Below are 55262 nucleotides of genomic sequence, written 5' to 3' on the forward strand. Positions count from 1 at the left end.
CCGGCGGCCGCGCGGGCTGTGCCGGCGGGGCAGTCGTCGCGTCGTCGCCGGCCCCGGTCGGCGGTGCCGCGGCGGCCGCACCCCCGCCGCTCGAGGGCGGCGCCGTCGCCGCTGCGTCGCCGTAGAACACGGTCCTCGCCGGGCTGCCGCTGCTCATGTTGCCGGCCGGATCCTGCTGCACGGCGCGCACCTGGTAGGAGCCGGCGGCGACTCCGCCGGCGGTGCAGCGCCAGACGCCCCCGGAGACCCGGGCCGTGCACACCGAATACGGCCCGGCGAAGACCGTGACGGTCGCGCCGTCCTCACCCGCACCCTCATAGCTGGCCCCGCTCAGCGGCACCCGCGCCGAGTCGGCGGGGGAGGCCAGCCCCGGGGCGGCGGGGGCGTCGACGTCGAACCGGAGCGTGACGGGGGCGCTGGAGTTGGAGGAGGAGGGCAGGCTGAACGAGGTCTGCTGCACCGCGGTCACGTCGACCGGGCCGCCGGCCAGGCCGCCGCCGAAGGTGCACGACCAGGCGCCGGCCCCGTCGGCGGTGGAGGTGCACCGTTGGCCGCTGCTCAACTCGGTGATGACGGATGCGTTCGGATAACCGTTCCCGCGTACGACGCCGTTCGAGGCGCCGCCGCCGGTGGGCCCGCCGCTGACGCTCGGCGCCGCGAGTACCGCGATGGTCTGCTCGGCAGCGAGGGCGGGTTGCCCGGTGACGACGACCCGCAGGGGCACGGACGGTCCGCTCGGCAGCGGCACTCGGGTGCAGGTCCAGGCGGTGGACGGGCCGGCGGCCACGATGCAGAGCGGGTCGTCGCCGGTGGGGGACAGCAGCTGGATCTCCTGGCCGGCCTCCCGGGTGCCGGACACCGTGGTGCTTCCGCTGCCGACGAAACTGCCGGCCTGCGGGCTGTCGATGGTCGGGGCGACCGCCGCGGCGGTGTCTCGCGGGGTCGGGGCCGGCGACGGGGTCGGCGTGGGCGCAGGGTCGGCCGGGACGGACTGCACGGCCCGCGGCTGGCCGGCTTGGGCGGGGGCCGCGGCGCACACTCCGAACCCCAGCACAAGCACCAGGCCGAGAGCGGATGCGGCGGCCCGGCGCGGGTTCGATCGGCGGCCCTGTCGCGCGTCCGTGAGGCGCGATACGGCGAAGCGAGACCGAAGCATGAATTCCCCCTGTCACCATTTCAGGGGTCATGGCCGCAAAAGTCAACATCAGTGACCCCGCGTGTCTCCGACGCGGCAGATTCGTTATCTCCGGGCATGGTGCATACTGACGTCAGGGTCGAACGTCCCGCTCCTTTTCGGCGAAGAGTGAGGTCTCTCATGGTTCCGGCCCGCCCCTTCCTGCCGTCCCGCCTGGGGCGCCCGGACGCCGGATGACCGGCGCCGGCGGAACCACGGTCGTCGCCGTCCTCGCCGAACCCACCCGGCGGGTGCCGGGCCGGTGGATCGCCGCCTTCGCCACGGCCTGGCTCGGCATCTGGATGGCTCAGCTCACCCCGATCCAGTTGCTGCTGCCCGCGCAGATCGACCGCCGGCTGCACCCGGAGCACTGGATCGACAGCGTCGTGGCGTTCGGTGTCATCTCCGGCATCGCCGGAGCCTGCGCCATCGTGGCCTATCCGCTGGCGGGGGCGCTCTCCGATCGCACCACGAGCAGGTTCGGCCGCCGCCGGCCCTGGATCGCCGGCGGGGCGGTGCTGTTCGCGGCGGCCCTGCTGCTGCTCGGCCTGCAGGTGACCCTCGTCGGCATCGGCGTGTGCTGGGCGCTGGCGCTCACCGGTTTCTGCGTGCTGACGGCCGCGCTCACCGCGACCATCTCCGACCAGGTCCCGGTGTCCCAGCGCGGATTCGTGTCGGGCTGGCTGTCCGCGCCGCAGGCCATCGGCACGATCCTGGGCCTGCTGCTGGTCACCATGCTGTTCACCGGCCAATTCGCCGGGTACGCGGTCGTGGCGGCGCTGCTGCTCTGTCTCACCATCCCGTTCCTGCTGCTGCCCGACGCGGTGTTGCCCGCCCGGCACGAGCGACTGACCCTTCGCGGGGTCGTGGAGGGCCTGTGGATCAGCCCGCGCGAGCATCCGGACTTCGGCTGGACCCTGCTCAGCCGGGTGCTCGTCAGTCTCGGGAACGCCCTCGGCACCACCCTGCTGCTGTACTTCCTGATGTTCGGGCTGGGCGACGCTGACGCCGAGGACGACCTGATCCTGCTGACGCTGGTCTACATGGTCTTCGTGATCGTGGCGTCGATCGGCTTCGGACGCCTGAGCGACGTGCTGAACCGGCGCAAGCTGTTCGTCTTCGTTGCGGCGGGGCTGCAGGGCGTCGCCGCGGTCATGCTCGCGTTCATCCCCGCGCTGCCCGCGGCGATGGTGGCCGCGGGAATCCTCGGCCTCGGCTATGGGGCCTTCCTGTCGGTCGACCAGGCGCTGGCCACCCAGGTGCTGCCCGACCCGGCCACGCGCGGCAAGGACCTCGGCATCATGAACATCGCCACCGCGGTGCCGCAGGCCGTCGCGCCGCTGCTCGGCGCGGGCGTCGTGGCGGCATTCGGCTTCCCGGGACTCTTCGTGCTGGCCGGGCTGTGCGCCTTCGCCGGGGCGATCGCCGTGGAGAAGGTCACGGCGGTGCGCTGATGGGCATCGACCTGGCCGTCACGACGGATGCCGCGCCGTGGCTGACCCCGGACCGCTACTGGCCAGCCCTCACCGAGGCCACCTCCGGCCTCGGCACCCCCGTCGCCGCGCTGCACCTCGGCGCCCTCCGGCACAACACCGCCGACCTGCTCACCCGCGCGGCCGGCAGCCCGATCCGGGTCGCGACCAAGTCGATCCGGGTGCGCGGTGTGATCGAGGCGATCCTCGCCGTGCCGGGCTATCAGGGGCTGCTCGCCTACACGCTGGCGGAGGCGCTCTGGCTGGCCGACACGATGACCGACATCGTCGTCGGCTACCCGACCGCCGACAGCGGGGCGATCCTGGCTCTCGGCCGGTCGCCGGAGCTCGCCGGGCGGGTCACCCTGATGGTCGATTCGCTCGACCATCTCGACTTCATCGACGCCGTCCTCCCTCCGGGACGGCGGGAGACCATCCGGCTCTGCCTCGAACTGGACGCCGGCTGGGACGCGCCCGTGCTCGGCCGCCTGGGCGTCCACCGCTCGCCCGTTCACACGGTCGGCCAGGCCCGCGCCCTGGCCGCCGGCATCGCCGCCCGGCCAGGTTTCAGCCTCGTCGGGCTGATGGGCTACGAGGCGCAGATCGCCGGGGTCGGCGACCGGCCGGTCGGCCGGCCGCTCGGAGGTGTCGCCATCCGCTGGATGCGCCGCCGCTCGAGCGAGGAACTGGCCGCGCGCCGGGCCGCCGCGGTCGCGGCGGTGCGGGAGGTCGCGAACCTCGAGTTCGTCAACGGCGGCGGCACCGGGTCGCTGGAAAGCACCCGCGCCGACGCCTCGGTCACCGACATCGCCGCCGGCAGCGGGTTCTTCGGCGGGCACCTCTTCGACCACTATTCCGATTTCCGGCCGGCGCCGGCCGCCGCGTTCGCCCTCTCCGTCGTGCGCAAGCCGACCGCCGCGACCGCGACCCTGCTCGGCGGCGGTTGGATCGCCTCCGGGCCGCCCGGTCCCGACCGCAGCCCGCTGCCGGTCTGGCCGGAGGGCCTCGCGTTCCTGCCGCGGGAAATGGCCGGCGAGGTGCAGTCACCGGTCACCGGCGCCGCCGCCGCCGGACTGCGGGTCGGCGACCGGGTGTGGCTGCGGCACACCAAGTCCGGCGAGCCCAGCGAGCACGTGAACGAGTTCGCGGTGGTCGACGACGGCCAGGTGGTCGACCTGCTGCCCACCTACCGCGGCGAAGGGAAGGCGTTCCTGTGAGCGCGAGCGGTGCCCGGTGGAGCAACTGGTCCGGCAGCGAGTCGGTCCGGCCGGTGCGGGTGGAACGCCCGGCGAGCGTCGGCGCCGTGCAGCGTGCGGTTCAGGCCGCCGCCGCGGCCGGCCTCAGGATCAAGGCCGTCGGCTCCGGCCACAGCTTTTCGGGCATCGCCGTGGCCCCCGGGGTGCAGCTCGACCTGAACGACCTCTCCGGCCTGGTCGCCGTGGACGAATCCCTGGACCAGGTCACCCTGGCCGCCGGCACCCGGCTGCACCAGCTTCCCGCCCTGCTCGCGCCCCACAGGCTCGCCCTGGCCAACCTGGGCGACATCGACCGGCAGAGCATCGCCGGGGCCACCTCCACCGGCACCCACGGCACCGGCGGCGGCTTCGGCGGGCTGGCAACCCAGATCACGGCGGTGACCCTGGTCACCGCCGACGGCGGCCTGCTCCGCGTCAACGCCGCCGAGAACGCCGAGCTGTTGCCGGCGGCCCGGCTCGGGCTGGGGGCCCTCGGCATCCTCGTCGACGTCACCGTGCAATGCGTGCCCCGCTTCCTGCTGCACGCGGTCGAGGCCGCCGAGCCGCTCGAGGAGGTGCTCGAGGGGTACCTCGACCGCTCCCGCACGGTGGACCACTTCGAGTTCTACTGGTTCCCGCACACCGGCAGCGCCCTGACAAAGAGCAACACCCGGCTGCCCGGGGACGCGGCCAGGGCGCCGGTCGGCCGGCTCTCCCGCTGGGTCGACGACGAGCTGTTCGCCAACGGCGCCTACCGGGGGATCTGCGCCGCCGGCACGGCGCTGCCCGGTCTGGTGCCCGGCTTCAACCGGCTGGCCGAACGGCTCGCCGGCCGCCGCGAGTACACGGATGCCTCCCACCGCGTCTTCGTCTCCCGCCGCACCGTGCGCTTCCACGAGATGGAGTACGCGCTGCCCCGGCACCTGGTTCCAGCCGCCCTCCGCGAGGTGCGGGCGCTGATCGACGCCCGCGGCTGGCGCATCTCCTTCCCGCTCGAGGTGCGGTCGGCCGCCGCCGACGAACTGTGGCTCTCCACCGCGCAGGGCCGGGAGACCGGTTACATCGCCGTGCACCGGTACCACCGGGAAGACCCGGCCGAGTATTTCCACGCCGTCGAGGCGATCATGCGGGCACACGACGGGCGCCCGCACTGGGGCAAGATGCACTACCGCGACGCGGAGACGCTCCGCCCGGCCTACCCCCGGTTTACGGATTTCCTCCAGGTGCGTGACAGGCTCGACCCGGAGCGCCGCTTCAGCAACAGCTATCTGGAAAGAGTCCTGGGTCGATGAGCACCAAACCGGCAGGCAACACCCCCGCGGCGAGGGCCTGGCCCCACCGCGCCCGCGAACTCGGCGACCGGCTGCCCGCCGGCTTCGTCATCGGCACGGCAACGTCCGCGTTCCAGATCGAGGGCGGCGCCAGGGACGAAGGGCGGGGCGAGTCGAGCTGGGACCCGTTCACCCGCGCGGCGGGCCGGATCGTGGACGGCTCGAACGCATCCGTCGCCGCCGACCACTTCCACAAGCTCGACGAAGACCTGACCCTGCTCCGCGAGCTGGGCGCCGACGTCTACCGGTTCTCCTTCGCCTGGTCACGGGTGCAACCCGACGGCCGGGGCGCGCTCAGCCGCACCGGGCTGGCCTTCTACGACCGGCTGCTGGACGGCCTGCTCGCCGCCGGGATCAGCCCGATGGCGACGCTGTTCCACTGGGACACGCCGCTCCGGCTCCGCGGCGGCTGGCTCGGTCGCGACACCGCGCTGCGCTTCGGCGACTACGCGCACATGCTCGGCGAGGTCTTCGGCGACCGGATCGACTCCTGGCTCACCGTGAACGACCCGGCCACCGTCTTCCTGAACGGGTATGCGCTCGGCACGGATGCGCCGGGGGAGACCCGCCGCTTCGCCGCCCTGCCGGCCGCTCACCATCAGCTCCTCGGCCACGGCCTGGCCGTGCAGGCGCTGCGGGCGGCCGACGTGCGCGGCCGGATCGGCATCGCCAACCTGCACACTCCCGTGCAGGCCGACAGCGGCCGGGAGGCCGATGAGGTCGCGGCCGAACTGTTCGACGTGCTGCACAACCGGCTCTTCGCCGACGCGGTGCTGCTCGGCCGCTACCCCGAGCCGCCCGAGCCCTATGCGCTCGACCTGCGGATGCTCCTCGAAACCGACCCGGACGACCTCTCCACCATCCACCAGCCGCTCGACTTCTACGGGCTCAACTACCTGCAGCCGTCCCGGATCAAGGCCGGGCCGGCCGCGGCGACGACCCCGGCCGGCCCGCCGCGCGCCCCGGCGAAGCCGGAGACGACCGTGTCGTTCCCGTTCCACGTCACCCCGTTCCGGGAGTTCCCGGTCACCGGGGCCGGGGCGGCCGTCGCCCCCGAATACCTGGCTGTGGCCCTCGGCGAACTGCACACCCGCTACGGCGACCGGCTTCCGCCGGTCTACATCACCGCGAGCGGCGCCGGGTTCCCCGACGCGGCGGACCGGTACGGCGTCGTCGACGACCCGGCCCGGATCGACTACCTCGCCGAGCACCTCAGCGCGGCCCTCGACGCCGTCGCGCCCGGGGGCGTCGCCGAGGGCGTCGACCTGCGCGGCTACCTGGTGCGGTCCCTCCTCGACGGCTTCGAGTGGACGGCCGGCTACACCCAGCGCTATGGCCTTGTGCACGTCGACTTCGCCGACGGAAACCGCCGGCGCACCCCCAAGTCCTCCTACCGCTGGCTCCAGCAGGTGCTCGCCGCCCGCTGACCCACCCCGCTTTTCGGCCCGCTCTCCCCGCCGAACTGTGACTTCGGCACCGTTGCCGCCCGGCAATGTCAAGTGGTGGAAGCAACGCGGGGTTTTATGCTGCGAGGAGCAGCTGGTTCAGCCGGTTGGCTGGGGTCTCGAGGTCGAGGGTGGGGAGGGGACGGGGGAGGCTACGGGGTGCGGCGGCGCAGGGTGATCGAGCCGAGCACGACCGCGCCGACGATCCACGCCCCGATGATCAGCAGTTCACCGCCGACATACGCGGCATCCTGGGAATCATTCGCGACGGCCTGCAGCGCGTCGATCGCGTGCGAGAGCGGGAGCCAGTCGCTGATGGCGCGGAGGGCATCCGGCAGCTGGTCGCGCGGCAGGAAGATCCCACCGAGCAGGATCTGCGGGAAGACCAGCGCCGGCATGAACTGCACGACCTGGAATTCGGTGCGCGCGAACGCGCTGGCGAGCAGGCCGAGGGCCGTGCCGAGCACGGCGTCGGCGACCGCGACCGCGAGCAGCAGCCAGACCGATCCCGTGATCGACAGGCCGCAGACCCAGACCGAGTAGCCCACCGCGACCGCGGACTGCAGCACCGCGAGCAGTCCGAACGCCAACGTGTACCCGAGGATGAAGTCGCCCTTGCCGAGCGGCATCGACAGCAGCCGCTCGAGCGTGCCCGTCCGTCGTTCCCGCAGGGTGGTGATGCTCGTGACCAGGAACATCACGATGAACGGGAACAGTGCGATCATCGCCGGGCCGACCGTGTCGAACACCGGGGTGTCCGAGAAGATCCAAGCCAGCAGGCCGATCAGCAGGCTCGGCACCACGAGCAGCAACACGATCGTGCGCGGGTCGTGGCGGATCTGGCTGAGAACGCGCCCGGCGGTGGCCAGGGTGCGGCGCGGGTTCACAGGTCGCCGGCTTCCCGGGCGGCCGGGTCGGGCGACGGATGCGCGGCGATCAGGGCGAGGAACGCCGCCTCCACGTCGTGGGTGCCCGTCGAGGAGAGCAGGCCGGCCGGGGTGTCGTCGGCGAGGACCTCGCCGTGCCGCATCAGCAGCAGCCGGTCGCAGCGGCTCGCCTCGTCCATCACATGGCTGGACACGAGCAGGCTCGTCCCCGTGGCGGCCAGACGATGGAACAGGGCCCACAGTTCCGCCCTCAGCACGGGGTCGAGGCCCACGGTCGGCTCGTCGAGCACGAGGAGTTCGGGGGAGCCGAGGAGGGCGCCGGCCAGGGACACCCGGCTGCGCTGCCCGCCGGAGAGCGAGCCGGCCAGCTGGCCGGCATTCGCGGCCAGGTCGGTGGCCTCGATCACCCGGTCGATGTCGTCGCGGGTCGCGCCCAGCACGGCGGCGAAGTATGCCAGGTTCTGGCGCACGGTGAGGTCGTCGTACACGCTCGCGTCCTGGGTGACGTAGCCGACCCGGCCGCGCAGCGACGCGGTGCCCGCCGCCCGGCCCAGCACGGTGACCTCCCCGGACTGCACGATCTGCACCCCCACGATCGAGCGCATCAGGGTGGTTTTGCCGCATCCGCTCGGCCCGATCAGGCCGACGACCAGGCCGCGGGGCACGGAGAGGCTCAGTCCGTGCAGCACCGGATGCTTTCCCCGGCGGGCATGCAGGTCGCGCACCACGACAGCGGGAGCGGCTTTGTGCACCATGGTCACATTATTCGCCGATCAGGCACGGAAGTCATCCTCCGCGGACGGCGATTCTTGGAGTGTCATGGGAAGTGCATGGGAGCCTCAGGGCGCGCGGTTATGATGGGCGTGCATCGCAAGTCACGGTGCCCCGGGCCTCTGCCCGCCCCGCTTATCTCAAGGAGACGCTGCCATGGAATGGCTCATCCCGGTCCTCATCGTTGTTGCCCTCGTCGCCATCATCGGGATCTACCTCTGGGCCACCTATAACTCCCTCGTCACCCTCAAGGTGCGGGTGGACGAGGCGTGGAGCGACATCACCGTGCAGCTGAAGCGGCGGGCCGACCTCATCCCCAACCTGATCGAAACGGTCAAGGGCTACGCCGCGCACGAGAAGGCGGTCTTCGAGAACGTCACGAGGGCTCGCGCCGAGACGCTGAGCGCCCAGGGGCCGGCCGACGCGGCCGCCGCCGAGAACCACATGCAGACCGCGCTGAAGAGCATCTTCGCCGTCGCCGAGGCCTACCCGCAACTGCAGGCGAGCCAGAACTACCTGCAGCTCCAGGCCGAACTTGTCGACACCGAGGACAAGATCCAGGCGTCACGCCGGTTCTACAACGGCGGGGTTCGCGAACTCAACACGAAGATCCAGGTCTTCCCCAACAACCTCATCGCCAAGAACCTCGGCTTCACCCAGCGTGACTTCTTCGAGGTGTCCGACTCCGCCGCCATCGCGGAGCCGCCTCGCGTGCAGTTCTAACGGCGGGCGTCGATGTACAGCGCCATCGCGCGCAATAAGCGCAACACGGTCTTCATCATCATCCTGTTCCTGGCACTCATCGCCGGGCTCGGCTGGATCGCGAACGCGGTCTACAGCCCCCCGGGCAGCTACGGCATCCTGATCCTCACCCTCGTCGTGGCGAGCGGGTACGCCCTGGTGCAGTACTACCTGGCGGGGCGCCAGGCCGTGGCGATGAGCGGCGGCATCCGCGTCAACAGCAAGGCGGAGCATCCGCGGCTCTGGAACATCGTCGAGAACCTGTCGATCACCACGGGCACCCCGATGCCCGAGATCTACGTGATCAGCGACCCGGCGCCGAACGCGTTCGCGACCGGCCGCGACCCGCAGCATGCGATCGTCGCGGCGACGACCGGGCTGCTGGAGATCATGGACGACTCCGAGTTCGAGGGCGTGATGGCGCACGAACTCGGCCACGTGCGCAACTACGACATCCGGCTGTCGATGGTGGTCTTCGGACTCGTCGTCGCCGTCGGCTTCATCTCGGACATGTTCCTGCGGATGGCGTTCTTCGGCCGCAACAACAACAACAACGGCAACCCGATCGTCATGGTGTTCGGGCTGGTCGCGATCATCGTGGCGCCGCTCGTGGCGAGCATGGTGCAGCTGGCCGTGTCCCGGCAGCGCGAATACCTCGCGGATGCGACCAGCGCGCTGACCACCCGGCACCCCGACGCCCTCGCGAGCGCGCTGGCCAAGCTGGAGACGTACGGGCGCCCGATGCGAAAGCAGAACTCCTCGATGGCGCACCTGTGGATCGCCAACCCGCTGAAGCCCGGCATGATGGCGAAGCTGTTCAGCACCCACCCGCCGATCGACGACCGGATCGAACGACTGCACACCATGGGCCGCAAGTTCTGATCGCCCGGACCTGATCTCGGCAGGCTCGATCACCGGTGGTCGAGCCCGTCGAGACCGCGCCGAGTCGGGTCACGTCAGGTCAGATCAGTTCAACTCCGCGGCCAGGCCGGCGGCGAGGGTGCCGCGCTGGGCCACCGCGATCTCGTCCAACCCTTGCCAGGCGGCGGTCTCCCGCAGCACGGCGGCGAGGCGTCCGGCGGTGTCGGCCGGGGCATCCGGCTCGGCCCACGCGGCCTGCACCCGCAGCACCCCCGACTGGCGGTCGTTCTTCAGGTCCACCCGGCCGACGATCGTGTCGCCGAGCAGCACCGGCAGCACGTAGTAGCCGAACACGCGCCGGGGCTGCGGAGTGTAGATCTCGATCCGGTAGTGGAAGTCGAACAGGCGCAGCGCCCGCGCCCGTTCCCAGACGACGGGGTCGAACGGGGAGAGCACCGCGGCGGCGTCCACCCGGCGGGGGAGTCTGGCGTCCCGGTGGAGCCAGGCCGCTCCGGCAGTGCCGCCCCTGCCCCAGCCGGCGACCTCCACCGGGATCAGCTCCCCGGCATCCTCGAGCTCGCGGATGGCCGCCGCCGCCGGCGTCGACTTCAACCGGAAGTAGTCCGCGAAGTCCTTCGCCGTGCCGATGCCGTGGGCGCGCGCGGACCGGCTGATCAGCTCCCGGTGGGCATCGCCCTTATTGACCTGCCGACCGAGCAACTCCGTGGGGAACACCTGCTCCGGCAGCCCGTAGACCCGTTCGAAGCGCTGCCGTCCGGCGCTGACCACATCGCCCCAGCGGAAGAGCACTTCCAGCCCGGTCTTCACATCGGACCAGCCCCACCAGGGGCCGCTGCGCTTGTTCGCGTCGTGCTCGATCGCACTGGCCGGCAACGGACCCTTCTCGGCCAGCTCGGCGAGCAGCCAGTCCAGCATCGGCCGGTTGCCGGCGGCCCAGCTGTCGGGCGTGCCGGCGGCCAGGTCACGGTAGTGCTGCATCCGCCAGCCGAACAGCGGCCAGGTGTCCAGCGGCAGGAACGACGCCTCGTGCGCCCAGTACTCGGTGAACCGTGCCTCACGACCGCTGGTCAGCCGGTCGAGCTGCGCCTTGTCGTAGCCGCCGAGACGACTGAACGCCGGCAGGTAGTGGCTGCGCTCGAAGACGTTCACCGAGTCGATCTGCAGCAGCTCGATCCGGTTCACGAGGGCATCCAGCTGACGGATGCCGGGCAGCGCCGCGGACCGGCGGCCGAAACCCTGGGCGGCCAGCGCGACGCGGCGAGCGAGCGCGGGGGAGACTGACTGGACCATCAGATCGACCCTACTGCCCGGCTCCCTTTCTGTCGTCCACGACGTTCGGGATGGAGATTCTCGCGGCGCGCCGGCTGCGGCGCCGCGGATCGCGGCGCGTCGCGAAAAACTCCATCCCGGTGCGTCTGGCCGGCACCGAGCGGCCGGCGCGGCATCCGTCGCCCAGCATTCACGTGCCGTTCAGGCGGGTGCCGCACGTCGGTCGACCGCGCCTCCTAGTCTCGCGATGACCAGCAACCCGGCACACAACTGCGCGCGCCCATCCGCGTGCGGCCCGTCGCTGGTCCGACGGAGGACAACTTGATCACCACACGCACCCTGGTCGCGTCCCTGGCCGCCACGGCCATACTCGCGATCGGCCTCACCGGATGCTCCGGCGCCCAAGCGAGCGGCACCGGCACGACCGACGCCGCCACGGCCACCAGCCTGAGCGCCTTCGGCGACCTGCCTGCCCTCGAAACCGCCGCCAAGGCGGAGGGCAGCCTCAACGTCATCGCGTTGCCGCGTGACTGGGCCAACTACGGCGCCGTGCTCGACGCGTTCACCAAGAAGTACCCCGAGATCACGATCAACGAGGCCTCGCCGGACGGCTCGAGCGCCGAGGAGATCCAGGCCGCCGACACCCTCAAGGGCCAGGACACCGCCCCCGACGTCTTCGACCTGGGCCTGGCCGTCGCCCTTTCCAGCACCGACCGCTTCGCGCCGTACCAGGTGGCCACCTGGGCCGACATCCCCGACGCCCTCAAGGAGGCGAGCGGACTCTACACCGGCGACTACGGCGGATACCTGGCCGTGGGCTACGACCCCGACGCCGTTCCTGCGCCGAAGAAGCTCGGCGACCTGCTCGGCGCCGCGTACAAGGGCAAGGTCGCCATCAACGGCGATCCGACCCAGGCCGGGGCCGCATTCGCCGCCGTCGGCATGGCAAGCGTGCAGAACGGGGGCACGGTCGATGACTTCCAGCCCGGCGTCGACTTCTTCAGCAAGCTGAACGCGGCCGGCAACTTCGTCAAGATCGACCCGACCCCGGCCACCATCGCCTCGGGCGAGACCCCCGTCGTACTCGACTGGGATTACCTCAACGTGGGCTACGGAAAGAAGCTCGACGGCCAGCGCAACTGGAAGGTCGTCGTCTTCAGCGGCACCGGCTACGCCGGCTACTACAACCAGGCCGTGAGCAAGGATGCCCCGCACCCGGCCGCCGCCCGGCTGTGGCAGGAGTTCCTCTACAGCGACGAGGGCCAGAACCTGTGGCTCGGCGGCGGGGCACGTCCCGTCCGCGCCGAGGCGATGACCGCCGCGGGCACCATCGACGCGAAACTGCTCGGCGCCCTCCCCGAGGCCCCCGCCGAGACCGTGGTGCCGACCAAGGAGCAGAGCGCCGCCGGCGCCGCCCTGCTCGGAACGAAGTGGGCCGCTGCTGTCCAGTAGCCTCCGCAAAACGGCAGCGGCCTTCGGGCTGCTGCCGTTCGCGGTTTATGTGCTCCTCTTCCTCGTCGTGCCGACCCTGATCGCCGTCGGCACCGGGTTCTTCGACACGTCCGGCGCGTTCACCCTCGACACGGTGGCCGCCCTCGGCAACCCGGTGGTGCTGGGTGCCTTCGGCAACTCGTTCGCGCTCTCCGCCCTGACCTCGGTGATCGGCGCCCTCGTCGGCGCGATCGCCTGCTACGGCCTGCTCGGCGCCCGGCCCGACGGCGCGCTCCGCGCCGTGGTCGATTCGCTCAGCGGCGTGCTCGCCCAGTTCGGCGGGGTCATGCTCGCCTTCGCGTTCGTGGCGACCATCGGCATCCAGGGCATGGTCACGCTCTTCCTGCGCGACACCTTCGGTGTGGACATCTTCGCCGACGGCGTCTGGCTCTACGAGCTGCCCGGGCTGGTGCTGCCCTACCTCTACTTCCAGGTGCCGTTGATGATCATCACCTTCATGCCCGCCCTCCAGGCGCTGAAACCGACCTGGGCCGAAGCCAACGCGACCCTCGGCGGCAGCCGCGCCACCTACTGGCTGCGGATCGCCGGCCCCGTGCTCGCTCCCTCCTTCCTCGGCAGCCTGCTGCTGCTCTTCGCCAACGCGTTCTCCTCTTACGCGACGGCCGCGGCGCTGACCAGCCAGGGATCCCAGATCGTGCCGTTGCAGATCCGATCCGCGCTCACCAGCGAGACCCTGCTCGGCCGGGAGAACCTGGCCGGGGCGCTGGCGCTCGGGATGATCCTGGTGATGGTGGTGGTGATGGCCGGCTACTCCGCCCTGCAGGCCAGGGCCGCCCGGTGGCAGCGATGACCGTCGTCCGGGAGGCCGGTGCAACCGGTCACGGCACCCGGGGCGTCAGCCGGCGCGGCGCCCGGCCGGGACCGGTCGCTCGGGGCGGCGTCGCCCACGCTCCTTCGCGCGCCGTACGGGCGCTTCTCCTGGGCGGGATCGGCCTGTTCTTCCTCATCCCCGTCGTGGCCATGGTCGAGTTCACCCTGCGCAAGGGTCTCGGCGGCGGGCACGACGCCTCCCGCTGGATCGCCCTGGCCCAGGGCGGCCTGACCGGGCAGTACCGGCAGGTGCTCGTCGCCCTCGGCAACTCGGTCGGCCTGGCCGTGGGAACCGTGCTGATCGTGCTCCTGCTGCTCGTGCCCACCCTGCTGCTGGTGCACATCCGTTTTCCCCGGCTGCGACGGGTGATGGAGTTCGTCTGCATCCTGCCGATCAGCATCCCGGCGATCGTGCTCGTCGTCGGCCTCGCCCCGGTCTACTCGCTGCTCTCTCGGCTCGCCGGCAGCGGCGTCTGGACGCTCGCATTCGCCTACGGCATCACCGTGCTGCCCTACGCCTACCGGGCGATCCAGGCCAACCTGGACGGTGTCGACGTGCGCACCCTCAGCGAGGCGGCCCGCACCCTCGGCGCCGGCTGGGGGAGCGTGCTGTTCCGGGTCCTCGTGCCCAACCTCCGCCGCGGCATCCTGGCCGGGGCGTTCATCGCCGTCGCCGTGGTGCTCGGCGAGTTCACCATCGCCTCCCTGCTGAGCCGGGTGAACCTGCAGACCGCGCTCGTCGTGGTCAGCAAGGCCGACCCGTACACGGCCGTGATCTTCTCCCTGCTCGCCCTGACCTTCGCGTTCCTGCTCCTGCTCCTCATCGGCCGCCTCGGCGCCGAACGCACCCGCCCGCGACGACGACGCCCCATCGGAGGCCGGCCATGACCCGGAACACCATCAGCACCGCCAGCACCGGCAACACCCCGAAGCCCCCGAACGCCACGGCGGCCGGCCCGGCCGGGCGGCGCGGAGCGGTGGTCGAGTTCTCCGGGGTGTCCAAGCACTTCGGCGGCCATCGGGCGCTGAACGGATTCGACCTCACCCTGCACGCCGGTGAGTTCGTCGCCCTGCTCGGCCCGAGCGGCAGCGGCAAGACGACGGCCCTGCGGGCACTCGCCGGCCTCGAGTCGACGGATGCCGGCACCATCCTGATCGACGGGGTCGACGTGTCCACGCTGCCGACGAGCCGGCGCGACATGGGCATGGTCTTCCAGGCGTACTCGCTCTTCCCGCACCTGAGCGCGGGGGAGAACGTCGAATTCGGCCTCCGGATGCGCGGGGTCGCCGCCGCGGCCCGTCGCAGCCGGGCGAGGGAGGCCCTCGCCCTCGTCGGACTCGACGACCACTACGACCGGTTCTCGCACCAGCTCTCCGGCGGCCAGCAGCAACGCGTCGCGCTGGCCCGCGCCCTGGTCACCGAACCGAGGGTGCTCCTCCTCGACGAGCCGCTCTCCGCGCTCGACGCCAAGGTGCGGGTGACCCTGCGCGAGGAGATCCGGCGGATCCAGACCGAGCTGGGCATCACCACCCTGTTCGTCACGCACGACCAGGACGAGGCGCTCGCCGTCGCCGACCGGGTCGCGGTCATGCGCGACGGCGGGATCGAGCAGGTGGGCACGCCGGAGGACCTGTACTCCCGGCCGGCGTCGCCGTTCATCGCCGACTTCGTCGGCCTGAGCAACCAGCTGGCCGGGGTCGTGCGCCACGGTTTCGCGGAGCTGTACGGCACGAAACTGCCGCTCGTCGACCCGTCGCAGGCCGACGGCGACGTGCTGGCCCTGGTGCGGCCGGAAGACCTCGAATTCTCCGGCGACGGGCTGGCCGGCGTCGTTGTCGCGTCCAGTTTCCACGGTTCGCTCCGCCGCACCCGGGTGCGGCTCGCCGACGGCGCCGAGGTGTCGGTGCAGCACATCGTGCGGGTGCAGCCCGTTCCCGGCGACAGCGTGCGGCTGCGCTTCTGCGGCGCCCCGGTCTCGGTCGAGGCGGTCGCGGTTTCCCGGTAGCGGGCATGCACGGCGGCGAATGCGGGATTGCCTAGAATGATCCGGTGACTGAATCCACGGGAAAGCCAGGCTGGGGCGCACTGCTGAGCGGGCGCAAACGGCGCGCCCTGGCACCGATCCCGAACGGTGTCGACGAGAACATCCCCGCCGGCATCCGCCTGGCCGGCGCGTGGTCGTGGCGGCTGGTCGCCATCGGTGCGGCGATCGCCGTCTTCCTCTTCATCGTGGTGCAGCTGCGGCTCATCGTCATCCCGCTGCTCGTCGCCGTGCTGGTGTCCTCCCTTCTCGTTCCGCTGGTCGCGTTCCTCGTGCGGCACAAGTGGCCGAAGGGCATCGCCGTCGCGCTCTCCCTGCTCGGCACCCTTGCCGTGCTCGGCGGCCTGATCACCCTGGCCGCCACCCAGATCGCGGACGGCACGACCGGCCTGAGCACCCGGCTCGCCGCCTCCTACGCCGGGCTGAAGGACTTCCTGCTCGCCTCGCCGTTGCACCTGACCGAACCGCAGATCAACGACTACCTGCAGCAGGCGTGGACGGCGATCCAGGCCGACAGCCAGGTCTTCGTCAGCGGGGCGCTGTCGGTGGGATCCTCGCTCGGCCACCTGCTGACCGGGCTGCTCCTCACCCTGTTCAGCCTCCTGTTCATCCTCATCGACGGGGCCGGAATCTGGGCCTGGATCGTGCGGATCTTCCCGCGTCGCGCCCGTGCCGCCGTCGCCGGGGCCGGCGCGGCCGGCTGGGAGACGCTGGGCAACTTCGCCAAGGTGCAGATCCTCGTCGCCTCGATCGACGCCGTCGGCATCGGCGTCGGGGCCGCGCTGCTCGGGGTGCCGCTCGCGGTGCCGATCGGCGTGCTCGTCTTCCTCGGCTCGTTCATCCCGATCGTCGGCGCCGTCGCGACCGGCGCGGTGGCCGTGGTCATCGCCCTGCTCTTCAACTCCTGGCCGATCGCGCTGGCCATGCTCGGCGTCGTGCTGCTCGTGCAGCAGATCGAAGGCCACGTGCTCCAGCCGCTGATCATGGGCACGGCCGTCAAGGTGCACCCGCTCGGCGTGGTGCTCGTCGTCGCGGCAGGATCGCTGCTCGCCGGCATCCCGGGCGCCCTGTTCGCCGTGCCGATCGCGGCCGTGCTCAACGTCATGATCAACTTCATCCACCGCGGCACCTGGCGGGCCGTGCCCGCGGACACGGCACCCGCCATCAGTTCCCCGCTCTGGCAGACCGTGCCGCAAAGCCGCCCCGGCTTCCGTCCGAACGAGAGTGCCGCCCATGAGTAACGTTTCCCTCGTCGGCCCCACCCTGGCCGACTTCGAGGCCGCCCGCTTCGTCGTCGCCACCGTCGCCCGGGTCACCCCGATGGAAAGCTCCCGCTACCTCAGCGAACTGCTCGGCTCGCCCGTGCACTTGAAGTGCGAGAACCTGCAGCGCACCGGGTCATACAAGATCCGCGGGGCCTACAACCGGCTCTCCCGGCTGACCGACGAGGAGAAGAGCCACGGCGTCGTCGCGGCCTCGGCCGGCAACCACGCCCAGGGGGTCGCGTTCGCCGCCCGTGAACTGGGCATCAAGGCCACCATCTTCATGCCCGTCGGCGTTGCGCTGCCCAAGCTCCAGGCCACCCGCGACTACGGGGCGCACGTCATCCTGCGCGGGAACACGGTCGCCGAGCCGCTCCTGGCTGCCGCGGCCTACGCCATCGAGACCGGTGCGATCCTGATTCCGCCGTTCGACCACCCGGATGTCGTCACCGGCCAGGGCACGCTGGGCCTGGAGATCCTCGACCAGGTTCCGGGCCTCGACACCGTCATCGTGCCCATCGGCGGCGGGGGTCTGATCTCCGGCGTCGCGAGCGCGCTCAAGCAGCGCGCCGCCCGGGAGGGGCGCACGATCCGGGTGATCGGCGTGCAAGCGGAGAACGCCGCGGCGTACCCGCCGTCCCTGGCTGCGGGGGTGGCCACCGAGATCGTGATCTCGCCGACGATCGCCGACGGCATCGCGGTTGCCAAGCCGGGCCTGCTGAACTTCCAGATCGTGCGCGACATGGTCGACGAGGTCGTCACGGTCACCGAGGACGACACCGCTCGCGCGCTGCTCGTGCTGCTCGAGCGCGCCAAACTCGTGGTCGAACCCGCCGGTGCGGTCGCCGTGGCGGCGATCCTGGCCGGGAAGATCTCCGCGTCCGGGCCCACCGTCGCGATCCTCAGCGGCGGAAACATCGACCCGCTGCTGATGCAGCGCGTGATCAGCCACGGCCTCGCGGCATCCGGTCGTTATCTCACCCTGCGGATCATGCTGCCCGACCGCCCGGGCCAGCTCGCCCGCATCTCGGAGCTGCTCGCGGAGGCGCACGCCAATGTGATCGAGGTGCTGCACACCCGGCACGGGGTGGGCCTGCAGATCAGCGAGGTCGAGCTGAACGTCAGCGTCGAAACCCGCGGACCCGACCACCGCCAGCACGTCGTCGACGTGCTTCGCTCGGCCGGCTACGACCCGCAGGTCGACTAGTCCGGTCTGCGCCGGCTCGACCACCGCCCTCGGTGGTCGAGCCTGACGAGACCCCGCCGGCTCGGCCGGCTAGTTGCCGGCCCAGGTCTCGACGAGAAGGATCTCGACGGCGATGTCCTTGCCGCCGGGCGTGGTGTACGACGTCTTCGCCCCGACCCTCAGCCCGAGGATCGCGGAGCCGAGCGGGCTCTGCTCGCTGAACACGTCGAGGTCGCTGCCTCCGGCGATCTCGCGGCTGCCGATCAGGAATCGCGTCTCGTCGCCCGCGATCGTCGCGGTGATGACGGTGCCGGGCTCGACGACGCCCTGGCTTTCGGGCGCGTGGCCGACCTCGGCATTGCGCAGCAGCACGACGAGGGTGCGGATGCGCGCCTCCATTTTGCCCTGCTCGTCCTTGGCGGCGTGGTAGCCGGAGTTCTCCTTGAGGTCGCCCTCTTCACGCGCGGACTCGATCTTCTTGGCGATCTCGACCCGTCCGACGGTGCTCAGGGACTCAAGCTCGGCAGCCAGGCGGTCATAGGCCTCCTGGGTCAGCCAGGTGACCGTTGTTGGGGTAGTCATGGGTGCTCCTCCTCGTGCGCGTAGTGCGGTGAGTGTGACGCGCAGGGTTCGCCTGCGGCAATACAACGGACGCCCCGACGTATCACGTCGGGGCGAAGTCACCAGTCTAGGTCAGCCAGCATCGGTAAATCAATCCGGTGTTGCTCTGCTCGGTCGTCTGGACAACCTCGGTGAAGGCCCGGGAATACCGCTCGCTGGGCGGCAGGTCGATCACCTTCCAGCCGACGACGGTGAAGCCCTCGTTCAGCGCCTCGACCGCGCAACTCGCCGCCCGTCCGACCGGGATCGACGCCTCGAAGGTGACGCTGACGCTGTGCTCGTCGATGATGCTGTGCCGGATGTCCCGGGTCTCCAGCAAGGGCTGTGACCCGCCCAGCCCGATCCAGACCACCCAGCCCACGAGCACGGCGAGGAGGGTTCCCGCGCCGATCCAGAGCAGCCGCCGGTCACGGACACGCCGATTCGGGGCGCGACCGTACCGGGTGTCGAGGTTGCTGGTGACTCCCACTGCGGCTCCACACTCACTGTTCAACGATTAGTCTTATCTCAAGGTTATCTGGCATTTCTGAGGAGTTTGATGACACTGCGACTCTTGGCGGTGCACGCCCATCCCGACGACGAGTCGAGCAAGGGCGCGGCAACCTACGCCTACTATCGGAGCCTCGGCGCCGACGTGCTGGTGCTCAGCTGCACCGGGGGCGAGCGCGGCAGCATCCTCAACGACGCCATGGCCGGCCACGCCATGGCCGAGCGCGACCTCGCCGGCCTCCGCCGGCTCGAGATGCAGGCCGCGCAGGGCCACCTGGGTGTGCAGCACCGCTGGCTGGGCTACGAAGACTCCGGAATGAACGATGACGGCTCCGTTCCGTCCAACTCGTTCGCCGCCATCCCGCTCGACATCTCGGCCGAAGCCGTCGTGCGGGTCATCCGGGAGTTCCGGCCGCACGTGCTCATCACTTACGACGAGAACGGCGGCTACCCGCACCCCGACCACATCCGCTGCCACGACGTGTCGATGGAGGCCTACCGGGCTGCGGCCGACCCGGCCAGGTACCCGGATGCCGGTGCCCCCTGGCAGATCGACAAGCTCTACTTCGACCGGATCTTCAACCTCGAACGGGTCGACGCGATGTTCCTCGAACTGAGCGTCACCGAGCCGGAGTCTCCGCTGCTGGAGCCGCTCGGCGAGGCACGCGAATGGATGAAGAACTACCCGAAGCTGGCGACGACCCACGTGCCCGTCGGCGACTTCCTCGAGGCAAGGGACGCGGCCCTCCGTTCGCACGCGAGCCAGGTGGCGCCCGGGAGCAGCTTCTTCTTCTGGCCCAACGACCTCATCCGCAAGGCCTGGCCGTACGAGGACTTCCAGCTCGTCGAATCGAAAGTTGACACCGAAATGCCCGAATCCGATCTCTTCGCCGGCGTGCGGGACGACTCGTGAACGCGTTCCTGCTCGGGCCGGTCGCGGGTTTCGTGCTGGCGAACAGCCCGCCGCCCGAATTCAACCCGGACACGGTGACCCCGGGGCCGGCCGGCTTCGTGGCGATCTTCTTCGTCGCCGCGATGGTGGTGTTGCTGGGGTTCGACCTGAACCGGCGCGTCCGCCGCAACACCTACCGTGCCCAGATCAAGGAGCGCCTCGCCGCCGAGATGGCCGCGAACGCCGCGCAGGACACGGGCGGCACGGATGCTGCCGGCGCAGCCGGCAGCCAGGACACCGGACAGCAGACGCCCGGCCAGTAGACCGTCCAGTCGGCCGGCCCCAGCAGGCCGGCCAGTTGACCGGCCACTGGCCGCCCCCGTCAGGGGTAGAGCGGGTGGGTCGCGATGATCAGGATCGCCACCCAGTGGCAGAGGAACGCCACCACGGTCAGGCTGTGGAAGATCTCGTGGAACCCGAACACGCCCGGCACCGGGTTGGGCTTCTTCATCCCGTAGACCACGGCGCCGACCGAGTAGCACAGGCCGCCCACCATGATCAGGGTCATCATCGCCGCGTTCGCCTGGAAGAAGTCGACGATGAACATCAACGCGCCCCAGCCCAGGGCGAGGTAGAGCGGAACGTAGAGCCAGCGCGGCGCGTGGATCCAGAACACGCGGAAGGCGATCCCCAGGATCGCGCCGCCCCAGACCAGTGAGAGCAGCAGGATCGACTTCGCCGGAGGCAGGGCCAGAACCGCGATCGGCGTGTACGAACCCGCGATCAGCAGGAAGATGTTGGCGTGGTCGATGCGCTTGAGCACGAGCCTGGTCATCGGCTTCCAGTTGAACCGGTGGTACAGCGCCGAGTTGCCGAAGAGGAGCATCGAGCTGAGCACGAAGACGAACGAACTCCACTTCGCAGCGTCCCCGTCGGCGAGCAGGAGCAGGACGATACCGGCCACGATCGTGACCGGGAACGTGCCGGCGTGGATCCAGCCTCGCCAGGTGGGTTTGACGTCATCCGGGTTCGGAGTGTCATTCTCCAGCAGGGGCAGGTTGGGGATGTCGTCCTCGGTGGCCATGCAGCCAGAATACGACAGGGCGCATGCCCGGTGCGGCACGCGAGCGCCAATGTGGGCTACCGTGAACGTGTGCAGAAGCGGCAGGTTCCCTGGGCGCGCGGCATCCTCTACGGGGTGTACCAGCGTCGCCTTCGTCGCGGGCTGACGCCGGACGTGCTTCCGGACCACGTGGCCATGATCATCGACGGCAACCGGCGGTGGGCCAGGCAGCTCGGCTTCGATTCGGCCGCCCACGGGCACCGGGCCGGGGCCGCCAAGATGCGCGAGTTCCTCAAATGGTGCGACGACCTCGGCATCTCGGTGGTCACGCTGTACCTCCTCTCCTCGGACAACCTGACCAACCGCGGGAGCGAAGAACTCTCCGAACTGACCAAGATCATCGCCAAACTCGCCGAGGAGCTCTCCCGCTACCGGGACTGGCGGGTGCAGCACGTCGGGTCCAAGGCCGGACTGCCCGACGCCCTCGTCGCGGCGCTCGACGCCGCGGAGGCGCGGACCGCCCGCAGGAAGGGCCTGCACATCAACCTCGCCGTCGGCTACGGCGGGCGCACGGAGATCACCGACGCGATGCGCAGCATCGTCGGCGCGCACCTCGAGAACGGCGGCACGCTCTCCGACCTCGCCGAGACGCTCACTCCGGACCTGATCGGCGCCCACCTCTACACCGGCGGGCAGCCCGACCCCGACCTGGTCATCCGCACCTCGGGGGAGCAGCGGATCAGCGACTTCATGCTCTGGCAGAGCGCGCACAGCGAGTTCTACTTCGTCGAGGCCCTCGGGCCCGACCTCCGCCAGGTGGACTTCCTGCGGGCCCTCCGCGACTTCGCCAAACGCCAGCGCCGATTCGGCGGGTAGGAGACCGATGGACGCCGTCGACCGGTTCGCGGGGGGCTTCCTCGAGGAGCCCGGCTACCTCGACTACGCCCGGGTCGGGCCGATGTCCGCCGCGGTCGTCGCCGAGACCCTCGGCCAGAGCGAGGTGCTCTCCCGCGCCCGTTACGGCAGCCTCGCGCACCTGCACGAGCAGGACGAACGGCTGCGGACCGCGGTCGCGCAGGCCACGGGATTCCGCGCCGATCAGGTCGTCTGCGAGCCGAACACCACCACGGGGATCATGCAGGCCATGTTCGGCCTGACCGGTGCGGTCCTCCTCTCGCCGAACGACTTCCCGACCGTTCCCTTCGCCGCCGTCCGGGCGGCCGAGGCCCTGCGTGTCGTCGAGCCGGTCTGGCTGGCGACCGAGCACGGCAGGGTCACGCCCGGCGAGATCAGGGAGCAGCTCACCCCGGCCACCGTCGCTGTCGCGGTCTGCCTGGTCGACTCCCGCACCGGTCACCGGGCCGACCTCGACGGCATCCGCCAGGTCATCGGTGACCGCCTGCTGATCGTCGACGCCATCCAGGGCTTCGGGGTCGTCGACGCCCCCTACGAGGTGGCGGATGTCGTCGCCTCCGGCGGCCAGAAATGGACCAGGGCAGGCTGGGGCACCGGGTTCCTCGCCCTGAGCGACCGGGCGGTGGAGCGTCTGGTGCCGGTCTTCTCCGGTTTCGCCGGCACCGACACCGCCGAGCCGTGGGATGAGGTGCTGCCGCCGAGCCGGAGCGCCAACGCATTCCGGGTGAGCAATGGAGACCCGATCGCCCAGGCGAGGTTCGCCGCCGCCCTCGACGACATCGCCCAGGTCGGCATCGGCCGGATCGAGGCCGCCGTCGCCGTGAACGTGTCGGAGCTGATCGACCTGGCCGACGAGTTCGCGATCCCGGTCGTCTCCTCACGCGACGAGCGGGAACGGGCGGGCATCGTGGTGCTCGAACCGCCCAAGGCCCAGCTGACCGTGCTGACTGCGGCCCTGCACAACCACGGGGTGACGGCCACCACCCGGGGCGGCACGGTGCGGCTCTGCGCCCACGCCGTGCTCTCGGTTGACACGGTCGACATGCTCCGCGGGGCGTTCACGTCGTATGCCATCGCGGCGATCTACTGAGCCGGCGTCTTCGTGGGGAACGCCGGCAGCCCGGTGACGGATTGATTAACGTCTGATATCAATGGGCGTGTCGGACTTCCCCTGGAACCCTTCGGAAAGTAGCGTCACATCCATCAGGTATAGCGCCTGGTCGAGACGGCCACATAAGTACGGCTCGAGACCTTAGTGGCCAACTCGCAAACACAATCCGCGCCTTTCGAGGCCGGGGTGGGAGTGGTTGTGACCGCTAATCAGATCGACCAAAAAGGTTCGCACCGAAGCATCGCCGGGGCAGACCAAGCCGAGTGCACGTACGTGCTTGACACCTCCGTCCTCCTGTCCGATCCCAAGGCGATCTTCCGTTTCGCGGAGCACGCGGTCGTGCTCCCCGTCGTCGTGATCGCGGAACTCGAGTCCAAGCGCAACGACCCGGAGATCGGGTACTTCGCCCGCCAGGCCCTGCGGCTTCTCGACGAGCTGCGGGTCAAGCACGAACGACTCGACTTCCCGATCCCGGTCGGTGAGGGCGGCAGCCTGCGGGTGGAACTGAACCACTCCAACATGTCGGTGCTCCCGTCCGGGCTGCAGCTCGGTGACAACGACTCGCGCATCCTGGCCGTGGCGATGAACCTCGCCAACGACGGGCTCAACGTGACCGTCGTCTCCAAGGACCTCCCGCTGCGGGTCAAAGCCGCGTCGATCGGACTCCTCGCTGACGAGTACCGGCACGAGCTCGCGGTCGACTCCGGCTGGACCGGCATGGACGAGATCACCCTCGGTTCCAACCAGATCAACGAACTGTACGAGAACGAGGTCATGCACACCCGGCTCGTGCAGGACATGCCCGTCAACACGGGCCTGGTCATCCACTCCGACCGTGGCTCCGCCCTGGGGCGGGTCACCGGCAAGGGTGAGATGAAGCTCGTGCGCGGCGACCGGGACGTCTTCGGGCTGAAGGGCCGGTCGGCCGAGCAGCGCCTGGCCATCGACCTGCTGCTCGACCCGGAGATCGGCATCCTGTCGCTTGGGGGGCGAGCCGGTACGGGGAAGTCGGCGCTCGCCCTGTGCGCCGGCCTCGAGGCCGTGCTGGAGCGCCAGCAGCATCGCAAGATCATGGTCTTCCGGCCGCTCTACGCGGTCGGCGGGCAGGAGCTGGGGTACCTTCCCGGCGACGCGAACGAGAAGATGAGCCCGTGGGCGCAGGCGGTCTTCGACACGCTCGGGGCAATCGTCTCGGAGAACGTGCTGGAGGAGGTCCTCGACCGCGGCATCCTCGAGGTGCTGCCGCTCACGCACATCCGCGGCCGTTCGCTGCACGACGCGTTCGTGATCGTGGACGAGGCGCAGTCCCTGGAGCGGAACGTGCTGCTCACGGTGCTCAGCCGGATCGGGCAGAACTCCCGCGTCGTGCTCACCCACGACGTCGCCCAACGGGACAACCTCCGGGTCGGCCGCTTCGACGGGGTGGCCTCGGTGATCGAGACATTGAAGGGACATCCGCTGTTCGCGCACATGACGCTCACCCGTTCGGAGCGCAGTGCCATCGCCGCGCTCGTCACCGAGATGCTCGAGGGCAACGAACCCGCCTGAGGTCCGCGCCCGTCAAATTCGACGGAGATTTTAGCGACACAGGCGGTTCTGAAGCAGAAACGGCAGTGTTCGGACAAAATCTCCGTCGAATTTGACAGCAGGCGGCTACCGGGCTTGGGGCGGGCGGGTCATGCTGAGCACGTCCAGCGCGGTGTCGAGCTGCTCGAGGGTGACCTCGCCCCGGTCGACGAAGCCGAGGTCGATGACCGACTCGCGCACCGTCATCCCCTGGGCCACGGAGTGCTTGGCGACCTTCGCCGCGGCCTCGTAGCCGATCACCCGGTTCAGCGGGGTGACGATCGCGGGCGACGACTCGGCCAGGGCTCGGGCGCGCTCGAGGTTCGCGGTGAGACCGTCGATGGTCTTGTCGGCCAGCACGCGGGTCGCGTTGGAGAGCAGGCGGATCGACTCGAGCAGGGCCGTGCCCATCACGGGGATGGCCACGTTCAGTTCGAACGAGCCCGACGCGCCGGACCACGCGATGGTGGCGTCGTTGCCGATGACCCGCGAACAGACCATGAGCACGGCCTCAGGAATGACCGGGTTCACCTTGCCCGGCATGATCGAGGAGCCGGGCTGCAGGTCGGGGATGTGCAGTTCGCCGAAGCCGGTGTTGGGTCCGGAGCCCATCCAGCGCAGGTCGTTGCAGACCTTGGTGAGGCTGACCGCGATCGTGCGAAGGGCGCCGGATGCGTCGACGAGGCCGTCGCGGTTCGCCTGCGCCTCGAAGTGGTCCCGGGCCTCGGTCACGGGCAGCTCGGTCTCATCGACCAGCAGCTCGATCACGAGCTGCGGGAAACCGGCCGGCGTGTTGATGCCGGTGCCCACGGCGGTGCCGCCGAGCGGCACCTCGGCGACGCGGGGGAGTGCGGTGCGCACGCGTTCGATTCCCAGCCGCATCTGGCGGGCGTAGCCGCCGAACTCCTGGCCGAGGGTGACCGGGGTGGCGTCCATCAGGTGGGTGCGGCCGGCCTTGACGGCGCCGGCCCAGAGCACGGCCTTCTCCTCGAGGGCGACGGCGAGGTGGTCCAGCGACGGGATCAGGTCGTCGATCAGCGCGCTCGTCACGGCGATGTGCACCGAGGTGGGGAAGACGTCGTTGGAGGACTGGGATGCGTTCACGTGGTCGTTCGGGTGCACCGGGCGGCCCAGGCTGCGGGTGGCGAGGGTGGCGAGCACCTCGTTCATGTTCATGTTCGAGGAGGTGCCGCTGCCGGTCTGGTACACGTCGATCGGGAACTCGCCGTCGTACCGGCCGGTGACGACCTCGTCGGCGGCGGCGGCGATCGCGTCGGCGATGTCCTGGTCGAGCACGCCCAGGCGCGCGTTGGCCAGGGCGGCGGACTTCTTGATCCGGGCGAGGGCCGCGATCTGCGCGGGCTCCAGCACGGAGCCGGAGATCGGGAAGTTCTCGACGGCGCGCTGGGTCTGGGCGCCGTAGAGGGCGGTCGCAGGGACCCGCACCTCGCCCATCGTGTCGTGTTCGATCCGGAAGCCGGCTTCAGCGGTCTTGTCCACCACGGTGTGTATTACCTTTCGATTGTGAGTCGGGGAGCTGGGAAAACGAGTCGCGGCAGGTCACGCGGCTGGGGTGGGCGGATCAGACCACGCCGACGACGATGTCGGGCACGGCCCGGCCCTCGAGCAGCCGGTAGTTCGCCCCGACGATAGCCAATGTACCTTCTGCGACGGCGGCGCTGATCATCTCCGAACGTTCGAGGAGCTCGGCGACCGTGTCGCGCAGGTGCTCCCGGCCGACGGCCAGGGCGTCGACGGTGTGCGGGTCGAACGGAGTCGCATCCGTCGCCCCGCTCACCCGTCGCACCGCCGGCACGATCTTCTCGATGATCTTCGCGATGTGCACGGGCAGCGGCTGGGCGTCCGGTGCCTGGGAGTCGATGGCGGCGCGCACGGCACCGCACCCGTCGTGGCCGAGCACGAGGATGAGCGGCACCTGCAGCACCGCGACGGCGTACTCGAGCGAACCGAGGACCGAGTCCGAAACGACCTGGCCGGCGTTGCGCACCACGAACAGGTCGCCGAGCCCCTTGTCGAAGATGATCTCCGCGGCCAGACGCGAGTCGCTGCACCCGAAGAGGGCCGCGTCGGGGGTCTGCACGAAGGCGGTCTCGGCCCGTCGGTCCACGTCCTGTCGCGGATGCTGCGGCACGCCGCTGACGAAGCGTTCGTTCCCGCGTTGCAGCTCGTTCCAGACCCGCGCCGGGGTGGATGCGTCGTCGTCGTTTCCGGTCATCATTTTCCTCCGGTGGTGGGGGCGTTGGCCGTGATCTGGTCGGAGAGCGCTGCGGCGAGCTCGGCGAATTCGGCTTCCGTCGCCGTCCCGACGAGCAGGTAGGCGCTCGTTCCGGCCTCCGTGACCAGGGCGTAGTCGAAGTTGCCGCGCTCCTTCTCCGGGGCCGTGTTGCGGTAGACGTCCCAGGTGACGCCGTCGATGGTGACGGTGTCACCGGCCGGGGCGTTCTTCAACTGCGCGGCGACCCAGGACGGGTTCGCGCCGAGACCCTGGGTGAGCCCGATGAACTCGTTTCCGCGCGTGAGCAGGCCGATGTACCAGGACGGGATCTTGTCCGAGCCGCCGAGGCGCCACTGCGCGGCGTTGGCCCGCCACCCGGCGGGGAGATCGGGCACCAGCAGCGGTTCGTCGATCCCGGTCTGCACCTGCGCGGCCACCGTGGCGAAGTCGACCGGGCGGTCCACGGGGGCCTCGCTGCGCGGCACGAGCAGCACCAGCACGAGGACGGCGCCGACGGTCACCAGCAGCGACAGCACCAGGTTGTTCACGGTTTTCCGCGCCCGGTAGTTTCGGGAGTTCTCGGCCAGCCGGATCCTGGTTTCCTCGGGGGTCTCCGGGCGGCCGAGTTCGGCGACGACCCGGGGTGCCCGTTTGGCGGGACTCATCCGGCCGAGGAGGCCGTGTCGGTCTGGCCGGATCGCGCGGCGTCCAGCCTCGCCTTCGCGCCGATCAGCCACTCCTCGCAGCGTCGGGCCAGCGCTTCGCCGCGCTCCCAGAGCGCGAGCGACTCCTCCAGGGTTGAGGATCCCTGCTCGAGGGCGTTCACCACGCGCACGAGTTCATCCCTGGCCTGTTCGTAGCTCAGCGCGGAAAGGTCGTCTGCGGGCGAGGTCATGGCATCCATTCTATTTCGACGCGATCAGGTCGGCGGTGTCGCCGGCGGTGTCGGCCGCGCTGTCGTCTGCGGTGGCCGACACTGTGCCGTCGGCGAGGTTGATCAGGAGTTTCGTGGCGGCCGGGGCCTGGTCGGGGCGGCGAAGCACGTGGCCGTCGAGGAGCTGCACGATGGCGTACCCGCGGTCGAGAGTGCCCTGGGGGGAGAGGGCGCGCAGCTGGGAGCGCAGGTCGACGATGGCGGCGCCCGCCCGCTCCACCACCCGGTCGACGAGTTCGGTGCCGCGGGCCACATAGCGGGTGAGATCCTCGGCGCGGGAATCGATGATCCAGTCCCGAGAGCTGAGCACGGGGCGGGAACGGAGCTGGCCGATCCGGTCGATCTCGGTGGCGACGATTCCGGTCAGGCGGGTGCTGATCCGGGCGCGGGCCTGCTGCACCCGGTCGAGCTCGTCGGAGACGTCGGGCACGACGCGCTTGGCGGCATCCGTCGGTGTCGACGCGCGCAGGTCGGCGACCTCGTCGAGCAGCGGCCGGTCGGCCTCGTGGCCGATCGCGCTGACCAGGGGGGTCGCGCAGGCCGCCGCCGCCCGGAGCACCATTTCGTCGCTGAAGCCGAGCAGATTCTGGAAGTCGCCGCCGCCGCGGGCCACGATGATCACATCGACCTCAGGGTCGGCGTCGAGGGCCTGGATGGCCGCGGTCACCTCGTTCACCATCCGGTCGCCCTGCATGGCCGCGTAGCGGATGCGGAAGTTCACGGCCGGCCAGCGCAACTGGGCGTTGCGGATGACGTCCTTCTCCGCGTCGGAGTCCTTGCCGGTGACCAGGCCGATGCAGTGCGGGAGGAACGGGAGCGGCACCTTGCGGGAGGCGTCGAACAGGCCCTCCCCGGCGAGCTTCTTGCGCAGCCGCTCGAGCCGTTCGAGCATGTCGCCGAGACCCACGTGGCGCAGCTCGAACACCTGCATGGTGAGCGTGCCGCCCTTGACCCAGTAGTTGGGTTTGACCAGGGCGATCACCCGGTCGCCCTGCTTGAACTCGTCGGTGAGCCGGGCCTTCACGGAGGACCACACGGTGAAGCCGACGGTGGCGTCCTCGGTGAGGTCCTTGAGCTTGCCGTAGACGTTCCCGCCGCTGATGCCCCACTGGGTGATCTCGCCCTCCACCCAGGCGGTGCCGAGCCGTTCGATGTAGCCGCGGATCTTGTTCGCCAGCACTGCGACCGGCCACGGGGTCTCCACGGTGGGAGGTGCATCCTGCATCGATCGTTCCTCCCACAGCGCTTCAGCGCTGCACGCTTAGACTGGCAGCGTGACTATTAGTACGGATTCGCCCGTAATCGGCCTGGGCATGCCACGTATCCCGAGCGCACGCAACAGGCTCAAGGATACCCCCGTGGACGGAACGAAGCGGGTGCTGCTGGCCGCCCCGCGCGGCTACTGCGCCGGCGTGGACCGCGCCGTGATCGCCGTGGAGAAGGCCCTCGACCTGTATGGCGCGCCCGTTTACGTGCGCAAACAGATCGTGCACAACGTGCACGTCGTCTCCGAACTGGAGAAGAAGGGTGCCATCTTCGTCGAGGAGGTCGACGAGGTGCCGACCGGCTCTCACATCGTTTTCAGCGCCCACGGCGTCTCGCCGGCGGTCGTCAACGCCGCCGCCGACCGCGGCCTGCTCGCGATCGACGCGACCTGCCCGCTGGTGACCAAGGTGCACCGCGAGGCCGTGCGCTTCGCCAGGGACGACTTCGAGATCCTCCTGATCGGCCACGAGGGCCATGAAGAGGTCGAGGGCACCGCGGGGGAGGCCCCCGAGCACACCACCCTCGTCGGCAGCCCCGACGAGGCCGACACCATCCAGGTGCGCAATCCCGAGAAGGTCGTCTGGCTCTCGCAGACCACCCTCAGCGTGGACGAGACCATGGAGACCGTGCGCCGCCTGCGGGCACGCTTCCCCCTGCTGCAGGACCCGCCGAGCGACGACATCTGCTACGCCACCCAGAACCGGCAGGTGGCGATCAAGAAGATCGCCGAGGACTCCGACCTCGTGATCGTCGTCGGGTCGGCGAACTCGTCCAACTCGGTGCGCCTGGTCGAGGTGGCCCTGGAATACGGCGCCCGGGCCGCCTACCGGGTCGACTTCGCCAGCGAGGTCAAGCAGGAGTGGCTCGACGGTGTGGTCACGGTCGGGGTGACGAGTGGGGCATCCGTGCCGGAGGAACTCGTGCACGAGCTTCTCGCGGCGCTCGAAGACGCCGGCTACGGCAACGTCGAGGAGGTCAAGACGGCCGAGGAAGACCTGTTGTTCTCGCTTCCGAAGGAACTGCGCAAGGACCTTGCCGGCAACAAGGACGCGCGAGGGCTCGGCGGCCGGGTCACCCGCGCCGAGTAGACGAAGGCCGGCGGCCGGCCCTCACAGCGGGCCGCCCTTCCGGACCGTTACGGCCGGCTGCAGGAATCACGGCTGGCTGTAGAAGGTGAGCAGCGTCGGGTCGGTGGCCAGGATGACCGACATGAACACGAAGATCACGACGAAGGCGACGACCGCGCCGATCAGCGGCAGGTAGAAGGCGCGCTTGCCGCGGACGAGCAGCAGGATCGCGCCGGCCGCGGAGGCAAGCCAGACCGCTGCCTCCGTGAAACTCCCGGCGGTGATCAGCCCGGCCACCGAGGCGGCGGGGGTGTAGTCCCCGAGGTCCTGCTGCGTGTAGAGCATCTGCACGGCCTGGGGGAGGGCGCCGAGCACCCCGACCGCGAAGAAGGTGGCCAGGAGCCCGAAGACGAGCAGGGCAAGCGTCACCGGCCGGTCCCAGGCGGGCACGGTGCCGCGCGCCCGGGCGGCCTGGTTCGGGCCGGATGTCGTCGGGGTCGCCGACGGAACCGGCGGGACGGCGTCGGGGGCCGGAGTCCAGCTCCAGCCCTCCGGCGCCAGTTCGCCGTATTGCGGGCGTGGCCGGGAATCCTCGGGCGGGGTCCCCGCTGGTGTGGACAAAGGATTCTCGGCCATCGTCATCCCGGGTGCTAGCTGTTCGAGTGGCCGGCGGAGCCGAGCTGGCGGGTGGCTTCGGCGACGCGGGCGGCCATGGCCGTCTCGGCGACCTTGCCCCAGGCGCGCGGGTCGTAGACCTTCTTGTTGCCGACTTCGCCGTCAACCTTGAGCACGCTGTCGTAGTTGCTGAGCATGTAGCCGGCGACCGCGCGGGTGAACGCGTACTGGGTGTCGGTGTCGATGTTCATCTTCACGACGCCGTTCGCGACGGCCTCGGCGATCTCGGCGTCGGTCGAGCCCGATCCGCCGTGGAAGACCAGGTCGAGCGGCTTCGGGCCGGTGCCGAACTTGGCGGCGACGCCATCCTGGATCTCCTTGAGCAGCTCCGGGCGCAGCTTGACGTTGCCGGGCTTGTAGACGCCGTGCACGTTGCCGAAGGTGAGCGCGGCCATGTAGCGGCCGTTCTCGCCCATGCCGAGGGCATCGATCATGGCGAGGGCATCGTCGAGGGTCGTGTACAGGTTCTCGTTGATGTCACCCTCGACGCCGTCCTCTTCGCCGCCGACGGCGCCGATTTCAACCTCGAGGATTGCGTTGATCGCCTGGGTGCGCTTGAGGATGTCCTTGGCGATGTCCAGGTTCTCGCCGAGTGCGATGGCGGAGCCGTCCCACATGTGCGACTGGAAGATCGGGTTGCGGCCGGCCTTGACCTCCTCTTCGGAGGCGGTGATCAGCGGCAGGACGAAGTCCTCGAGGGCGCCCTTGGGGCAGTGGTCCGTGTGCAGGGCAACGGTAACGGGGTAATTGTCGGCGACGGACCGCACGAAGTGCGCCATCGCGAGCGCACCGGATGCGCGGTTCTTGACCGTGTGGCCGGCGAAGTAATCTGCGCCACCGGTGGTGACCTGGATGATGCCGTCTGAGCCGGCCTCGGTCAGGCCCTGTAGTACGGCGTTAATGCTCTGTGAGGACGAAACGTTGAACGCGGGATACGCGAACCCATTCGTCTTGGCCTTGTTGAGCATCTCTGCATACTGGTCGGGGGTTGCGATGGGCATTGTTTAGTCTCCTCGGTTGAACCGTTTCGGTCCTTCAATACTACCGAGGGAGGGTCGCCGGGCGTGCGAGACCGTGAGGCGGGATCGGGATCGTCGGGCGCTAGGCTGAAGGCGGCAGCGCTGATCCATCAGCGCCGGCCCAAAGACGGGTCACGCCACTGCCGCACTCTTCGTCCGGGAAGGACCATCTGTGAACAGCCCCGAAATCGCCCCCAATTTCACCCATCCCGACCGAAACCTGGCCATGGAACTGGTGCGCGCGACCGAGGCGGCCGCGATTCGCGCGGTTCCGTTCATCGGCCGCGGCGACAAGAACGCCGCAGACAAGGCGGCCGTCGACGCCATGCGCGTCTTCCTCGGCACCGTCAACTTCGATGGCCTCATCGTCATCGGCGAGGGCGAAAAAGACGAAGCCCCCATGCTCTTCAACGGCGAGCGGGTCGGCAACGGCCGCGGTCCGGCCTGCGACATCGCCGTCGACCCGATCGACGGCACCAGCCTCACCGCCGCCGGCCGCCAGAACGCGCTCTCCGTCATCGCGGTCTCATCGCGCGGCACCATGCTCGACGCGTCATCCGTGTTCTACATGGACAAGATCGTCACCGGCGGCGCCGGCCGCGGGGTCGTCAGCCTCGATGCGTCGATCGGCGACAACATCCGCGAGCTCTCGAAGAAGACCGGCAAGCCGGTCGGTGAGATGGTCCTCGCCGTGCTCGACCGGCCGCGCCACGCCGGCCTGATCGACGAAATCCGCAGCGCCGGCGCCGGAACCCGGCTGATGAGCGACGGCGACGTCGCCGGCGGAATCAACGCGGCCCGCTGGGAGACGCGCATCGACATGTGCGTCGGCATCGGCGGCAGCCCCGAGGGCATCACCACCGCGTGCGCGCTCAAGGCCATCGGCGGGTACATGCAGGGGCGCCTCGCCCCGAAGGATGACGCGGAGCGTGCCGGCGGCATTGCGGCCGGCCTCGACATCGACAAACTGCTCGAGCTCGACGACATGGTCAGCGGTGACAACACGTTCTTCGTGGCGACCGGCGTGACCGATGGCGGACTCGTCGACGGTGTGCGTCGCATGGGCCCGATCATCCGCACCGAGAGCATCGTCATGCGGTCGAAGTCGGGCACCACCCGTCGCGTGATCGCGGAGCACCTCGCCTCGAAGTGGCTCTAAGGCCCAACCCCCGGCAACCCGGTTGCCCGGCGTCGCCGTGAACGAGGAGAGTCGCCGCGCAAGCGGCGACTCTCCTCGTTCACGGTCGTGTCCATCGCCGCAGGCAGACCGGAGGCCGGTGGCGCTCAGCGGTGGTCAGACGCCCAGCCGGTTCCTCAACCAGGCGCGGGCGCGGGCTTTGTAGTCGGTTGCGAGGCGCGTCGTGGCGGCGATGGTCTCGAAGGCGTGGGGGGCGCCGGGAACGATGTCGAGCGTGCAGTCGACGCCCGCGTCGCGGAGGGCGGCGGCGTAGGTGCGGCCTTCGCCATAGAACAGCTCGATGTCGCCCATTCCGATCCACGCTGCGGGGAGACCGGTGAGATCGGTGCGCCGGGCCGCGGCAGCGTACGGCGGAAGATCGGCAGCTCCGGGTTCCTGACCGAGGTAGGCCTTCCAGCCGGCGCGGTTCGATTTGTTGTTCCAGAGTCGGTGCCTGACGGCGTCGAGTTCGCGGCGGCCGGCTGTGCGGTCGTCGAGCATGGGGCAGAAGAGCCATTGTGCGACCGGTTGGACGCCGCCCTGATCATGGATTCGCTGAACCAGTGCCGCGGCCAGGCCGCCTCCGGCGCTCTGCCCGCCGATCGCGATCCTGGCCGGGTCCACGCCGACGTCGACGGCGGATTCGAGCAGGGCGTTCCAGGCGAAGAAGCAGTCGTCGAGAGCTGCGGGGAACGGGCTCTGAGGTGCGAGCCGGTATTCGATCGACACCACCACGATGCCGAGGTCGCGAGCGACGTCGGCCATGTGGACGTCGTCCTGGGACGCCTTCCCGATCACCATGCCACCGCCATGGATGTTCAGCAGGGCCGCCCTCTTTCCGCGATCGGGGGGTGAGGATCCGGGGGGTGAGAATATGCGAGCGGGCTGGCCGTTGGCCAGCATCACGACGTTGAAAGACACCCCGTCGAACTGCGAGGGTGTCTTCACTCGTTTGAGCAGCCCGTTGATCACGGAGCGACCTGCGCTCGTCGTCACCGGCGGGTTCGGGACAAAGCGGAAGATGCGTCGGAGCTCAGGATTGAGGCGGGAGGCCTTCATCTCCTCTCCTCTGGCGCCGACGGGTGGGAGGACGACGCGTTCCACGAACGGTCAGCGGAGAGCGGCGCTTCCCGCCGATGGTTCAATCCCGGCCCCCGTCGAGTCCGGCGGTCGCCAGCGCCACAGCGTCCAGGTCGCTGGTGTCGAGGTCGCTCGCGTCCCGTTCCGCGGCCTCCAGTTCGGCCACGAATTCCCAGGCCGCCAACTCCCGGGTGCTCTCTTCGATGGCCGCCAGCGGAGCGAGCACCTTTGACTCGTCGAGGGCGTTGAGCTTGCGAGCGGTCGGCAGTACCTGGCGTTCCATCGAGCCGACGAACCCGTTGTAGTCCTTCACCGTGCGTTCGATCGAACGGCCCAGTTTCTCGATGTGGGTCGCCGTGGTCGACAGCCGGGCATAGAGCTCGCGGCTGAGGTCGAAGAGCACCTTCGCGTCGTGGGTGAGCACGTCCTGCTGCCAGGTGAACGCGACGGTCTTCAGCACCGACCAGAGCGTGACGGGCGAGGCGAGGGCGACCCGCTTGGAGAAGGCGAACTCCATGATCGACGGGTCGGCCTCGAGCGCGCTCGAGACGAGCGACTCGCTGGGGATGAACGCGATCACGATTTCGGGGGAGGCCTCGAGCCCCTGCCAGTAGGCCTTGCCGCCGAGGGTGCTGATGTGGTCGCGCACCGCCTTGACGTGCGCTCCGAGGAGCGCGGTGCGCCGGGCGCCCTCCGCCCCGGTCGCCGTGGCCGGAATCTGGCTCGCCTCGAGGAACGCGGTGAACGGAACCTTGGCGTCGACTGCGATGTTCTTGCCGCCGGGCAGGTGCACGACCATGTCGGGGCGGCCGGCCCCGGCATCGGAGCTGATGCTCGACTGCACGTCGAAGTCGACGCGCTCGATGAGGCCGGCGGCCTCGACCACGCTGCGCAGCTGGGTCTCGCCCCACACTCCTCTGGTGCTGTTGGAGCGCAGGGCGGACGCCAGGGTTTCGGCGGTGCTGCGCAGGCGTTCCTCGGATTCGGTGGCGTTGCGCAGCTGCTGGCTGAGTTCGCCGTGCTGCACGCTGCGCTGGGCCTCCAGCTCGGTAACCTTCTTCTGCATCTCGGAGAGGCTTTCCCGCACGGGGGCGAGGGCCTGCAGGACCGTGCTTTCCCGCTGCTCGCGTTGCGTGCGGGCGGCGGTCTCTGCGCGCTGACGCTCGTCGAACTCGCGCGCGCGGCGCTGCGCGTCTGCGAGTTGCTCGCGGAGGGCATCCGTCGTGGCCTGCACCGACGCGAGTTCCTCCCGCAGAATGGCCGACACGGCCGCCTCGGAGGAGCGCAACTCGGCCAGCGCCACCTGGTGCCGCGCCACCAGAAATGCGGGGTCCTCGGCCGGGGTGGTGCTCGCGGCCGTTCCGCGCTGCTGCACTCCACGCCGTTGGACGAGGACGAGCGCGCCCAGGGCGCCGAGCAGCGCGCCGAGGGCGATGCCGAGAAGGAGTGTGAGCCAGGGATCCATGCCACTACTCTGCCAGCGCCCACCGACATCGCCGGGAATAGGGCGGCGGGCCGCGCAGGTTCGTCGACGCGCCGGCGCTCGTCAGTTCGGAATCCGCGCTACGACTCGAGCGCCCGGCCGTACAGGTCGGGATCGTTCCGGGTCGTCGGCGACACGACGAGGTGCTCCCGGTTGATCCGGAGTGCGAAGGAACCGAGGTAGGGCAGCTGGATGACGGTGCTGAGCCCGGCCCGCCAGGCCTCGGCGAGGGCGGGGATGACGCGGTTCTCGGGGAGGTCGCCGAGCGGGGCGGCCATCGACGACCGCCACCTCTCGCAGGCGTCCGGGTCGATGCCGGAACCCCAGAAATCCGAGGGCCAGGTCGAGGTCGCCTTCCACAGCTCGTCATCGGTGAGGGTGTCCAGGAGGTGCTGGGTCATCTCGTCGGGGGTGCTGACCCGGAGGATCGGCGGGTCGAAGTGCGTCCAGGCCCGCTTCCACTCGGACAGCCAACGCCCGCGTGCGGCATCGACGTCGAGGTTCTCCGGGCGATGGGAAGAGCCCGGGTCGGGCTCCGAATCGAGCCGGGGCACGGCATCGATGTCCAGCCGCCAGGCGCTCCGCACGAAGAGCAGGTAGATCAGCGGGGGCCAGCATTCCTCGACACTGACCTGCATGTCGTGCGGCCAGGGATTGCCCGGCAGATCGTCGGAGGAGCGCATCCGCCGATTCTCCTCTTCCCGGCGGGGCTCGCGCTACGGGTGGTTGAGGGCCATCGGGCCGTGCGTGGCGGCCATCTCCTGGGTTGCGACCGGGCCGATCGCCCCGATCTTGACTCCGGAGATGCGGGCCAGATCTTCGAGGGTGTCGGCGTCGTGCCGCCCAGCCGCGTGGATCATGATCGCCGCGCACGCTTCGGCGTCGGCGAGGGCGTCGTGGTGGGCGAACCCCTCGAACCCGGCCGCCATAGCGGCCACGGGCAGCCGGTAGGAATCGAGCTGGTAGGTGCGCCGGGCAACCTGAAGGCTGCAGACATAGCTGAAATCGGGAACCGTGAGGCCGGCGACCGTTGACGACGTCTTGATCACGCCGAGGTCGAAGCCGGCGTTGTGGGCGACGAGATGGTCGCCGTCGGCGAACGCGACCAGGTCGGGGAGCTGCTCCGCCCAGGTGGCCGCACCGACGACATCCGCGGGACGGATGCCGTGGATCTTGATGTTCCATTCGAGGAACGCGTCGTGCCCGGGTGCGGGCTGGATGAACCAGCCGACCCGGTCGACGACACGTCCGTCGCGAACCTTCACCAGCCCGACCGAGCAGGCCGAAGCGCCCGAAGAGTTTGCGGTCTCGAAGTCGATGGCGGTGAAATTGACTGGCACCCCTTCATGCTCTCACGGGCCGCCGACACGGCTTCCCCCGGCGCCAGAGCGCGGCACCGGGCCCAGCCGGTACGATGGACTCTCGTGGCTCTTACTATTGCAATCGTCGGACTGCCCAATGTCGGCAAGTCCACCCTCTTCAACGCGTTGACCAAGAACAACGTGCTGGCGGCGAACTACCCGTTCGCCACGATCGAGCCGAACGTGGGCATCGTCAACCTGCCGGACTCCCGGCTGGCGGCGCTCGCCTCGATCTTCGGCAGCGAACGGCTGCTGCCGGCGCCGGTGTCGTTCGTCGACATCGCCGGGATCGTGCGCGGCGCGAGCGAGGGTGAGGGCCTCGGCAACAAGTTCCTCGCCAACATCCGTGAGGCCGACGCCATCGCGCAGGTCATCCGCGGTTTCGCCGACCCCGACGTGGTGCACGTCGACGGCGCGGTCAACCCGGCCGGCGACATGGAGACCATCAACACCGAGCTCATCCTCGCCGACCTGCAGACCCTCGAGAAGGCCATCACGCGCTTCGAGAAAGAGGTCAAGGGCCGCAAGATGCCCCCGATCGTGCTTGAGACCGCGCTCAAGGCGCAGGCCGTGCTCGACGCCGGGCAGCCGCTGTCCTCCGCGACCCTCGACATCGAACCGATCAGGGAACTCGGCCTGCTCACCGCCAAGCCGTTCATCTACGTGTTCAACGTCGATGAAGACGTGCTGCAGGATGCCGACAAGCTCGCCGTGCTGGCCGCGCTCGTGGCCCCGGCCAACGCCGTGTTCCTCGACGCCAAGCTCGAGTCGGAGCTCAGCGAGCTCGACGCCGAGGACGCCGCCGAGATGCTCGCCTCCACCGGCCAGGCCGAGAGCGGCCTCGACCAGCTCGCCCGGATCGGCTTCGACACCCTCGGCCTTCAGACCTACCTGACCGCCGGCCCGAAGGAAACCCGCGCCTGGACGATCCACAAGGGCTGGACCGCCCCGCAGGCCGCCGGCGTCATCCACACCGACTTCCAGAAGGGCTTCATCAAGGCCGAAGTCTTCTCCTTCGACGACCTGGTCGCCGCCGGTTCGATCGCCGAGGCCCGCTCGAAGGGCAAGGCCCGGATCGAGGGCAAGGAATACGTCATGCAGGACGGCGACGTTGTGGAGTTCCGCTTCAACGTCTAGCCCGAGCCCCGGGTCCGGGTCATTCCGCATCCTGCCGGCGGTGATGCCTCTCGCCGAGGTAAACGGTTCCGATCGATTTCACCTGGTGTGCGGGACGATCTCGACCGCAAGGGTCGAACTCGGCCGCCAGTGTTCTCAGCGGAACATCCTATGCGCGAACGGGTGTCTTCATCCAGGGCTTGGGGCGGTGATCGAAGCCCGTGCCGGTCGCCGTTTTTCCTCTGGTGGCTCGTCGTTCCACACGACGTCGGTTGGGACATTCATCGCGCCCGTGTGGATAGAGCGAATAGGGTCGCGCATCGTGCGATGATCGAGTCGTGCGCCCGACAAGGCTGGTGTGGACTGAGTCCGCCGAGGATCGACTGACCGGCGGCTACCCGGGAAACCGCGTTGTCGCCCGAGCCTTTGTCGTGGTCCTTTTCCTTTTCATCTGGCTCTGTTTCGCAGCACTTGCACTACTCGTCCCGGACGCGGCGCTCGCGTCGGTGCCGGTGGCTGTCGTTACACTCGGGTTCGGGTTGGGCGGAGTGACTGCCGCCGTATTCGGTGGGCGGGTCAGGCAAAGACGTCGGATCGCACGTCTCCGAGCCGACCTTCCTGACGCGGTCTTGATCGCCTGCACGCCGGTGGACGGAATGCCGTGGGCCGTTCGTCAGATCGCGCGTGCGACGGGTAAAGGCACCGGGCCGCCTTTCTTGATCACCGCCCGATATATCGTGGCGGTTGAATTAGATCGGATCTCGTTCGTTTCTGGACGGCGCAGGATGGTCATTCCTACCGCCAATCTGGATCGAATCAGGCGAGGAACCGCGACGATCCAACGTGGCTGGCTCGTGCCCGCAGCCATCCGATCGACGATTGACCTTGGATTCATTGTGGCCGACCGTGAACCCATAGTCGTCCGGCTCTGCCCGATTCCCATCAATCAGGAGCCTCGGCACTACTTTCGTCCATTCGAGCTAGGCGTGATCGCTCAGACAGTTGATCTGGCGATCCGCGGCGAACGTCTGGACGCTCACGTGGAAATGTGATCAGCATCCTGCTCGAGTCACGGCGCGCGTCAGGTTGCCACAGCAACTGTTGATATGGCGGACAAGTGTTGCCGCCGAACTAGGCACAGGTGTCCGTGCCGGTCACAGTCGCGAGTCGAGGGTCGTGCGGCGACAACGCGAGGGGTCGTGAGCCAGTTCCGTGATCTTGCGGACTCTGAACCAAGCTGGCCGACGTCATGTGTTTCGGTGACGGAATCCGGTGGAGTTCCGCTTCAACGTCTAGCCAGTCGCACTCCTGAGGCGACCCTTCTGCTTCGGCAGACGGGGCCGTTTCGGCCTTGGGCGACGCCCGGAGCCCTAGGCTGTGCACATGGGGAAGTCAAAGCGACCGACATGTGTCATCGCTGCGCTGGGGATTGCAGTGCTCGTACTGGCCGGGTGCTCACCGTTCGCCGAGCCCAGTGGTCAATCCAGTCAGACTAACTCGCCGACCGCTCAGCCACCGACAGGGACGGAGAGCCCGGCGCCCGCCACTGCGGCGTCGATCGTGTTCTCGGTGGCGTCGATCCAGATCGTTGACAACTCCGGCGCCGTGCTGAGCGAGCACGACTATTTTGAGCCGACCGCGGACGTCGTTGCCGTGCTCACTGACGCTTTCGGTACCGAACCGACAGCCAGCCACTATGACGGGCATGCGGACAATCCGCCAGGCACTTCATATGACTGGGGCGGGTTTGCCGTTCAGGACGGCGAGTGGACGACTGAGGCCCCGTACTATTCGGAGTTCTATGTCTTGCTGACCGCCGAGACGGTGGGCGGACTCACTCTCTCGACCAGCGATGGCGTGTCAGTCGGTGATTCATTTTCAGATGTAGCTGCGGCGCACCCGGACGACGTCCAGAGCTACGCAGACGGGCCCTTGCAGCTCGAATGGACAGAGCTTCCGAAGTTTCCCGAGGGGTACGGGATCGAGATCGTGCCCGCCCTTTCTGTGCTCGTCATCGATTCTGAGCACAACGACGTTGTCTCTCGCATCATCGCCCCGGCCATGAACTGGGGCGCATAGCGCGCATCAGACGACCTCGTCGATGAAGCCGCTCACCGCCTCGACGACCAGGCGCGCGACCGCCGCCGCATCGAGCGGTGACGATTCAGCACAGCCGAGTGCGCATTATCGGCGACTCCGTCTTTCGGCGGGAGTGACACGATCACGCTGCGGAACCGAGCGTTGCAGCGCGTCATCGAACCGATCTTCCGTGGACGGCCGGACGCTGTGACGCTAGGAGATTGATCGGCTGCTGAACGTCGTGGAGTTCCGCTTCAACGTCTGAATCGGCGCGTTTCCGCAGGTCAGAGGGGGACGAGTGGTGACCCGATCTTCTGGGGTTAGTGAGCGGCTCGTTGACTATCGATATGATGGATGATAACCTCAATTATATGAGAACTGAGGCGCCCCTCCTCGCTCCGATCTTCCGGTCGGACGGTCAGGCACGTCTCCTGTCCACCTTGTTGCTCACCGGTGACGAGCTGAGTCTCACTGACCTGGCCGAGCGGGCCGGCCTGGCTTACCCGACCGCGCACCGTGAAGTCGCTCGCCTGATTGATGCCGGCATCCTGAGCGAGCGACACGTGGGGCGCACCAGGCTGATCCGCGCCAATGGCGAGAGCCCGCTTGTGGAGCCCTTGCGCGAGATCCTCACGGTCGTGACCGGCCCGGTGGTGATCCTGGCCGAGGAGCTTGCCCGCATCGACGGGATCGAGGCCGCGTTCCTCTACGGCTCCTTCGCCGCTCGGCTGCTCGGTGATTCTGGTCCGGCCCCGCACGACATCGACCTCATGGTGCTCGGTGCGCCCGATGTGGACGCGGTCTACGAGGCGTGCACGCGAGTCGAGTCGGCGGTGCACCGTCCCGTCAACCCGACGATCCTCACCCCGGAGGAATTCGCAGCGTCCTCCGGCTTTCTGGACAACGTGCGCGGCGGCTCGGCAGTCGCCGTCATCGGAGAGTTGCCGTGGCACTGACCCCGCTCACCCGCGTCCAGCAGGCAATGGTCCTCGCCCTGGTCGAGGTGCGACGTCTCGACGCCGTGCCCGCAGACGTCGCGCGGGCGACCTCGTTCCTGCGGCAGGCCCAAGAGCGCTTGGATCAACTCCCGCTGCTCACGAGCGTCACCGTCAGGTACGGCGTCGCCTACGACGCCTGTCATGACACCGGCGAGGCACTGCTTGCGGCGTACGGCTTCCGTACGACCAACGGGCCAGGCCAGCACGAGGCGCTCGGCCGCTACCTGCGCGCTGTGTTCGACAAGCCTCCGGCAGAGAAGGCAGCGCGACAGTTGGATCGATCTGCGGGCTGAGACGAGGTGGCGCACGCGTGGCTAGGCGGCGGCGAACCGTTTCTCCGAGCGAGCCTTCGCCTTCTCAGACTCGACCTCCCGGTTCTTCGGGGGAGCCGCGCTCACGAGGTCGTCGAGCAGATGCCTCGAGATGTGGGCGATCTCCTCGACAGCGCGGGTGAACGCTTCGGCGTTGGCATGCGACGGCTTCGTGGAGCCGCTGATCTTGCGCACGAACTGCAGGGCGGCCGCGTGGACCTCGTCGTCGGTGGCGGCGGGCTCGAAATTATGCAGAGTGTGGATGTTCCGGCACATGCACCCAGAATAGCCAGGTGTCCGGGCGTCGTCACCCTGCATTTCCGCTTGGCCCGGCGTCAGAATCTAGCCCTCGACAGAGCCTGGGGACGGCCAGTAAACCCGCGTGGTGTGCGTGGCTAATTCAGGAGATCCGCAGCCGTCGGATGCGATCCGACCGTACTTCCGCGGGTCTCCCGACCAGGTCCGGGCAGTTTTCCTGAATTCGGCACTCTCCTGAATTCGGCACCACTCGGCACTTCGGCACCATTTCCTGAGTCAGGCACCTCGGGAGGGTCAGTCCGCGACCCGCAGGACGACGTTGCCCTTCTTGTGGCCCGCGTCGACGTAGCGGTGGGCGTCGACGATGTCGGCAAGGTCGAAGGTGCGGTCGATGACCGCCTGGAACCGACCCGATTCCGCCAGCCGGACCAGCTGCGCGAGCGCCTCGGCCGTCCTCGGGACATTGCCTGAGGTGACCCGCTTCCCGCTCCTCCTGGTGTGCCAGGGGGCCAGAAGCATTCCCTTCAGGTCGGAGATGACGAGCAGCAGTGCGCCGCCTCGGTTGATGCGCTCTCCAACCCGCTCGAACGGAGCGTTGCCGACGCAGTCCATGATGACGTCGTACGACCGCCCCTCGGCGAGGAAGTCCTCGGCGGTGTAGTCGATCACCCGGTCTGCGCCGAGCGCGGTGACCAGCTCCCGGTTGACGCCGGTGCACACGGCCGTGACGTGCGCACCCATCTCCTTGGCGAGCTGCACCGCCGCGGTCCCCACGGCACCGGAGGCGCCGTTCACGAGGACGCCGGCACCCGGTGCGATCGTCGCCCGGCTCAGGAAGGCGTGGGCGGTGATTCCCCCGAACACGAGGGTCACGGCCTCCTCGAAGGTCATGTTCCGTGGCTTCGCCGTGATCGCTCCGTCTTGCGGAACGCACACGTACTCGGCATGCCCGCCGAACCTGCTGCCGAGCATGGCGATCACCTCGTCGCCGGGGGCGAACTTCGTGACGCTGGCGCCGACGGCCTCGACAACGCCGGCGACGTCCATTCCCAGGACGCGCTTGCGAGGGCGGAACACGCCGAGCGCCAGAGCGGACAGCAGGCCCAGCCCGGCGGGGACGGTGCGCCCCCGAGCCCGGTGATCGGCCGCGCTCACCGTGCTCGCCCGAACTCTGACGAGCACCTCGCCGTGGCCCGGCGATGGCTTGGGCGCGTCCTCGATGCGCACCACCTCGGGGGACCCGAACCGGCGATAGACGGCGGCGCTCATCCGGACATCCTGTGCGTGAATGCGAGTTTCTCGTTGCGGATTCATGGCGACTCCTTGAGTTGAGGTGTGGGTGTTTGTGGCGTGAATGCAGTCGTTTTTCCGGGCCGGGTCGATGGACGAGGTCGGCCTCGGGCAGGTGTGGCCCGACGACGGATGACGTACTCGGCTACCGCGAGATTGACCACCCAGGCTGCCCCCATCGCCACGGCTCGGGGGAGTTCGGCGGCCGGGCCGAAAAAGATCGACTCGGGGATCAGCAGGAGCGCCTGGGTGCCCGCGCCCACGCCGATCGCGTAGGCCCGGGTCATCCACGCGCCGTGCCGGAGGAAATCCCGGCGCACGATTCCGCGGATGCCGAGGCCGACACTCGCCGCCATCGCGGCGCCGAAGACCAGCCGGAGGACCGAGAGGAGCACGCCGTCGCCGGGCGGGTGCGGGTAGAAGACGGCCATCCACATGCCGGACAGGGCGGTGATCAGCCCGGCGGGGATGAGTATCCCGCCGACGATGCGATGCCAGCCGCGGCGACGGAGTGCGGGAACGAATTGGAACGCGCCCAGCAGGCTGAACACGGTCACGCTCACAATGTGCGTGACGACGGGCACGGGCGAGTCGAGGAACCGGGCGTTCTGCGGTGTGGCGACGGCCCCGCCGGTCAACTCGCCGAGTCGCGCCGCCCCGGCCAGGATCGGGATGAGGCTGAGGAGGATCAACCCGGTGGGCGCGAGCCACCCTGTTCGAGGGCCCTTCCTGCGATTGCCGCGGGGGATCGCGGCAGTTGCGACGACTTTCGTCATGATTGTCCGCTCCTCAGCACATTGACCGAGACCAATGTGACGCCCAGGTTGCTGACCCGCCGCAACAGCCCGTGCAGGGCAGCCTGATCGAGGACCGATCCCGTGAGGGTGGTCGTTCCATCGCTCTCGGTTGTCAGTGTGAAGCCCGCGAACCAGTCGCTCCAGCAATCATCCAGCTGCCCCAGGAGGCGGATCTCATACCGGTCGAGCTGATCGTGCCCGACCGGCATCGTGTGCTCCTCATTCATCGCGCACTTCCTTTCGCTTCGCAAGGGCCCCGGGGCGGGGTTCAGGCCGTGGTCGCGCGGTCGAGGCGGGAGCCGCTTTCGCCGGACAGGCTCCGGCCCGCGGATTTGCGCTGGTTCGACCACAGGGAGTAGCCGAGCCAGATCAGGGCCAGGCCCATGGGGATGGCGGCCATCCGTTCGAGGGTGTGCGGGAGAAGCGCGCCGGCAACGGGAGTCACGGCGGCGGCGGCGATCAGCAGGATGCCGGCCCCGCGGGAGAGCACCCGGGCGCGGATGATGCTGATGCCGAACACCAGGGCGCCGATGACGTAGAGCGCGCCTCCGACACCGGGAAGTGCGGCGAGCGGGCCGAGGTCGGTGACGGCCGGGTGCCGGCCGAAGAGACCGACGAAGTCCTCGGCGAACTGCGGCGCGTCGGCCACGACCAACGGCGCGATGAACGCCTCGGCGAAGACGAAGGCCGACTGCAGGACGAAGAAGAGTCCGAACATCGCGTATCCGATCAGGCCGAGCAACCCGAATTGCCGAACCTGGCGAAGGTAGACGCCGGTGAGGCCCACCATCCCGAGCACGGCCATGCCGAAGCTGAGACTGTGCACGGTCACCCAGGCCTGGGTGGTGAGGGAGGAGACCTCGTCGGCCGGGTGGATGAACTGGATGACGATGTAGATCAGTCCTGACAGTGCGGCGGCGATGCCGGCCCCACGGGTGAGGGTGGACGAGGTGATGCTCATGATGATTCTCCGAAGCTCTGGAATGGATGTTCTGAAATGGATGTTCTGAAATGCCCGGGCGGATGCCTGACGACAACCTGAATCTACGGAGGCACCTGGTGACCGGGCATCACCCGGTGTGGTGATCGATGTGGTGATTGTGCGGGCGCCTCGAATCAGGCCCGTGCCGGTTCCGGAGCATTCGAGTCGAGGATCCGGGGTGCTGCGATCGGTCGGGACGGCTGGGCGAGCAACACCGCGAGGACGATGAGTCCTGCCCCCGGGAGCGCGAGCCAGAAGATGTTCCCCCAGCGGTGACCGGCATCGCGAAGCCGTCGGATCTGGACGGCCAGTGTGGGCAGGAGGACGACGAGGTTCCAGGCCCCGCTCAAGCTGGTCGCTGAGTTCATCGTGAGATCCGAGAGCGAGCCGAGCACGGCGGTGACGAGTGTGGTGAAGAGAATCCACCACCAGAACTCGGCTCGGCCGGCTGTGCCGGTGAAATCCGCGTACTTGCGGACGACGATCTGGATTGCTGCGGGGAATGACATGGGATCCTTTCAGGGAGTCGGGCGTGGAAGTGGTGGGGTTCAGCGCACAGCGAGGTCCGCAGCGGGGAACTCCACGAGACCTGAATCTACGGAGGCACCTGGTGACGCGGCATGACGAGGCGTGGTGATCCATGTGGTGATTGTCCAGTTCGGCCGTTCCCTGTGGCGCGGTCGGAAACCGCCTCGCGGGGCGGGGCAGCTCCGCCGGGACCACCCCTGCCGGTGGCACAATGGCGGCATGACACTGCACCTCACCGGCGACCCCGCGGCGGACACCCTGCTCACCGAGGATCCGTTCGCCCTGCTCCTCGGAATGCTCCTCGACCAGCAGATCGCGATGGAGATCGCGTTCGCCGGGCCGGCCAAGATCCGCGACCGGATCGGCACCCTCGACCCGGCGACCATCGCCGGTTTCGACCCCGACGCGTTCGCCGAGGTCTTCCGCACCAGCCCGGCCGTGCACCGCTTCCCCGGCTCGATGGCGACGCGGGTGCAGGAGGTGGCCGGCATCATCGCCCGCGACTGGAACGGAGACGCCGCCTCCCTGTGGACCTCCGGTTCCCCGGACGGCGCCGAGATCCTGCGCCGGCTGAAGACGCTGCCGGGGTTCGGCGACCAGAAGGCGCGGATCTTCCTCGCCCTGCTCGGCAAGAGACTGCGGGTGCCGAACGAGGGGTGGCGGGAGGCATCCGCCCCCTATGGCGAGGACGGCTCGCACCGCTCCGTCGCCGACATCGTCGACGCCGAGTCGCTGGCCCTGGTCCGCGAGACCAAACGTGCGGCGAAGGCCGCCGCGAAGAAGGCCTAGGGCAGCGGTGGGTCCCCATTTCAGCGAGCAGGCCTTCGACTTCCTCGAGGAGCTGGAACACCGCAACAACCGTGACTGGTTCGAAGAGCACAAGCCGAGCTACGAGCGTGAGCTGAAGGCACGGATGCTGGAGGTCATCGACGCGGTCAACGCCAGGCTGGCCGATTTCGCCCCCGACCACGTCCGGCCGTCGAGCAAGGCCATGCTGCGGATCTACCGCGACGTGCGCTTCTCGAACGACAAGACGCCCTACAAGACCCACCTGGCCGCATCCTGGCCGCGTCAGGGTCTGGAGAAGACCGGGGGCGCCGGGTTCTTCCTCCAGGTCGGCGTGCACGGGGTCATGGTCGCCGGGGGCTCCTACAGCCCGGGTCCGCCGCAGCTCCTCGCCATCCGCCGGCACCTGCTCGAGCACCACGCCCGGTTGCGGGCGCTTCTGGCCGAGGAGTCCCTGGTCCGGCTGACCGAGCCGCTGGACGGCCATCCGCTGATCCGCTCCCCGAAGGGGTTCCCGGTTGACCATCCCGCGGCCGACCTGCTGCTGAACCGGCGATGGGCGCTCTTCTCGAACCTGCCGGGCGCGGCGGCGCTGGGCGACGGGTTCATCGACCTCGTGATCGAACGATTCCGGGCGATCGCCCCCGTCGTCGATTTCCTGAACGTGCCCCTGGCCGCCGTCACGCCCCTCGAGCGCGAGGCGGCGACCGGGCTGCGATCAGCCCGCTGACGACCGGACCCTCGGGTCTGAGAGTCTCAGGGCGCACGGCCGCACCCCCGCACGGCTCAGCGCGACTGGCGCCCCTTGGGCTTCGGCGCACCCTTGACCGCGGGGGCACGCCCCTGACCCTTGGAGGCCTTTGCCTTGCCGCCGGCCTTCGCCGGAGCCTTCGGTGCGGCGGCTGCCGCGGCTGCCGCGGATGCCGCGGGCTTCCGCACCAGAGGTCGTGCGACCTCGAGCAGTTCGAGTCCGGCGTGGGTCAGCGTGGGCACGTCGTCGACGGTGACGAACAGTTCGCCGCCGACCTCGTCCTCGAGCGTGCGGATGGAGATGAGGAGGGTGGCGCGGGTCAGGTTGAGGGTCTTCGCCGCGGCACCCCAGTTGGTGGCTTCGGCGGTCGTGACGAAACGCCGGAGCAGGGTGGTATCCACAAGAAAGCCCTTCGAACTGCCGCCGTGCCGGTCACGGGGCAGTAACAGGGTACGCGCTGCAATGAGAACATGGAGTAATGACCGCAACGCTCGTGGCCAGGGGCCTCGCCGGAGGGTACGCGCACCGCACCCTGTTCGACTCACTCGACCTCACCGTCGCCCCCGGCGACGTCATCGGTGTGGTCGGTGCGAACGGGGCAGGCAAGTCCACCCTGCTCCGGCTGCTCGCCGGCATCCTCGCCCCGCAGGCGGGCACGGTCAGCCTGGCCCCGACCGATGCCTTCGTCGGCTGGCTGCCCCAGGAACACGAACGTGTGCCGGGCGAGACGATCTCGGGCTACCTCTCCCGTCGCACCGGCTGTGCGGAGGCGACCCGCGAGATGGATGCCGCGGCATCCGCCCTCGCCGATCCTGAGCCCCGTCCGGATGGCCTGGACCCGGCCGACGTGTACTCGAGGGCCCTCGACCGGTGGCTCGCGAGCGGGGCCGCCGACCTCGACGACCGGTTGCCGATCGTGCTCGCCGAGCTGGGCCTGCGGCTCGGCGCCGACCTGGCCGAGGGCACGCCGATGACGGCGCTCTCCGGCGGCCAGGCGGCCAGGGTCGGCCTCGCCGCCCTGTTGCTGTCCCGGTTCGACATCGTCCTGCTCGACGAGCCCACCAACGACCTCGACCTCGACGGGCTGGAGCGGCTGGAGACGTTCGTGCGCGGGCTGCGCGGCGGCGTCGTGCTGGTCAGCCACGACCGGGAGTTCCTCGCCCGCTGCGTCACCCGGGTGCTGGAACTCGACCTGGCCCAGAACGCCAACCGGGTGTTCGGCGGCGGCTACGACTCCTACCTCGAGGAACGCGAGACGGCACGGCGACACAAGCGCGAGGACTTCGACGAATTCGCGGCGAAGAAGGCCGACCTGGTCGGTCGTGCCCGCACCCAGCGCGAATGGTCGAGCCAGGGTGTGCGGAACGCCATGAAGAAAGCCCCCGACAACGACAAGATCCGTCGCAAGGCCTCCGCCGAGTCCAGCGAGAAGCAGGCGCAGAAGGTGCGGCAGATGGAAAGCCGGATCAACCGCCTCGAGGAGGTCGAGGAGCCGCGCAAGGAATGGCAACTCGAGTTCACCATCGGCGCAGCCCCGCGCTCGAGCGCCGTGGTCGCCACCCTCAGTGCGGCCGTGTACCGCCAGGGTGATTTCACCCTCGGCCCGGTGTCGCTGCAGGTCAACGCGGGGGAGCGGATCGGCATCACCGGCCCCAACGGGGCCGGCAAGACCACGCTGCTCCGGGCGTTGCTGGGCCGAAAGGCCCCGGATGAGGGCACGGCCGCGCTCGGGGCGAGCGTGCGGATCGGCGAGATCGACCAGGCGCGCGCGCTCCTCGCCGGCGACGTTCCGCTCTCCGCCCGCGTCGAGGCGCTCCTGCCCGACCTGTCCGTCGCCGAGGTGCGCACCCTGCTCGCCAAGTTCGGGCTGAAGGCGGACCACGTCGGCCGGCCCGTCGACGAGTTGTCCCCGGGCGAGCGCACCCGGGCCGGCCTCGCCCTGCTCCAGGCCACCGGGGTCAACCTGCTCGTGCTCGACGAGCCTACGAACCACCTCGACCTGGCGGCCATCGAACAGCTCGAACAGGCGCTCGAGTCCTACCAGGGCACGCTTCTGCTGGTCACCCACGACCGGCGGATGCTCGAAAACGTCACCACCGACCGGCGCTGGAGCGTCGACGCCGGGCAGGTCAGCCAGGGATGATGGGTGCCCACCACGCCATGACCGGCGCGGCCGCGTGGATCGCCGTCACGGCGACCGCCGGGCACGGCCTCGGCCTGTTCCCGGTGTCTCCCGCGGGAACGATCACCGGCGCGCTCCTCTGCGCCGGGGCCGCGCTGCTTGCCGACGCCGACCACGGCTCCGCCACCATCTCGCGCTCCGTTCCCGTGCTCGGCCGGCTCGTGACCGGCGGGATCTCCCGCGCCTCGGGCGGCCACCGGCACGGGCTGCATGGTCTGCTCGCCGTGCTCTGCGTCTGGCTGCTCGCCACCGGCCTCGACCGGTTGTCGTGGCAGTCGCCCTGGGCCGAGAAGCCCATCGACGTCGGGGTGGCCGCCGCGAGCGCCGCCGCGATCGCGTTCGCCGGCTACGCGCTGGGCCTGGCCCAGGGTTCCTGGCCGATCGCGTGGCTGATCGGCCTGGTCGGAGCCGCCGGCATCACGGTCTTCGCGCCGGAGCGCTCCGACTGGTTCATCGTCTGCATCACCCTCGGCTACGGGGTGCACCTGGCCGGCGACCTGCTGACCACGGGCGGCCTGCCGCTCTTCTGGCCCTGGGTGCCCAGGCCGCCACGGGCCTGGCGGAAGGTCCCCGTCCTGCGGCACGTCTGGACCTCGGGCGGCTACCTGGCCCTCCCGGTGCTGGGCAACGCGGGCTCCGTCCGGGAGTGGGCGTTGCTGATCCCGGTCACCCTCTACGTCGGCTACGGGATGCTGTTCGCCGCGCTCGCCGAGGTCGGCGTCGACCTGGCCGCGATCCTGCACTGATCGGCCCTTGGCGAATAGGCCCGGGAGTGGTTCGCTGGGGGAATGACCAACCTGCCGATGTTCCCGCTCGGGTCCGTGCTCTTCCCGTACCTGCCGCTTCAGCTGCGGGTGTTCGAGGAACGCTACCTGGTCATGCTGTCCCGCATCCTCGCCGACGAGCCGGCCGAGTTCGGCGTGGTGCTGATCGAACGCGGCCAGGAGGTCGGCGGGGGAGAGCACCGGTTCCGCTACGGCACCGTCGCCCAGATCACCCAGCTGGCGGCATCCGACGGGTTCGTCGGCGTGCTCGCCCAGGGTGAGCGGCGCATCGAGGTGCTCGAATGGCTCGACGAAGACCCGTACCCGGAGGCCCTCATCCGCGACCTCCCGGAGCTGGACTGGGACGACGACCTGTACCCGCTCCGGGAAGAGGCCGAACAGGCCGTGCGGCGGGCCCTGGCCCTGGCCAGCGAATTCACCGATCAGGCCTGGTCGCCGGATGTCGAACTCTCCGAGGACCCGACGGCTGCCGCCTGGCAGCTGGCCGGCATCACCCCGGTCGGCCCGCTCGACCAGATCGCCCTGCTGCGGTCGACGACCATGGAGGGACTGCTCACCGCCGTGCTCGTCTACACGGCCGCGGCGGTGGACTCCTTCCGTTCGCCCTGGCCGGAGGAGTGAGCCGCCCGGCACCCTCCCGGTGCCGGCGGCCGGGCGCGGGGCGCTAGGCTGGTGGCGAAAACCGAATATCGGGCCATCACGGTCGATGCGGGAGAGTTCGACGCCGACAGGCGTGCGAACACCGAAGGAGCAATCCTCCCCGACAATCTCTCAGGTACTCGTACCGCATCGAACTGGCCACTCTGAAAAGTAGCCGCAGCACCAGCGCGGCTCGCCCATGGTGAAAGCCGCGCCCGGTTGGGGCGGCGAAGCTCTCAGGCCTGACGACAGAGGGGGAGTTCCCAGGGGCTCGATCGCGCCCCGGAGATTCTCGCTCGGCCCCGGCCGACGACAACCTGGAGAACTCATGACCCCGGACACCGCCGCCCACCCCTCGGACCAGCCGACCGACGCCCCGTCGAACACCGTCCCGGCAAGCGACGAACGGTTCTCGCCGCTGCACCAGGCGCACGTCGACGCCGGCGCCAGCTTCACCGACTTCGCCGGCTGGCAGATGCCGGTGCGCTACTCGAGTGATCTCGCCGAGCACCACGCCGTCCGCACCAAAGCGGGCATCTTCGACCTCTCGCACATGGCCGAGATCACCGTGTCCGGACCGGATGCCGGGGCCTTCCTCGACTACGCCCTCGCCGGCAAGCTCTCCGCGATCGACCTGCTCCAGGCCAAGTACAGCCTCATCCTCAACCCCGCCGGCGGCATCATCGACGACATCGTCGTCTACCGCACCAACGCTGAGGACTACCTCGTCGTCGCCAACGCCGGCAACCGGTTCCCGGCCTTCGAGGCACTGTCGGACCGGGCCGCCCGGTTCGACGTCACCGTCAGCGACCAGAGCGACGACGTCGCCCTGGTCGCCGTGCAGGGGCCGGTCTCCCGCGCCATCCTCGAGGCCACCGCCGGACTCACCGTCGACGGCGACCTTTCCGAGCTGAAGTACTATCGGGCCCTCGGCGGCACCTTCCAGGACAGCGACGTGCTCATCGCCCGCACCGGCTACACCGGTGAGGACGGCTTCGAGCTCTACATCGACGTGCCCGCCGCCGCCGCGCTCTGGGACGCCCTCCGCGCCGCGGGGGAGCCGTTCGGCCTCGTGCCGGCCGGCCTCGCCAGCCGGGACACCCTCCGCCTCGAGGCGGGGATGCCGCTCTACGGCCACGAACTCTCCGTGACCGGCTACCCGGCCCAGGCCGGGCTCGGCCGCGTCGTCAACCTGGCCAAGGAGACCGACTTCATCGGCCGCGCGGCCAGCGAGGAAGGCCCCCCCGCCGACGCGCCGGTGCTGGTCGGCCTCGTCGCCGCCGGCAAGCGCGCCGGCCGCGCCGACTACCCGGTCTTCCGCAGCGCCGACGCGCCCGTCGCCGAGGGAGTGATCACGAGCGGGGCGCTGTCGCCGACACTGGGACATCCGATCGCCATGGCCTACGTCGCCCCGTCGCTCGCCCGGCCGGGCACGGAGGTCTTCGTGGACGTGCGCGGAACCCGCATCCCCGCCACGGTCACCCCGCTGCCCTTCTACAAGCGCCAGAAATAGTCCACCCCCCGAGAGGAAACCCCATGGCAGACAAGACTGAACTCCAGTACACCGCCGAGCACGAGTGGGTGCTCGTCGACGGCGACACCGCCCTCGTCGGCATCACCGCCTACGCCGCAGACAAGCTCGGTGACGTCGTCTTCGTCGAACTGCCGGCCGTCGGCAGCAGCGTCGCCGCGGGCACCGTCGTCGGCGAGATCGAGTCGACCAAGTCGGTCGGCGAGCTCTTCGCCCCCGTCGACGGCACCGTCGTCGAAACCAACGACGCCGTCGTCGACAGCCCTGAGCTGGTCAACAGCGACCCGTTCGGGGCCGGCTGGCTGCTCAAGGTGAGCTTCACCGAGCTGCCCACCCTCCTCAGCTACTCCGAATACTCCGCCCTCGTCGGCGAGTAGTCCCCAGCGAAGCCAGGTCACCCCACACATGTCACAGCCCTTCACCCAGCGTCACATCGGCACGGATGCCGACGCGCAGTCCCGCATGCTCGCCACCCTCGGCTACGACTCGGTCGGCGACCTCGTCAACGCGGCGGTCCCCGAGACCATCCACGTCGACCGGTTCCGCACGGCGGGCGACAGCGCCCTGCCGCCCGCCGCGACCGAGCGGGAGGCCATCGAGGAACTCCGCGCCCTGGCCGGCCGGAACACCGTGAAGCGCTCGATGATCGGCCTCGGCTATTACGACACGATCACGCCCGCCGTGATCAAGCGCAACGTGTTCGAGAACCCGAGCTGGTACACGGCCTACACGCCCTACCAGCCGGAGATCTCCCAGGGCCGGCTCGAGGCCCTGATCAACTTCCAGACCATGGTCGCCGACCTCACCGGGCTGGCCACGGCCAACGCGTCCATGCTCGACGAGGCCACCGCCGTGGTCGAGGGCATGCTCCTCACCCGCCGCGCGTCGAAGTCCGCCTCCCACCGGTTCATCGTTGACGCGGATGCCCTGCCGCAGACCCACGCGCTGCTCGCCAGCCGTGCCGCGGCCCTCGGCATCGAGCTTGCGGTGACCGACCTGCAGGCCGACACCACGGCCGCCGAGCTCGGCGACCACTTCGGCATCTTCGTGCAGTACCCCGCCGCATCCGGCCGGGTCTGGAACCCCGCCGCGGTGATCGCCGCCGCGCAGTCGCAGGGGGCCCTCGCCGTCGTCGCCGCCGACCTGCTCGCACTCACCCTCCTCTCCTCACCCGGTGAGCTCGGCGCGGACGTCGCAGTCGGCACCAGCCAGCGCTTCGGCGTTCCGATGGGCTTCGGCGGACCGCACGCCGGCTACATGGCCGTGCGCAAGGGCCTCGAACGGCAGCTGCCCGGCCGCCTCGTCGGCGTCAGCGTCGACGCGGCCGGCCACCCGGCCTACCGGCTGTCGCTGCAGGTGCGTGAGCAGCACATCCGCCGGGACAAGGCCACCTCGAACATCTGCACCGCCCAGGTGCTGCTCGCCGTGATGGCCGGGATGTACGCGGTCTACCACGGTCCTGACGGCCTGAAGAAGATCGCGACCGAGGTGCACGAGACCGCGGGCCGGCTCGTCGCCGCGCTCCGGGCCGCCGGCGTCGACGTCGTCGGGGACACCTTCTTCGACACCATCCAGGTGTCGGTCCCGTCCCGGGCCGCCGAGATCGTCGCCCGGGCGGCCGGTGCCGGCGTCAACCTGCACCAGGTCGACTCCGACCTGGTCGGCATCGCGGTCGACGAGACCACCACCGACCGCGACCTCACCGCCGTTCTCGCCGCATTCGGCGGCCTGGACGGGTTCGGCCACGTCGAATTCGGCGCCCCCGTTGCCGGGCTGCCGGGAGAGCTCGCCCGCACCAGCGGCTACCTCGGCCACCCCGTCTTCAACACGCACCGTTCCGAGACGAGCATGATGCGCTACCTCAAGCGCCTCGCCGACTTCGACTACGCACTCGACCGCGGGATGATCCCGCTCGGCTCCTGCACGATGAAGTTGAACGCGGCGACCGAGATGGAGGCCGTCAGCTGGCCCGAATTCGGCGGCCTGCACCCGTTCGCGCCGCAGGGCGACGCCCTGGGCTACCTCGAACTCATCCGCCAGCTCGAAACCTGGCTGACCGACGTCACCGGCTATGACACCGTGTCGCTGCAGCCCAACGCGGGCAGTCAGGGCGAACTCGCCGGCCTGCTCGCGATCCGCGGCTACCACCACGCCAACGGCGACGCCGACCGCACCGTCTGCCTGATCCCGTCCAGCGCGCACGGCACGAACGCCGCCTCCGCGGTGCTCGCCGGGATGCGGGTCGTCGTCGTCGCCTGCGACGAGCTCGGCAACGTCGACCTCGTCGACCTCAAGGCGAAGATCGCCGAACACGCCGACAGCCTCGCCGCGCTGATGATCACCTACCCGTCCACCCACGGCGTCTACGAGCACGAGGTCGGCACCATCTGCCGGGCCGTGCACGACGCCGGCGGGCAGGTCTACGTCGACGGGGCCAACCTCAACGCCCTGCTCGGTTTCGCCCGGTACGGCGACTTCGGCGGCGACGTCTCGCACCTCAACCTGCACAAGACCTTCTGCATCCCGCACGGCGGCGGCGGGCCCGGCGTCGGCCCGGTCGCGGCGAAGGCGCACCTGGCCCCGTTCCTGCCCGGACACCCGCTGGCCCAGAGCGACGAACACTACCTGCACGGCGACGGCGGCGACACCGTGGTGCACGGCGGCGGCCCGGTCTCGGCCGCGCCGTACGGGAGCCCGAGCATCCTGCCGATCTCGTGGGCCTACGTGCGGATGATGGGGGCCGAGGGCCTCCGCGAGGCCACCGGCGCCGCGGTGCTGGCCGCCAACTACGTGGCGAAGCGGCTCGAGGCACACTACCCGGTGCTCTACGCCGGCGACAACGGCCTGGTCGCGCACGAGTGCATCCTCGACCTGCGCCCGCTCACCGAGGCGACCGGGGTCAGCGTCGACGACGTGGCCAAGCGCCTCGTCGACTACGGGTTCCACGCGCCGACCATGAGCTTCCCGGTCTCCGGCACCCTGATGATCGAACCGACCGAGAGCGAGGATCTCGGCGAGATCGACCGGTTCGTCGAGGCCATGATCGCGATCAAGGCCGAAGCGGATGCCGTGGCCGCCGGGACCTGGCCCGCGGACGACAACCCGCTGCACAATGCGCCGCACACGGCGCAGTCCGTGATCGAGGGCGAATGGACCCACGCCTACGACCGGGAGACGGCGGTCTACCCGGTGCGCAGCCTCATCCGCGGCAAGTACTGGCCGCCCGTGCGCCGGATCGACAACGCCTACGGCGAC

The 55262-nt window shown here is 69.6% G+C and carries 57 protein-coding genes and 2 riboswitches (1 of these 59 running past the window's edge); of the genes, 32 read left to right on the top strand and 25 right to left on the bottom strand.

Going from position 1 to position 55262, the window contains the following annotated elements; genetic code table 11:
- A partial coding sequence (locus tag E3O32_RS14520) for an Ig-like domain-containing protein (RefSeq protein ID WP_241974994.1) occupies positions 1 to 1156 on the bottom strand: 1156 nt, incomplete at its 3' end.
- Positions 1157 to 1368: 212 nt separating this feature from the next.
- On the opposite strand from E3O32_RS14520, the gene E3O32_RS14525 reads away from it, so the two are divergent.
- The 4 genes from E3O32_RS14525 to E3O32_RS14540 are packed head-to-tail and all read left to right on the top strand — an operon-like array spanning position 1369 to position 6639.
- The gene (locus tag E3O32_RS14525; RefSeq protein ID WP_134510547.1) at positions 1369 to 2628 is read left to right on the top strand and encodes an MFS transporter; all 1260 of its coding nucleotides are present in this window, start codon (positions 1369 to 1371) and stop codon (positions 2626 to 2628) included.
- Positions 2628 to 3863, top strand: a complete 1236-nt coding sequence (locus tag E3O32_RS14530; RefSeq protein ID WP_134510548.1) for an alanine racemase — start codon at positions 2628 to 2630, stop codon at positions 3861 to 3863. Before E3O32_RS14525 ends, E3O32_RS14530 begins: the two co-directional genes overlap by 1 nt.
- A complete protein-coding gene (locus E3O32_RS14535; protein ID WP_134510549.1) occupies positions 3860 to 5173 on the top strand; it encodes a D-arabinono-1,4-lactone oxidase in 1314 nt (437 codons plus the stop codon). Before E3O32_RS14530 ends, E3O32_RS14535 begins: the two co-directional genes overlap by 4 nt.
- Positions 5170 to 6639, top strand: coding sequence for a glycoside hydrolase family 1 protein (locus tag E3O32_RS14540; RefSeq protein WP_134510550.1), 1470 nt, complete (start codon positions 5170 to 5172; stop codon positions 6637 to 6639). Before E3O32_RS14535 ends, E3O32_RS14540 begins: the two co-directional genes overlap by 4 nt.
- Before the next feature lie 170 nt (positions 6640 to 6809).
- On the opposite strand, the gene E3O32_RS14545 is transcribed toward E3O32_RS14540, so the two are convergent.
- Positions 6810 to 7544 (bottom strand): ABC transporter permease, encoded by a 735-nt coding sequence (locus E3O32_RS14545; protein WP_134510551.1) that lies wholly within the window; start codon positions 7542 to 7544, stop codon positions 6810 to 6812.
- Positions 7541 to 8299 (bottom strand): ABC transporter ATP-binding protein, encoded by a 759-nt coding sequence (locus E3O32_RS14550; protein WP_134510552.1) that lies wholly within the window; start codon positions 8297 to 8299, stop codon positions 7541 to 7543. Before E3O32_RS14550 ends, E3O32_RS14545 begins: the two co-directional genes overlap by 4 nt.
- Before the next feature lie 172 nt (positions 8300 to 8471).
- Between E3O32_RS14550 and E3O32_RS14555 the strand changes: the two genes are divergently transcribed.
- Positions 8472 to 9038 carry a LemA family protein gene (locus E3O32_RS14555; protein ID WP_134510553.1) on the top strand — a complete coding sequence of 189 codons (567 nt, stop codon included), beginning with the start codon at positions 8472 to 8474 and terminating at the stop codon, positions 9036 to 9038.
- A gap of 12 nt (positions 9039 to 9050) precedes the next feature.
- The gene (locus tag E3O32_RS14560) at positions 9051 to 9938 is read left to right on the top strand and encodes a M48 family metalloprotease (protein ID WP_134510554.1); all 888 of its coding nucleotides are present in this window, start codon (positions 9051 to 9053) and stop codon (positions 9936 to 9938) included.
- A gap of 84 nt (positions 9939 to 10022) precedes the next feature.
- Here E3O32_RS14560 and E3O32_RS14565 read toward each other — a convergent pair whose 3' ends face one another.
- Positions 10023 to 11228: a winged helix-turn-helix domain-containing protein gene (locus E3O32_RS14565; protein WP_134510555.1), complete on the bottom strand. Its 1206-nt coding sequence runs from the start codon at positions 11226 to 11228 to the stop codon at positions 10023 to 10025.
- 300 nt (positions 11229 to 11528) lie between these two features.
- Here E3O32_RS14565 and E3O32_RS14570 point away from each other — a divergent pair, with 300 nt between their 5' ends.
- Genes E3O32_RS14570 through ilvA form a run of 6 tightly spaced genes read left to right on the top strand, consistent with a single transcriptional unit; the run spans position 11529 to position 18040 of the window.
- Complete coding sequence (locus E3O32_RS14570) at positions 11529 to 12659, top strand: ABC transporter substrate-binding protein (protein ID WP_134510556.1); 1131 nt, start codon at positions 11529 to 11531, stop codon at positions 12657 to 12659.
- Positions 12646 to 13509 carry an ABC transporter permease gene (locus tag E3O32_RS14575; protein WP_134510557.1) on the top strand — a complete coding sequence of 288 codons (864 nt, stop codon included), beginning with the start codon at positions 12646 to 12648 and terminating at the stop codon, positions 13507 to 13509. Before E3O32_RS14570 ends, E3O32_RS14575 begins: the two co-directional genes overlap by 14 nt.
- Entirely contained in the window at positions 13506 to 14417 is a 912-nt protein-coding gene (locus E3O32_RS14580; protein ID WP_134510558.1) for an ABC transporter permease, read from the top strand. Before E3O32_RS14575 ends, E3O32_RS14580 begins: the two co-directional genes overlap by 4 nt.
- Positions 14414 to 15535, top strand: coding sequence for an ABC transporter ATP-binding protein (locus E3O32_RS14585; RefSeq protein ID WP_134510559.1), 1122 nt, complete (start codon positions 14414 to 14416; stop codon positions 15533 to 15535). Before E3O32_RS14580 ends, E3O32_RS14585 begins: the two co-directional genes overlap by 4 nt.
- A gap of 44 nt (positions 15536 to 15579) precedes the next feature.
- On the top strand, positions 15580 to 16812 hold the full coding sequence (locus tag E3O32_RS14590; RefSeq protein WP_134510560.1) for an AI-2E family transporter: 1233 nt from the start codon (positions 15580 to 15582) through the stop codon (positions 16810 to 16812).
- Positions 16805 to 18040 (top strand): threonine ammonia-lyase, encoded by a 1236-nt coding sequence (ilvA, locus tag E3O32_RS14595; protein WP_134510561.1) that lies wholly within the window; start codon positions 16805 to 16807, stop codon positions 18038 to 18040. The genes E3O32_RS14590 and ilvA overlap by 8 nt, the downstream gene beginning before the upstream one ends.
- A 69-nt stretch (positions 18041 to 18109) precedes the next feature.
- Here the strand turns inward: ilvA and greA are convergent, their stop codons facing one another.
- Positions 18110 to 18601 carry a transcription elongation factor GreA gene (gene greA, locus E3O32_RS14600; protein ID WP_134510562.1) on the bottom strand — a complete coding sequence of 164 codons (492 nt, stop codon included), beginning with the start codon at positions 18599 to 18601 and terminating at the stop codon, positions 18110 to 18112.
- 106 nt (positions 18602 to 18707) lie between these two features.
- Complete coding sequence (locus tag E3O32_RS14605) at positions 18708 to 19109, bottom strand: DUF4307 domain-containing protein (RefSeq protein WP_166788658.1); 402 nt, start codon at positions 19107 to 19109, stop codon at positions 18708 to 18710.
- Between the two features lie 69 nt (positions 19110 to 19178).
- On the opposite strand from E3O32_RS14605, the gene mca reads away from it, so the two are divergent.
- Both mca and E3O32_RS14615 read left to right on the top strand, forming a co-directional pair.
- Positions 19179 to 20042, top strand: coding sequence for a mycothiol conjugate amidase Mca (gene mca, locus E3O32_RS14610; RefSeq protein ID WP_174774775.1), 864 nt, complete (start codon positions 19179 to 19181; stop codon positions 20040 to 20042).
- On the top strand, positions 20039 to 20344 hold the full coding sequence (locus E3O32_RS14615) for a hypothetical protein (RefSeq protein ID WP_134510564.1): 306 nt from the start codon (positions 20039 to 20041) through the stop codon (positions 20342 to 20344). The genes mca and E3O32_RS14615 overlap by 4 nt, the downstream gene beginning before the upstream one ends.
- 59 nt (positions 20345 to 20403) lie before the next feature.
- On the opposite strand, the gene trhA is transcribed toward E3O32_RS14615, so the two are convergent.
- On the bottom strand, positions 20404 to 21105 hold the full coding sequence (gene trhA, locus E3O32_RS14620; protein ID WP_134510565.1) for a PAQR family membrane homeostasis protein TrhA: 702 nt from the start codon (positions 21103 to 21105) through the stop codon (positions 20404 to 20406).
- Positions 21106 to 21174: 69 nt separating this feature from the next.
- Between trhA and E3O32_RS14625 the strand changes: the two genes are divergently transcribed.
- From E3O32_RS14625 to E3O32_RS14635, 3 genes are all read left to right on the top strand, one after another.
- On the top strand, positions 21175 to 21960 hold the full coding sequence (locus tag E3O32_RS14625; protein WP_134510566.1) for an isoprenyl transferase: 786 nt from the start codon (positions 21175 to 21177) through the stop codon (positions 21958 to 21960).
- A gap of 7 nt (positions 21961 to 21967) precedes the next feature.
- Positions 21968 to 23089 carry an aminotransferase class V-fold PLP-dependent enzyme gene (locus E3O32_RS14630; RefSeq protein WP_134510567.1) on the top strand — a complete coding sequence of 374 codons (1122 nt, stop codon included), beginning with the start codon at positions 21968 to 21970 and terminating at the stop codon, positions 23087 to 23089.
- Between the two features lie 234 nt (positions 23090 to 23323).
- A complete protein-coding gene (locus tag E3O32_RS14635; protein ID WP_241975000.1) occupies positions 23324 to 24658 on the top strand; it encodes a PhoH family protein in 1335 nt (444 codons plus the stop codon).
- A gap of 105 nt (positions 24659 to 24763) precedes the next feature.
- On the opposite strand, the gene E3O32_RS14640 is transcribed toward E3O32_RS14635, so the two are convergent.
- The 5 genes from E3O32_RS14640 to xseA all read right to left on the bottom strand — a co-directional run bounded on the left by E3O32_RS14640 (position 24764) and on the right by xseA (position 29071).
- Positions 24764 to 26179: a class II fumarate hydratase gene (locus E3O32_RS14640; protein WP_134510569.1), complete on the bottom strand. Its 1416-nt coding sequence runs from the start codon at positions 26177 to 26179 to the stop codon at positions 24764 to 24766.
- Positions 26180 to 26258: 79 nt separating this feature from the next.
- A complete protein-coding gene (locus E3O32_RS14645) occupies positions 26259 to 26912 on the bottom strand; it encodes a carbonic anhydrase (protein ID WP_134510570.1) in 654 nt (217 codons plus the stop codon).
- Positions 26912 to 27577 carry a DUF4245 family protein gene (locus E3O32_RS14650; protein ID WP_134510571.1) on the bottom strand — a complete coding sequence of 222 codons (666 nt, stop codon included), beginning with the start codon at positions 27575 to 27577 and terminating at the stop codon, positions 26912 to 26914. Before E3O32_RS14650 ends, E3O32_RS14645 begins: the two co-directional genes overlap by 1 nt.
- Entirely contained in the window at positions 27574 to 27816 is a 243-nt protein-coding gene (locus E3O32_RS14655; RefSeq protein ID WP_134510572.1) for an exodeoxyribonuclease VII small subunit, read from the bottom strand. The genes E3O32_RS14650 and E3O32_RS14655 overlap by 4 nt, the downstream gene beginning before the upstream one ends.
- A gap of 1 nt (position 27817) precedes the next feature.
- On the bottom strand, positions 27818 to 29071 hold the full coding sequence (xseA, locus tag E3O32_RS14660) for an exodeoxyribonuclease VII large subunit (protein WP_134510573.1): 1254 nt from the start codon (positions 29069 to 29071) through the stop codon (positions 27818 to 27820).
- An 88-nt stretch (positions 29072 to 29159) separates the two neighbouring features.
- Between xseA and E3O32_RS14665 the strand changes: the two genes are divergently transcribed.
- Entirely contained in the window at positions 29160 to 30200 is a 1041-nt protein-coding gene (locus E3O32_RS14665) for a 4-hydroxy-3-methylbut-2-enyl diphosphate reductase (RefSeq protein ID WP_134510643.1), read from the top strand.
- Positions 30201 to 30266: 66 nt separating this feature from the next.
- Here the strand turns inward: E3O32_RS14665 and E3O32_RS14670 are convergent, their stop codons facing one another.
- Both E3O32_RS14670 and fbaA read right to left on the bottom strand, forming a co-directional pair.
- Complete coding sequence (locus tag E3O32_RS14670) at positions 30267 to 30800, bottom strand: DUF6264 family protein (protein ID WP_134510574.1); 534 nt, start codon at positions 30798 to 30800, stop codon at positions 30267 to 30269.
- A gap of 29 nt (positions 30801 to 30829) precedes the next feature.
- Positions 30830 to 31855 carry a class II fructose-bisphosphate aldolase gene (gene fbaA / locus E3O32_RS14675; RefSeq protein WP_134510575.1) on the bottom strand — a complete coding sequence of 342 codons (1026 nt, stop codon included), beginning with the start codon at positions 31853 to 31855 and terminating at the stop codon, positions 30830 to 30832.
- Between the two features lie 244 nt (positions 31856 to 32099).
- Here fbaA and glpX point away from each other — a divergent pair, with 244 nt between their 5' ends.
- Positions 32100 to 33032: a class II fructose-bisphosphatase gene (glpX, locus tag E3O32_RS14680; protein WP_134510644.1), complete on the top strand. Its 933-nt coding sequence runs from the start codon at positions 32100 to 32102 to the stop codon at positions 33030 to 33032.
- A gap of 135 nt (positions 33033 to 33167) precedes the next feature.
- On the opposite strand, the gene E3O32_RS14685 is transcribed toward glpX, so the two are convergent.
- The 4 genes from E3O32_RS14685 to E3O32_RS14700 all read right to left on the bottom strand — a co-directional run bounded on the left by E3O32_RS14685 (position 33168) and on the right by E3O32_RS14700 (position 36953).
- Positions 33168 to 34109, bottom strand: coding sequence for an alpha/beta hydrolase (locus E3O32_RS14685; RefSeq protein ID WP_134510576.1), 942 nt, complete (start codon positions 34107 to 34109; stop codon positions 33168 to 33170).
- 82 nt (positions 34110 to 34191) lie between these two features.
- Positions 34192 to 35595: a DNA recombination protein RmuC gene (locus tag E3O32_RS14690; protein ID WP_134510577.1), complete on the bottom strand. Its 1404-nt coding sequence runs from the start codon at positions 35593 to 35595 to the stop codon at positions 34192 to 34194.
- Positions 35596 to 35693: 98 nt separating this feature from the next.
- Positions 35694 to 36296, bottom strand: a complete 603-nt coding sequence (locus tag E3O32_RS14695) for a hypothetical protein (protein WP_134510578.1) — start codon at positions 36294 to 36296, stop codon at positions 35694 to 35696.
- A 33-nt stretch (positions 36297 to 36329) separates the two neighbouring features.
- Positions 36330 to 36953 carry an exonuclease domain-containing protein gene (locus E3O32_RS14700; RefSeq protein ID WP_134510579.1) on the bottom strand — a complete coding sequence of 208 codons (624 nt, stop codon included), beginning with the start codon at positions 36951 to 36953 and terminating at the stop codon, positions 36330 to 36332.
- Between the two features lie 84 nt (positions 36954 to 37037).
- On the opposite strand from E3O32_RS14700, the gene ychF reads away from it, so the two are divergent.
- From ychF to E3O32_RS14725, 5 genes are all read left to right on the top strand, one after another.
- The gene (gene ychF / locus E3O32_RS14705; protein WP_134510580.1) at positions 37038 to 38111 is read left to right on the top strand and encodes a redox-regulated ATPase YchF; all 1074 of its coding nucleotides are present in this window, start codon (positions 37038 to 37040) and stop codon (positions 38109 to 38111) included.
- A gap of 317 nt (positions 38112 to 38428) precedes the next feature.
- Complete coding sequence (locus E3O32_RS14710; protein WP_134510581.1) at positions 38429 to 39142, top strand: hypothetical protein; 714 nt, start codon at positions 38429 to 38431, stop codon at positions 39140 to 39142.
- A 331-nt stretch (positions 39143 to 39473) separates the two neighbouring features.
- Entirely contained in the window at positions 39474 to 40169 is a 696-nt protein-coding gene (locus tag E3O32_RS14715; protein ID WP_134510582.1) for a hypothetical protein, read from the top strand.
- Positions 40170 to 40540: 371 nt separating this feature from the next.
- Positions 40541 to 41125: a winged helix-turn-helix domain-containing protein gene (locus tag E3O32_RS14720; RefSeq protein WP_134510583.1), complete on the top strand. Its 585-nt coding sequence runs from the start codon at positions 40541 to 40543 to the stop codon at positions 41123 to 41125.
- The gene (locus E3O32_RS14725) at positions 41116 to 41460 is read left to right on the top strand and encodes a hypothetical protein (protein ID WP_134510584.1); all 345 of its coding nucleotides are present in this window, start codon (positions 41116 to 41118) and stop codon (positions 41458 to 41460) included. Before E3O32_RS14720 ends, E3O32_RS14725 begins: the two co-directional genes overlap by 10 nt.
- 21 nt (positions 41461 to 41481) lie before the next feature.
- Here E3O32_RS14725 and E3O32_RS14730 read toward each other — a convergent pair whose 3' ends face one another.
- The 6 genes from E3O32_RS14730 to E3O32_RS14755 all read right to left on the bottom strand — a co-directional run bounded on the left by E3O32_RS14730 (position 41482) and on the right by E3O32_RS14755 (position 45314).
- A complete protein-coding gene (locus tag E3O32_RS14730; RefSeq protein WP_134510585.1) occupies positions 41482 to 41754 on the bottom strand; it encodes a DUF2277 domain-containing protein in 273 nt (90 codons plus the stop codon).
- 276 nt (positions 41755 to 42030) lie between these two features.
- Positions 42031 to 43005, bottom strand: coding sequence for an NAD(P)-dependent alcohol dehydrogenase (locus E3O32_RS14735; RefSeq protein WP_134510586.1), 975 nt, complete (start codon positions 43003 to 43005; stop codon positions 42031 to 42033).
- Positions 43006 to 43046: 41 nt separating this feature from the next.
- Positions 43047 to 43802, bottom strand: coding sequence for a DUF2306 domain-containing protein (locus tag E3O32_RS14740; RefSeq protein ID WP_134510587.1), 756 nt, complete (start codon positions 43800 to 43802; stop codon positions 43047 to 43049).
- On the bottom strand, positions 43799 to 44050 hold the full coding sequence (locus E3O32_RS14745; RefSeq protein ID WP_198417580.1) for a hypothetical protein: 252 nt from the start codon (positions 44048 to 44050) through the stop codon (positions 43799 to 43801). The genes E3O32_RS14740 and E3O32_RS14745 overlap by 4 nt, the downstream gene beginning before the upstream one ends.
- Before the next feature lie 41 nt (positions 44051 to 44091).
- Entirely contained in the window at positions 44092 to 44784 is a 693-nt protein-coding gene (locus tag E3O32_RS14750) for a hypothetical protein (RefSeq protein ID WP_134510588.1), read from the bottom strand.
- A 155-nt stretch (positions 44785 to 44939) separates the two neighbouring features.
- Complete coding sequence (locus E3O32_RS14755) at positions 44940 to 45314, bottom strand: DUF805 domain-containing protein (protein ID WP_134510589.1); 375 nt, start codon at positions 45312 to 45314, stop codon at positions 44940 to 44942.
- Between the two features lie 238 nt (positions 45315 to 45552).
- On the opposite strand from E3O32_RS14755, the gene E3O32_RS14760 reads away from it, so the two are divergent.
- Both E3O32_RS14760 and E3O32_RS14765 read left to right on the top strand, forming a co-directional pair.
- A complete protein-coding gene (locus tag E3O32_RS14760; RefSeq protein WP_134510590.1) occupies positions 45553 to 46122 on the top strand; it encodes an HhH-GPD-type base excision DNA repair protein in 570 nt (189 codons plus the stop codon).
- A gap of 7 nt (positions 46123 to 46129) precedes the next feature.
- On the top strand, positions 46130 to 46849 hold the full coding sequence (locus tag E3O32_RS14765) for a DUF2461 domain-containing protein (protein WP_134510591.1): 720 nt from the start codon (positions 46130 to 46132) through the stop codon (positions 46847 to 46849).
- A gap of 56 nt (positions 46850 to 46905) precedes the next feature.
- Here the strand turns inward: E3O32_RS14765 and E3O32_RS14770 are convergent, their stop codons facing one another.
- Complete coding sequence (locus E3O32_RS14770; RefSeq protein WP_134510592.1) at positions 46906 to 47271, bottom strand: LysR family transcriptional regulator; 366 nt, start codon at positions 47269 to 47271, stop codon at positions 46906 to 46908.
- Between the two features lie 77 nt (positions 47272 to 47348).
- Between E3O32_RS14770 and E3O32_RS14775 the strand changes: the two genes are divergently transcribed.
- From E3O32_RS14775 to gcvP, 6 genes are all read left to right on the top strand, one after another.
- The gene (locus E3O32_RS14775; RefSeq protein WP_134510593.1) at positions 47349 to 49013 is read left to right on the top strand and encodes an ABC-F family ATP-binding cassette domain-containing protein; all 1665 of its coding nucleotides are present in this window, start codon (positions 47349 to 47351) and stop codon (positions 49011 to 49013) included.
- Positions 49010 to 49798, top strand: a complete 789-nt coding sequence (locus E3O32_RS14780) for a metal-dependent hydrolase (RefSeq protein WP_134510594.1) — start codon at positions 49010 to 49012, stop codon at positions 49796 to 49798. The genes E3O32_RS14775 and E3O32_RS14780 overlap by 4 nt, the downstream gene beginning before the upstream one ends.
- A gap of 42 nt (positions 49799 to 49840) precedes the next feature.
- Positions 49841 to 50458 (top strand): LON peptidase substrate-binding domain-containing protein, encoded by a 618-nt coding sequence (locus E3O32_RS14785; RefSeq protein ID WP_134510595.1) that lies wholly within the window; start codon positions 49841 to 49843, stop codon positions 50456 to 50458.
- 78 nt (positions 50459 to 50536) lie between these two features.
- Positions 50537 to 50634: riboswitch (glycine riboswitch) on the top strand.
- A 1-nt stretch (position 50635) separates the two neighbouring features.
- A riboswitch (glycine riboswitch) is annotated at positions 50636 to 50735 on the top strand.
- Positions 50736 to 50804: 69 nt separating this feature from the next.
- Complete coding sequence (gene gcvT / locus E3O32_RS14790) at positions 50805 to 51989, top strand: glycine cleavage system aminomethyltransferase GcvT (RefSeq protein WP_134510596.1); 1185 nt, start codon at positions 50805 to 50807, stop codon at positions 51987 to 51989.
- A 23-nt stretch (positions 51990 to 52012) separates the two neighbouring features.
- Positions 52013 to 52384 carry a glycine cleavage system protein GcvH gene (gene gcvH / locus E3O32_RS14795; RefSeq protein ID WP_134510597.1) on the top strand — a complete coding sequence of 124 codons (372 nt, stop codon included), beginning with the start codon at positions 52013 to 52015 and terminating at the stop codon, positions 52382 to 52384.
- Positions 52385 to 52412: 28 nt separating this feature from the next.
- On the top strand, positions 52413 to 55262 hold the 5' portion of the coding sequence (gene gcvP, locus E3O32_RS14800) for an aminomethyl-transferring glycine dehydrogenase (protein WP_134510598.1). Its footprint extends 45 nt past the window's final position; the window shows 2850 of its 2895 coding nt (coding positions 1-2850); its start codon is at positions 52413 to 52415; the stop codon falls past the right edge of the window.

The organism is Cryobacterium mannosilyticum, assembly GCF_004402705.1.
In the GTDB taxonomy this organism is placed as follows: Bacteria; Actinomycetota; Actinomycetes; order Actinomycetales; family Microbacteriaceae; genus Cryobacterium; species Cryobacterium mannosilyticum.

Bases quoted from the DNA above. Each gene is read 5' to 3' on its own strand.
- E3O32_RS14525 (WP_134510547.1), top strand. From the start codon at position 1,369: ATGACCGGCGCCGGCGGAACCACGGTCGTCGCCGTCCTCGCCGAACCC.
- E3O32_RS14530 (WP_134510548.1), top strand. From the start codon at position 2,628: ATGGGCATCGACCTGGCCGTCACGACGGATGCCGCGCCGTGGCTGACC.
- E3O32_RS14540 (WP_134510550.1), top strand. From the start codon at position 5,170: ATGAGCACCAAACCGGCAGGCAACACCCCCGCGGCGAGGGCCTGGCCC.
- E3O32_RS14550 (WP_134510552.1), bottom strand. From the start codon at position 8,299: ATGGTGCACAAAGCCGCTCCCGCTGTCGTGGTGCGCGACCTGCATGCC.
- E3O32_RS14555 (WP_134510553.1), top strand. From the start codon at position 8,472: ATGGAATGGCTCATCCCGGTCCTCATCGTTGTTGCCCTCGTCGCCATC.
- E3O32_RS14560 (WP_134510554.1), top strand. From the start codon at position 9,051: ATGTACAGCGCCATCGCGCGCAATAAGCGCAACACGGTCTTCATCATC.
- E3O32_RS14565 (WP_134510555.1), bottom strand. From the start codon at position 11,228: ATGGTCCAGTCAGTCTCCCCCGCGCTCGCTCGCCGCGTCGCGCTGGCC.
- E3O32_RS14580 (WP_134510558.1), top strand. From the start codon at position 13,506: ATGACCGTCGTCCGGGAGGCCGGTGCAACCGGTCACGGCACCCGGGGC.
- E3O32_RS14585 (WP_134510559.1), top strand. From the start codon at position 14,414: ATGACCCGGAACACCATCAGCACCGCCAGCACCGGCAACACCCCGAAG.
- ilvA (WP_134510561.1), top strand. From the start codon at position 16,805: ATGAGTAACGTTTCCCTCGTCGGCCCCACCCTGGCCGACTTCGAGGCC.
- greA (WP_134510562.1), bottom strand. From the start codon at position 18,601: ATGACTACCCCAACAACGGTCACCTGGCTGACCCAGGAGGCCTATGAC.
- mca (WP_174774775.1), top strand. From the start codon at position 19,179: ATGACACTGCGACTCTTGGCGGTGCACGCCCATCCCGACGACGAGTCG.
- trhA (WP_134510565.1), bottom strand. From the start codon at position 21,105: ATGGCCACCGAGGACGACATCCCCAACCTGCCCCTGCTGGAGAATGAC.
- E3O32_RS14630 (WP_134510567.1), top strand. From the start codon at position 21,968: ATGGACGCCGTCGACCGGTTCGCGGGGGGCTTCCTCGAGGAGCCCGGC.
- E3O32_RS14645 (WP_134510570.1), bottom strand. From the start codon at position 26,912: ATGACCGGAAACGACGACGACGCATCCACCCCGGCGCGGGTCTGGAAC.
- E3O32_RS14650 (WP_134510571.1), bottom strand. From the start codon at position 27,577: ATGAGTCCCGCCAAACGGGCACCCCGGGTCGTCGCCGAACTCGGCCGC.
- E3O32_RS14655 (WP_134510572.1), bottom strand. From the start codon at position 27,816: ATGGATGCCATGACCTCGCCCGCAGACGACCTTTCCGCGCTGAGCTAC.
- xseA (WP_134510573.1), bottom strand. From the start codon at position 29,071: ATGCAGGATGCACCTCCCACCGTGGAGACCCCGTGGCCGGTCGCAGTG.
- E3O32_RS14665 (WP_134510643.1), top strand. From the start codon at position 29,160: ATGCCACGTATCCCGAGCGCACGCAACAGGCTCAAGGATACCCCCGTG.
- fbaA (WP_134510575.1), bottom strand. From the start codon at position 31,855: ATGCCCATCGCAACCCCCGACCAGTATGCAGAGATGCTCAACAAGGCC.
- glpX (WP_134510644.1), top strand. From the start codon at position 32,100: ATGGAACTGGTGCGCGCGACCGAGGCGGCCGCGATTCGCGCGGTTCCG.
- E3O32_RS14685 (WP_134510576.1), bottom strand. From the start codon at position 34,109: ATGAAGGCCTCCCGCCTCAATCCTGAGCTCCGACGCATCTTCCGCTTT.
- E3O32_RS14690 (WP_134510577.1), bottom strand. From the start codon at position 35,595: ATGGATCCCTGGCTCACACTCCTTCTCGGCATCGCCCTCGGCGCGCTG.
- E3O32_RS14695 (WP_134510578.1), bottom strand. From the start codon at position 36,296: ATGCGCTCCTCCGACGATCTGCCGGGCAATCCCTGGCCGCACGACATG.
- E3O32_RS14715 (WP_134510582.1), top strand. From the start codon at position 39,474: ATGGGGAAGTCAAAGCGACCGACATGTGTCATCGCTGCGCTGGGGATT.
- E3O32_RS14720 (WP_134510583.1), top strand. From the start codon at position 40,541: ATGAGAACTGAGGCGCCCCTCCTCGCTCCGATCTTCCGGTCGGACGGT.
- E3O32_RS14730 (WP_134510585.1), bottom strand. From the start codon at position 41,754: ATGTGCCGGAACATCCACACTCTGCATAATTTCGAGCCCGCCGCCACC.
- E3O32_RS14735 (WP_134510586.1), bottom strand. From the start codon at position 43,005: ATGAGCGCCGCCGTCTATCGCCGGTTCGGGTCCCCCGAGGTGGTGCGC.
- E3O32_RS14740 (WP_134510587.1), bottom strand. From the start codon at position 43,802: ATGACGAAAGTCGTCGCAACTGCCGCGATCCCCCGCGGCAATCGCAGG.
- E3O32_RS14745 (WP_198417580.1), bottom strand. From the start codon at position 44,050: ATGAATGAGGAGCACACGATGCCGGTCGGGCACGATCAGCTCGACCGG.
- E3O32_RS14750 (WP_134510588.1), bottom strand. From the start codon at position 44,784: ATGAGCATCACCTCGTCCACCCTCACCCGTGGGGCCGGCATCGCCGCC.
- E3O32_RS14755 (WP_134510589.1), bottom strand. From the start codon at position 45,314: ATGTCATTCCCCGCAGCAATCCAGATCGTCGTCCGCAAGTACGCGGAT.
- E3O32_RS14760 (WP_134510590.1), top strand. From the start codon at position 45,553: ATGACACTGCACCTCACCGGCGACCCCGCGGCGGACACCCTGCTCACC.
- E3O32_RS14775 (WP_134510593.1), top strand. From the start codon at position 47,349: ATGACCGCAACGCTCGTGGCCAGGGGCCTCGCCGGAGGGTACGCGCAC.
- E3O32_RS14780 (WP_134510594.1), top strand. From the start codon at position 49,010: ATGATGGGTGCCCACCACGCCATGACCGGCGCGGCCGCGTGGATCGCC.
- E3O32_RS14785 (WP_134510595.1), top strand. From the start codon at position 49,841: ATGACCAACCTGCCGATGTTCCCGCTCGGGTCCGTGCTCTTCCCGTAC.
- gcvT (WP_134510596.1), top strand. From the start codon at position 50,805: ATGACCCCGGACACCGCCGCCCACCCCTCGGACCAGCCGACCGACGCC.
- gcvH (WP_134510597.1), top strand. From the start codon at position 52,013: ATGGCAGACAAGACTGAACTCCAGTACACCGCCGAGCACGAGTGGGTG.